This is a genomic window from Stenotrophomonas sp. YJH_SMC_138, assembly GCF_059369855.1.
This window is the reverse complement of sequence record NZ_JCAFTB010000007.1, coordinates 1-56,440: the sequence shown is the minus strand read 5'-3', so window position 1 is coordinate 56,440 and position 56,440 is coordinate 1. Positions and strand designations below refer to the sequence as shown.

The following is a 56,440-nucleotide window of genomic DNA, read 5'->3' as shown; positions in this document are numbered from 1 at the left end:
GTTCTTCTTCTGCGTCTCCGAACCGCTGACCCACTACCTGCAGCCGCCGCAGGGCGATCCGGCCGCAGGCGAGGCCGGGGCGCGCCAGGCCATGCAGCTGCTCTTCCTGCACTGGGGCCTGCATGGCTGGGGCGTGTTCGCACTCGCAGCGATGGCGATGGCCTACTTCGCCTATCGCCACAACCTGCCGCTGGCGCTGCGCTCGGCGCTGTATCCGCTGATCGGCAAGCGCATCAACGGGCCGATCGGCTACACCGTGGACGCGCTGGGCATTGTCGCCACCGTATTCGGCATCGGCGCCGACATGGGCTTCGGCGTGCTGCACCTCAACGCGGGCCTGTCGCACCTGTTCAACATCCCGCACTCCAACCTGGTGCAGATCATCCTGGTGGTCAGCATGATGGGCGCGGCGGTGGCCGTCGCGGTTTCAGGCGTGGAGAAGGGCGTGCGCTGGATGGCCAACATCAACATGCTGCTGGCGATCGCGCTGGTGCTGTTCATGCTGTGCGCCGGCCCCACCCAGTACCTGCTGAGTACGCTGATGCAGAACCTGGGCGACTACCTGGGCAGCGTGGTTGGCAAGAGTTTCGATGTGTACGCCTATGGCGGCCGGCCGGAATGGCTGGGCGGTTGGACGGTGTTCTATTGGGCCTGGTGGATCGGCTGGGCGCCGTTCGTCGGCCTGTTCATCGCGCGCATCTCGCGTGGCCGCACCATCCGCGAATTCGTGTTCGGCGTGCTGCTGATCCCGCTGGGCTTCACCCTGGCCTGGCTGTCGATCTTCGGCAACAGCGCGCTGGACCAGGTGCTGCACCACGGCCAGCAGCAGCTGGCGCAGCTGGCGGTGGATGACCCACCGACCGTGCTGTATGCACTGTTGGATGGCTACCCGTGGAGCCGCACGGTGATCGCGGTGACCGTGCTGGTCAGCTTCATCTTCTTCGTGACGTCGGCTGATTCGGGGGCGGTGGTGTTGTCCACGCTGTCCTCGCACGGCGGCGCGCCGGAGGATGATGGTCCGCGCTGGCTGCGCGTGTTCTGGGGCACGGTGATCGCGGTGCTGACCGCCGGGCTGCTGCTGGCCGGCAGCATCGATGCACTGAAATCGGCGGTGGTATTGGCCTCGCTGCCGTTCTCGGCGGTGCTGCTGCTGATGATGTGGGGCCTGACCCGCGCCTTCAGTGACGAATCGCACCGCAAGCGCGCGCTGCAGTACCGGCCCTCGCCGCTGATCGGTGACGATCGCCACCATCAGGGCTGGCGCCAGCGCCTGAGCCAGGCCATGCACTTCCCGGTGCGCGACCAGGTCTACCGCTTCATGGATGACACGGTGAAGCCGGCGATGGAAGCGGTGGCCGAACAGCTGCGCGGGCAGGGCTGGGACGTGGCCACGCGCTTCGAGGCCGGCGACATGGAGCTGACGGTGAACCATGGCGAGCAGCAGGATTTCCTGTACCGGGTGATCCTGAGTGGCTACCTGACCCCGTCGTTCGCCGCGCAGCAGCTGCGCAACCAGCGCTACTACCGCGCGGAAGTGCATCTGTTCGAAGGCAGCCAGGACTACGACCTGGTCGGCTACAGCCGCAAGCAGATCATCAACGACATCATCAGCCAGTACGAACGGCACCTGCAGTTCCTGCACCTGAGCCGGTGATGCGGTGGGTGCGGACCGTTGGTCCGCACACCCCAGCAGAGCCGAGCCCATGCTCGGCTTCCTGTTGCCGAAGAGCAGCCGAGCACGGGCTCGGCTCTACAGGTGGCGCATCAGAACCGGTAGCGCGCGCCCAGCGAAACGAACTGCCCGCGCAGGTTGTACTGGCTGATGTCGAAACCGTTGGAGCCGCCGGCCGGGTCGAACGGCGGGTCCTTGTCGGTCAGGTTCAGCACCGACAGCGACAGCGTGGTGTTGGGAATGCCTTCGTAGGCCACGTACAGGTCCAGCTGGTGATACGGCTTGACGCGGTCGCGCAGGCCCGGATTGCTGGTGGCCGTCGCCACGCGCTGGTCGTAGCCGCTCACGTACTGCAGGCTCAGCGTGCTGCTCCAGTCGCCCACCGCCCAGTTCAGCGAGGTGGTGCCGCGCGTACGCGGCAACGCGCCGTGGCGATTGTTGCCAGCCCCCTCATACGGCGCCTGACCGGCTACCAGCGGTTGCTTGAAGCTCAGCAGGTGGGTCCAGCTGCCGGCCACGGTGAAGTTGCCCCAGCCCTCGGTGCGGAAGGTGTGGTTGGCGTCCAGGTCCAGCCCGGAGGTGGTCAGTTCGCCCTGGTTGGCGTACTGGTTGGTGATGAACTGGATGCGCCCCTGCGCATCACGCTGTACACGGCCGGGGAACAGCGTCGGGTTGTCGACGATGAACTGCGCGCTGTCCGGCTTGACCAGGTTGTCCTGCTCGATGCGGTACCAGTCCAGGCCGATGCTGGTATCGCCATCCGGCGACCACACCGCGCCCACGTTGAAGTTGCGCGAGCGTTCGGCCTTCAGGTCCGGGTTGCCGGTGCGGATGTTGGTCACGCCACGGCTGCCACCGGGCTGCAGCGGATCCAGCGGATCGATCACCGAGCCGTAGCTGACGGTCTGGCCTGGCGCGATTTCCGGCAGCGAGGGGGCGCGGAAGCCGCGCGAGAACGAACCGCGCAGCAGCAGGCTGTCCAACGGCTGCCAGCGCAGCGCCAGCTTCGGCGAGAACGCCTTGCCGAAATCATCGTAGTGGTCGCCGCGACCAGCCACCTGCAGCTCAAGCGTGCGGTGCAGCGGCACGCTCAATTCGGCGTAGGCGGCGCTGACCTGGCGCTCGCCGTTGACCACGTTGATGGCCGGGCGCAGTTCGGTGCCCGACAGCACCTGTGCGCTGGTGCGCGCATCCAGTGACTCCTTGCGGAACTCGGCACCCCAGGCGAAGCCGACCGCACCGGCCGGGAGGTCCCACAGCGAGGTCGAGGCCTTGACGTTCAACGCGTGCAGCTTGTACCAGCCTGGCCGCTTGGTCTGCAGGCGCAGTGCATCCAACGCGCCCGGCGTGCTGGACGGATTAAGGAAGTTGTAGCTGCCATCGCGCAGGATCTGTTCGAACGCGTAGCGGTTGACGAAATTGTCGACGTACTCGCGCTGCGCGCTCTGCGAGGTCAGCGCCGCCGCTTCCCAGTCCCAGCGCTCGCCACTGCCACGCACGCCGGCCAGGGCACGGTAGAACACCTGGGTGTTGTCCTTCAGGCGCGGGCCGAGATCGAAGAAGGTGTACTCGAACGGCAGCGGCGCGCTGCCCGGGTTGTTCGGGTGGCCCACCGGCAGCACCGCCGGCACGTCGATCAGGGTGCCGGTGGCCGGGTTGTAGGCACGCAGGCCCGGGCCGACGGTGAGCGGCGCGCTGAAGATCTGGTCGGCCTTGTTGTGGCTGTACAGTACGTCGGCGAAGGCTTCGACGCTGTCGTTGAAGCGGTAGGTCGCGCTCAACGACGCCTGCAGGCGCTCGGCGCCGGGCTGCAGGGTCTTGAACGGCTGGGCGTTGAAGGCGCAGGCCTGGCCGGGCAGGGTGCTGCCGAAATCGCTGTACGGGCGCAGCTGGCTGCCATCCGGGCAGTTGGCGAACGGTTGCGGTGCGCGCGGGTTGGACAGCCAGTTGCCACCGGCGGTGGACCAGCCGGCCAGGCGGCCACCGGGCTTGTCGCGGAAATCGCCGCTGCGGGTGTAGGCACGCTGGTCGGCGTCGAGGCGATCACGCTTGAGCAGGTCCAACCCGAACAGCACGTTCCAGCCCTGCTGTTCGAGATCACCGAAGCCGGCCAGCAGGTTGGCCTTGTGCTCATCGAGGCCGCCCTGGGTGGCGGTACCGAAGCCGCCGCCGACTTCCACGCCCTGGAAGTTCTTTCGCAGGATGATGTTGATGACGCCGGCGATGGCATCGGAACCGTACACCGCCGAGGCGCCATCCTTCAGCACTTCGATGCGTTCCACTGCGCTGATCGGCAGCGCGTTGAGGTCAACGAAGGTGTCCTGCGTGTTGAGCGCAAAGCCGAAGTTGGACACGCGATAGCCGTTGACCAGCACCAGCGTGTTCTTCGGCGACAGGCCGCGCAGGCCGATCGATGCAGAACCGGCGGCGAAGCTGCCGGTGTACTGCTCGTCGAAACTGTTGCCGGCATTGGCCGACAGGTTGCGCAGCACGTCGGTGAGGGTGGAGCGACCGGTCTGCTCGATCTGTTCGCGGCTGACGATCTGCACCGGGTTCGGCCCGGCGGTGTCGCTGCGCTTGATGTTGGAGCCGGTCACCAGCACGGTGCCCAGGGTGGTGCTGTCCTTGCCGGCATCGGCGGTTTCAGCGGCGCCGGCAGCGCCGGCGGTGAGGCCCAGCGCGATCGCGCCGGCAAGCAGGTTCAGGGTGGTGCGGTACATGGAAGCGACAACGCCGAACGGGGGAGGAGCCGTCAGTACCGCATGCAGGCAAGTACGCCTTCCAATGACGAAAGCGCATTCAGTTATACATCACAGGTTCTTAACGAACTGACTCGGTGGGTGCGGACCGTTGGTCCGCACTCCTCCTGGGGGTCAGATCCCTTTCCAGCGGAAAGGGATCTGACCCCGGTTGTCCTACCCTCAAGGCCGCAGCAGCACCTTGCCATTGCGGCCCGAACCGGCGCCCGCCTTCGCTGCCTGGGTAATGTCGTCCAGTGCGAAGATCTGCTCCACCGGCAGGGTCAGTTCGCCGCTGGCCGCACGCTTCAGCAGCTCGCCGACCAGCCGGCGCTTGTCCTCCACCGCCATCGCCTGGCTGACTTTGCTGCCCCAGAAGCCCTTCACCGTGGCCTCCTTGTAGATCAGGCCACCGGCGGGAATGCGCATCGGCTCGCCGCTCATCACCCCGAACGACACCAGCGTGCCGTGGTGGCCGAGCAGGTCGACCAGGTCACCGCTGGCGTCGCCGCCGATGGAATCCACCGCGGCCGCGGCCTGTGCTTCGCCAGTCGCTTCACGCACGCGATCCTTCCAACCCTCCACCGAGGTGTCGAACACATGATCGATACCCAGCGCCTGCAGTTGCGCGACGGCATCGGCATTGCGCACCAGGTTGGCCACATGCACGCCACGCGCCCGCGCCAGCATCGCCAGCGACTTGCCCACCGCGCCATTGGCGGTGTTCTGCACGATCCACTGGCCTGCTTCGACGTGCAGGAATTCCAGCAGCATCAGCGCGCTCAGCGGCATGGCGATCAGCTGCGCGGCCATTTCGTCGGGGATCGCCTCGGGCATCGGAATCACCATGCGTGCCGGTGCAATGAACGCTTCGGCCCAGGTGCCATGCACCGAGGCGGCGGCCACCCGCTGGCCGATCTGCAGGCCGTCGACGCCTTCGCCGAGTGCATCGACCACGCCCAATGCTTCACTGCCACCGATCGCCGGCAGTGTCGGCTTGTAGCCGTAGAGGCCGCGCACGGTCAGCAGGTCGTGATTGTGGATCGAGGCCAGCACGGTGCGGATGCGCACCTCGCCGGGGCCGGGCTCGGGGAGGGTGGCATCGGCAATGGCGAGGACGTCGGCCGGGTTGCCGAAGGAAGGGTACTGGGCAGCGCGCATGGGCGGTGTTCCGCGGAAAGTTGATGTTGTACCGAACTGGGGACGCAGGCGCTGTCGACAAGGCGCCGCAGGTGCAACACGGCATCCTGCGACTGATCGTCGCGGCATGTCGTGATTGCCGCATCTTGTGTTGACGGTTCCGATTATCCCCACTATGTTGTGGTCGTCACTCCCGGTCAGCCGCCGCCGCCGGACACGCAGCAAACGTCCCGCGGCCCGCCCCTGAAGGCTTGCCGTGTCGACGCGGCCGCCATCGTGCGGACCCAGATCGCCCCCACGGCCCGGATACCGGCCGCAGGCGCAGGCTGTTGCCGACGATCTGGTGTTCCCGCGCTTTGGCATCCCACCCCGACCGCCCCGTGCGCCGGTATCGCGTGCAGGGCCGCCATGGCATCGACCGCCAACGCGCGTGCGAGCCTGGAGCTTCACCACCATGACCGACAGTACCTTCCGCGTGGCCGATCTGGCCGGCGCTGGCGACGCCTTGCGCGCCGGTGGCGAGCGCGTGCCGACCTGGATCACCAAGGAGGCCGGCAACCGCCGCCTGCCATTCGACGCCGGGCGACTGCAGCGCAGCATCGATGCGGTGCACGCCGAGTTCCCGCAGCTGGATGTGAGCGACTACCGCCGCGTGGTGCAGGCAATGGTCGAGCGCAAGCCCAGCATCAGCGCCGATGACCTGGTCGATCTGCTGATCCGCGAGGCCGAATCGCGCGTGGACCTGGTCGCGCCGGAGTGGGAGCAGTTTGCCGCGCGCATCTACCTGCGCCGCCTGTACAAGCGTGCCAGCCGCAACCGCTTCTACGATGTCGGCCTGAAGTACGGCTCCTACGTGGGCCTGCAGGAAAGCCTGGCTGACCGCGGCATCTACAGCAACGACATCCTGCGCTGCTACTCGAAGGAAGAACTGCAGCAGGCCGGCGGGATGATCGACCCGGAACGCGACCGCCTGTTCGCCTACAACGGCCTGTACCTGCTGGCCACGCGCTATCTGGCCAGCGACCGCAGCCGCGAGGTCTATGAGCTGCCGCAGGAGCGTTGGCTGACCATCGCGCTGTACCTCATGCAGGAAGAAAAGCCGCGCGAGCGGCGCATGCAGCTGGTCGGCGAGGCGTACTGGGCGCTGTCCAACCTGTACATGACGGTGGCCACGCCGACCCTGGCCAACGCCGGCAAGGTCGGGGGGCAACTGTCCAGTTGCTTCATCGACACGGTGGACGACAGCCTGCAGGGCATCTATGACTCCAATACCGACATCGCCCGCGTGTCCAAGCACGGCGGCGGCGTGGGTGCCTATCTGGGCTATGTGCGCAGCAGCGGCGCGCCGATACGGGGCGTGCCCAATTCCTCCGGCGGCGTGGTGCCATGGATCAAGCAGCTCAACAACACCGCAGTGTCGGTCGACCAGCTTGGCCAGCGCAAGGGCGCGGTGGCGGTGTACCTGGACATCTGGCACCGCGACATCGAAGCCTTCATGGACCTGCGCCTCAACAACGGCGACCAGCGCCTGCGCGCGCATGATGTGTTCACCTCGGTGTGCGTGCCGGACCTGTTCATGGAAGCAGTCGAACGCCGTGCCGACTGGTACCTGTTCGACCCGCACGAGGTGAAGCAGGCCAAGGGCTGGTACCTGCAGGACTTCTACGACGAGAAGCGCGGCGCGGGCAGCTTCCGCGACCGCTACGCCGAACTGGTGGCCGACGAGCGCATCAGCCGGCGCACGGTGAAGGCGATCGATCTGTTCAAGCGCATCATGCTCAGCCAGCTGGAGACCGGCAACCCGTTCCTGTTCTACCGCGACGAGGTCAACCGCCGTAACCCGAACAAGCACGCCGGCATGATCTATTCCAGCAACCTGTGCACCGAGATCCTGCAGAACATGAGCCCGACGCGGATGATCCAGGAGATCGTCAGCGGCGACCAGATCGTCACCACACGCCGCGCCGGCGACTTCGTGGTCTGCAACCTGTCTTCGATCAACCTCGGCCGCGCGATCCATGCGCCGGATGACCTGCTGGCCACCGATGTGCTGGAGCGCCTGATCCCGATCCAGGTGCGCATGCTGGACAACGTGATCGACCTCAACGCACTGCCGGTGCCGCAGGCCACGATCACCAACCGCAAGTACCGCGCCATCGGACTGGGTACGTTCGGTTGGCACCACCTGCTGGCGCAGCAGGCGATCCAGTGGGATTCACCGGATGCCGAACAACTGGCCGACCGCCTGTATGAGCGCATCAATTTCCTGACCATCCAGGCCAGCGCGCAACTGGCGAAGGAAAAGGGCAGCTATCCGATGTTCACCGGCAGCGATTGGCACAACGGGCGTTACTTCCGTGATCGCGACTACACTGGCGCCGCATGGGACAGCCTGGCGCGCGAGGTCGCCACGCACGGCCTGCGCAACGGCTGGCTGCTGGCGGTGGCGCCGAACATGAGCACCGCGCAGATTGCCGGTTCCACCGCATCGATCGACCCGATCTACAGCGCGTTCTACTACGAGGAAAAAAAGGACTTCCGGCGGCCGGTGGCAGCGCCGGGGTTGTCGCTGGAAACCTGGCCGTACTACGAGAAGGGGGCGTACAAGGTCGACCAGTTCGCCAGCGTGCGCCAGAACGCGCGTCGCCAGCGCCATGTTGATCAGTCGATCAGCTTCAACCTGTACGTGCCCAGCACGATCCGCGCCAGCACCCTGCTGGAGCTGCACCTGAGCGCCTGGCGTGAAGGCCTGAAGACCACGTACTACGTGCGCTCCAACGACATCGACATCAGCGAATGCGAGTGGTGCGCCAGCTGACCGCTGTAGCGCCGAGCCCACGCTCGGCTCCGACGCGAAGAGCAGCCGAGCATGGGCTCGGCTCTACATCTGCAACGCACGTAATACGAAGGTAGACGACCATGGCAACCCCCCTCGACCGCATCAAGATCCTCGAACCGCGCCATCCCAACCGCAGCACCGGCATCATCAACGGCCGCACCAGCGGGATCCTGAACTGGAATGACATCCCGTACCCGTCGTTCTATCGGGCCTACAAGGAGCTGTCGACCAACTTCTGGATCCCCGACGAGGTCGACATGAAGGCCGATGCGCGCCAGTACGGCGAGCTGTCCGGGCGCGAAAAGAACGCCTACGACTCGATCATCGGCCTGCTGGCCACGCTCGACTCACCGCAGACGCGCTTCATCTACAACGTGGCCGAGTACATCACCGACCCGGCCGCGCATGCCAATGCCGCGATCATCGGCCAGCAGGAAGTGATCCACAACGAGAGTTACAGCTATGTGCTGGCCTCGATCACCGACCTGCCGAACCAGAACCGCGTATTTGAACTGGCGCGCACCCATCCGACCATCATCAAGCGCAACGCGCCGATCATGGGCGCGTATGACGACTTCATGCGCGAGAAGACCGCCGAGACCCTGTTGAAGTCGTTGATCCAGTCCTCGATCCTGGAGGGCATCAACTTCTATTCCGGATTTGCGTACTTCTACAACATGGTGCGGCAGAACCGCATGACCGGCACCGGCAAGATCATCAGTTTCATCAACCGCGACGAACTGGCCCATACCAAGTTCATCAGCGAGCTGATCCGCGCCATCATCGGCGAGAACCCGGAGCTGCAGACCAACGAGCTGACCGCCTATGTGCACCAGGCGTTCGAGCACGCCATCGAGCTGGAAACCCAGTGGTCGGCGGAAGTACTGGACGGCATCGACGGCATCGATGTGGAGGAAATGACACGCTACGTGAAGTACCGCGCCAACAAGATGGCCGGCATGCTCGGCATCGAGCGCCTGTACAGCGACACCACCGATAACGTGATGCCGTGGATCAAGGCCTACGCCGACAACTTCACCGAGACCAAGACCGACTTCTTCGAGATGCGCAATGCAAGTTACAAGAAGACCAACGTCGATAACGGCTTCGACGACCTCTGAGTCCGGCACGGCGCTGAGCATCCTGCTGGTGGTGGCCTCACTGAGCGGCAACACCCGCGAGCTTGGCCGGCAGATTGCCGAGCGTTGCCGCGCTGCAGGCCATGCCGTGCACTGGCAGGAGGCCGACGACCTGCAGCAGGCGCCGTCCCTGGCGGCCGACGAGGCCGACCTGGTGCTGCTGGGCTGCTGGACCGACAACGCCGGCCGCACGCCTTCGGAGATGAAGGCATGGGTGGCTGGCATCGCCGAGCGCGGCGAGCGGCCGCGGCAGCTGGCGGTGTTCGGTACCGGCGAGACACAGTGGGGGCAGGAGTACTACTGCGGTGCTGTGCACCGGCTGATCCGCTACTTCCACAGCGACTATCCGCCGCTGGAGATCGAACAGATGCCGCATGGCGAGCGCCATGCCGCGGCCATCGAGGCTTGGACCGATGCGGTCCTGGCCCATTACTGGAGCAACAGCGATGCAGATCATCGACGCCACCACGCCTGAGCAGTTCCAGCAGCTGCTGGCCGAACACCCGCGCGTACTGGTGGACTTCCACAAGGACCAGTGCCCGGGGTGCCGGATGCTGGAGATGTCGCTGCACCGGGTGGCCAACAGCGTCGCGGGGCAGGGCACCACGCTGCTGCGCGTGCAGCTGGAGGTGCTGGGCGAGGCGTTCTTCAGGGAACTGGGGCTGCGGCAGACGCCGACGCTCTCGCTGTTCCGTGACGGGGACGAACGTACCCGCCTGGCAGGGTTCCAGTCGCCGCAGCAGATCGAGGCCGCGATTGCGTTGCATTTGTAGAGCCGAGCCATGCTCGGCTGCTGTTCGTGCGGTGTGCGATGAGTCGAGCATGGCTCGACTCTACACAGGCGTCCCTGGTACTTCGCGCTATGGGCCGTTGAGGGTATCCACCAGCAGCTTCACGTTCAACACCACGATGACCAGCGCGATCACCCAGGCGATCGCGCCCAGCCAGCGCGGTGCGACCAGCGCGCCCATCGTCACCTTGTCGGTCACGATCCGTACCAGCGGGATGATCGCGAACGGCAACTGCATCGACAGCACCACCTGGCTCAGCACCAGCAGCTTCACCGCGCCCTGGTCGCCGAACAGCAGGATCACCACCACCACCGGGATGATGGCCAGCGCACGCGTGATCAGCCGACGCAGCCACGGCGGCATTCGCAGGTGCAGGAAGCCTTCCATCACGATCTGGCCGGCCAGCGTGGCGGTCACCGTCGAATTCAGGCCCGAGGCCAGCAGGGCCACCGCGAACAACGTCGCCGCCGCGCCCACACCCAGCATCGGTGCCAGCAGCTGGTGCGCCTGCTCGATGTCTTCCACATCAAATCGGCCATTGGCATGGAACACCGCCGCCGCCAGGATCAGGATGCTGGCGTTGATGAACAGCGCCAGGGTCAGCGCGAGGGTGCTGTCGGTCACCGCCCAGCGCAGCGCGCTGCGGCGGCCTTCATCGGTACGCGGGTAGGCGCGGGTCTGCACGATGGACGAATGCAGGTACAGGTTGTGCGGCATCACGGTGGCACCAATGATGCCGATCGCGATGTACAGCGCGTTCGGATCGGTCACCACCTGCGCGCGCGGAATGAAGCCGCCCAGCACCGCCATCACCGGCGGCGCCGCCATCGCGATCTGGACCACGAAGCACCCGAAGATCACCATCAGCAGCGCGATCACGAACGCTTCCAGCGCACGGAAGCCGCGGTTCATCAGCAGCAGCACCAGCAGCGTGTCCAGCGCGGTGATCACCGCACCCCACAGCAGTGGCAGATCGAACAGCAGTTTCAGTGCGATGGCGGTGCCGATCACCTCGGCCAGGTCGCAGGCGATGATCGCCGCCTCGCACAGCGCCCACAACGCCAGGTTCACCGGCTTGGGGTAACGCGCGCGGCAGGCCTGCGCCAGGTCCATGCCGGTGGCGATGCCGAGCCGTGCCGACAGCGCCTGCAGGATCACCGCCATCAGGTTGGAGATGAGGATGACCGACAGCAGCAGGTAGCCGAAGCGCGAACCGCCGGCGAGGTCAGTGGCCCAGTTGCCAGGGTCCATGTAGCCGACCGAGATCATGTAGCCCGGGCCGAGGAAGGCCAGCAGGCGGAACCACCAATGGCCCTTGTCGGGCACCGCGACCGAGGCGTTGAGCGCACCCAGGCTGGCCGGAGTGGAGGCCGATGGGTCGCGGGGCGCCAGGGTGTTCATGGGTCCGAATATAGCTCCTGCTATAGTCATTAGCAATGTGAAACAATCGTCTTTATCGTGTGACTGGTCCAGAATTCAGGTTCAAGACCGGATTGCACCGGAAGGGCAGGCGCAGGCGTGGGCAAGACCGACGATTCGACATCGCTGAAAAGCACCCCCTTGATCGAGGCCGAGCGCCAGGTCGAGAGCTTCCGGCAAGTGCGCGAGGCGCACCGGATGGAGCTGGTGGAGGACTATGTCGAGCTGATTTCGGACCTGCTGGCCGACGGCGGCGAGGCCCGCCAGGTCGACATCGCCACCCGTCTGGGCGTGGCCCAGCCCACCGTGGCGAAGATGCTGCGGCGCCTGGCCCGTGATGGCTGGGTGGTACAGCGGCCGTACCGTGGCGTGTTCCTGACCCCGGAAGGCGAGGCGCTGGCCCACGCCAGCCGCCAGCGCCACCAGACCGTGGAGCGTTTCCTGCTGGCGCTGGGCGTGGACGCAGATACCGCGCGGCGCGATGCCGAGGGCATCGAGCACCATGTGAGCGAGCAGACGCTGGCCTTGTTCGAAGCGTTCGTGCGCAAGGCCGAGGGCGAGGCGCCGTAACGGTAGCGCCGGGCCATGGCCTCCGGCCGTTCGCGCGATCCCGGTTTTTGTGGAGCCGGGCCATGCTCGGCTGCCATTCGCACGGTGATCGAATGCGTCGAGCGTGGCTCGACTCTACAGATCGGGCGGGCAGCGCGCCTGCTGCTGCGCACACGCCCGTTTCATCCATTCCTTCAACACCGGCTGCAGGCCTTCATAGCGCCGGCCTTGCCAGCCGTTGGCCAGCACCGTGCCGTCGGCATCGATCAGTACCAGGTTCGGCGGTGCCAGCCCGGCCAATGCCTGCAGCGCCGGCATGCGCGCGGCGCGGCGCGGGTCCAGCACCGGCCACGGCATGTCCTGCGCGTGCATGTAGCGGCGCAGCGCGCTCTCGCTCTCATCCAGGCTGACGTACACCACTTCGGTATCGGCGCCGGCCTCGCGCAATGCGTCGCGCACGCTGCGCAGCGTGGGGACGAACGCATGGCACGGTGCGCACCAGTCGGCACCGAAGTACAGCGCGACCAGCTTCGGCGGCGGCGACCACTGCATCGGCCGCAGCGAGCGCTGCTCCGGCCGCATCAACGAGGCCGAGACCTGCGCGTGCAGGTCCGCAGCCATCGTCGGTGCGGCCGGCAGCGCGGCACAGGCCAGCAACAGCGCTCGCAGTGCTTCAGAACGCATAGCGCAGGTTGACGTACCACGAGCGCGCGAAGCGCGGCCCGTAGACATAGTCGCCGTCACGCAGCGCGCCCACTTCCAGATCCTTCTGGCGCTGATCGAACACGTTCTTGACGCCTGCGGCCACCGACACTTCCTGCTGCGCCTGTGCGCCCAGATGGCGGTGCCAGCGCGCCCCGAGATCGGTGACCAGGAACGAACGCGTGCGGTGCAGTTCGCCCAACCGGTTGTTCAGCACCGACATCGGCCCGGTATGGCGCAGCGCGACGAAGGTTTCCCACGGTTCGGCCGGCATCCAGCTGAGCTGGGCCAGGCCGGTCCAGCGCGGAGTCTTCAGGTAGTCGCGGCTTTCGATCACGGTGTCGCCACCGTCGCCGCTGTCGTCGAAGACGCGCTGCGGCTCGCGGTAGCGCGAGCGGTACCACGAGGCACCGGCGGTCAGGCGCCACTGCAGCGACGGCTGCCAGCCGAGGTTGGTTTCCGCACCCAGCACGTCCGAGCCGGAGGCGTTGTAACGCAGCTGGCTCAGCTGGCCGTCATCGCCGCGCTGGATCTCGCCCAGCGCGAAGGTATCGCGGATGCGTGCATAGGAGGCGGTAGCATCCCAGCTCCACACCGGATTGGCCGGGTCCGAGCGCCAGTCGAAGCCGAACAGGGTGGTCAACGCGCGCTCTTCCTTCAGGCCATCGGTATTGCGCACGCGTACCTGTTCGCCACCGAGCGTATCGACGTGCACATCCTCAACGAAGATCTCCGGAGCACGGAAGCCGGTGGCGATGCCCGCCCGCCATTTCAGGTTCGGTGTAGCCTGCCAGGCCAGCGCGATGCGCGGCGAGAACACCGCGTTGTCCAGTTCCGAGCTCTTGTCCACGCGTGCACCCAGCACCAGGTCGACGTTGTCGCGCAGGCTCCATTCGTCCTGGATGAACGCGCCCAGGTTGTGGAAGGTCGCATCCTCCAGCACCGCAAGACGCTGCCCGTCACCGGTGCGGTTGTCGTCGCGCAGCGCCTCGTGCTTGTACTGCACACCGAAGGCCAGCGCATGCGCGCCCAGCCGCCAGTTCAACTGGCTGTCGATGTAGTGCAGCGGGTTGTGGGTGCGGCCGTACTGGCGCCACGAACGCGAGGCCGCGCTGCCGGCCACGTTGCGGTCCAGCTGCGACGGGTCATAGCCGGGTGCGGACGGATCGGTGACTACGTCGCCGAGACCGCCGTAGAAGCTGTCGCGGTCGATGTCGGCGAAGGCGTAGGCCAGGCGGAAATCGACGTCGGCAGTGATCTCCTGGTCCCACGACACACTGCCGCGCCGGTATTTCGTATCCAGCGATTCGGCGATGTTGGCCAGGTATTCGGGCTGGTCCAGGCGGTTGCCGCCGCGGCGGGTTTCATCGGTCACCTGCAGGTCCAGGCGCAGCCGCGTGCCCGGCGTGGGCGCGTACCAGGCCTGCAGCCCGCCGACCTTGAGGTTCTTGCGGGTGATCTCGGTGTAGCCGTCACCGTTGTAGTCGATGCCGTTGTTCCAGTTGCGCTGGGCAATCACGGACAGGCCGGCGTCTACTTCCTTGGCCACCAGGTCCAGCCGCACGTCGGCGTTCTTCTGCGGCGTACCTTCCAGGACATCCACGCCGGCCTGCACATGGCCACCACTGCGCGCCGGCAGCGGCGGAATCAGGTTGATCACACCGGCAACCGCACCCGGGCCGTACAGCGCCGAGCCACCGCCCTTGACCACTTCGATGCGGTCGACGAATCCGGCCGGGATCTGTTCCAGGCCGTACACGCTGCCCAGCGTGGACAGCAGCGGGATGCCATCGAACAGCAGCTGGTTGTAGGCACCGGGCAGGCCCAGCAGCTGCACTTCGCTGGTGTTGCAGTTCTGGCAGTTGCTCTCCACGCGCAGGCCGTTGATCAGCTCGGCGGCGCGCGAGAAGTCGGTGGCCGCGCGCAGCGCGATGTCTTCCTTGCGCAGCACTTCGGTGCGGATCGGCACGTCCGACAGCAGGCGTTCGCTGCGCGTGGCGGTGCTCACCTTGACCTGCACACGGTCCAGTTCGGTCGGTTTCGGAGTGGCGGCCAGTGCGGGCAGCGGCAGGGTCAGGGCAATGGCGGCGGCCAGGGGCAGCCGATGGAAGAGGGGCGTGGCAACGGGCATGAGGGCGTCGTCCTTGGGGAAAGAAAGGCGGCGAGGGCGACCTGGCTGACGCATATGAAAGCAGTGGCTTATCAATATAGCAAGTGCTATATAATGACGCCGCAGTCATTCCGAGCGGAACGCCGACCGAGCCAGATCATGGCCGTGTTATAACATTACATTTGGCGGCCGCAACCCTGCCTGTGGTCATGCACCGAGGTTGGTGTTGCTGTGTGGTTGGGGTCAGAGCCCTTTCCCTTGGAAAGGGATCCGACCCCGGGGGCGATCGTCAGCCGCGGCGGAACGCGGCGGGCGTGCGGGCGCCGACGATGATCATGCGGATCATCGTGGAGATCTCTTCGATCAGCTCCGGGTCCTTCTCCGGCGGCAGGTCCATGGCGGTGGCACCCATCGCGAACACCAGCCGGGTGATGGCCTTGGCCACCAGTTCCGGGGCATGCAGCACGGCGCCGTCCAGCGCGGCCAGACGCACCAGGTCGTGCTGCAGCTCTTCCTCGAAATAGTGCAGCTCACGTTCGACCGCGTGCTTGAAGTCGTCCGAACCCACCGCGCCTTCGCGCAGCAGTACGTGCAGCAGCTTGTCGTCGGCGCGCAGCTGTTCCATGAAGGTCTCCACCGAAACCCGCACCACGCTGGTGGCGGTGGAGGTGGCGCGCTGGCGGGCCTCGCCGATGATGGTCCGCAGCGAGCGGCCGGCGGCGTCGATCAGCGCCACGGCCAGTTCGTCCATGTCGCGGAACTGCCGGTAGAAGCTGTTCGGCGCGATGCCGGCCTCACGTGCCACTTCGCGCAGGCTGAGCGTGGACAGGCTGCGGTGCGGCCCGATCAGTTTCAGGGCGGCGGCCAGCAGGTCCTCGCGGCTCACCGTACGGCGGGCCGGGCTGTTGGCATCTTCAGGCGTCGACAAGGCGGTGGCGGCGGCCATGGGGGTTCCGGTGGGGCGAGGCTGAATCATACCCAATCCGGTTCAATATACACATGTATACACAGGTGTATGTGCGCCCGTATAGTTCGCCCATGAGCGCTGTCGTCCGTCCGTCCCTGTTCTCTCCGTACCGCTGGGTCTCGCCGTCGCTGTTCGATTTCTGGGCAGGCCAGCTCAATCCCCTGTGGACCCTGCGCGAGCCGGTGGCCCGCCTGGTCCGGCGAGAGCCGGCCGGCGAGGGCGCGGCGACCCTGGTCCTGCGCACCAACCGGCACTGGGCCGGCATGCGCGCCGGCCAGCACGTCACCCTGGGCGTGGAGATTGAAGGGCGCCTGTGGCAGCGCAGCTACAGCCCCACCGCACTGGGTCGGCGCGAGCTGGCGATCACCGTCAAGGCGATCGACGGCGGCCTCGTCAGCCAGCACCTGGTCAACCGCGCGCAGCCGGGCGAACTGTTCCGCCTCGATGCCGCCTTCGGCGAGTTCCACATGCCGGCTGCGGCGCCGGTGTTGCTGCTGGCTGCCGGCAGTGGCATCACGCCGATGCGCAGCCTGTTGCGCGACGCCTGCCAGCGCCCGCTGGCAGCGCCGGTGGACCTGTTCTACTGGGAACGCAGCGCCGCCCACCTGCAGTTCCGTGATGAGCTGCAGGCGTTGGCCGCCAGCCAGCCGAACCTGCGTGTGCACCTGCTGACCACCCGCGAAGGGGATGTGCCCGCCGCACGTATAGATGCCCACGACCTGCAGGTGGCGGGCGATGACACCCCGTTGGCGCAGCGCCATGTGCTGGCCTGCGGCCCGGACGGCTTCGTTGCCGCCGCCCGCGAACGCCTGGCGCACCAGGTCGCCGGTTTCCAGGCGGAAGCGTTCACTCCTCCCGCACCGCTGCGTGACGCCAGCAGTGAAGGGGAGGTCGTGCTGACGCTGGCGCGCAGTGGCCGCCAGCTGAGCGTGCCGCGTGGCAGCTCGTTGCTGGAAAGCCTGGAAGCCCATGGCATCAAGCCCAGGCATGGCTGCCGCATGGGCATCTGCAACACCTGCAGCTGTGACCGCGTCAGTGGCGCCACCCGCCACCTGCGCACCGGCGACCTGCAGTCCGAATCGGCGCAGCCGGTACGGATCTGCGTGAGCGCACCGACCACCGACCTGACCCTGGATCTCTGAGGACGCCTGCCATGACCCGCGCTACCGACCGTGCCCTGAGTACTGCCGAGATGCATGCCTTCGGTGAGGAACTCGACGCGATCCGCGACCGTGTGATCGGCAGCCTCGGCGCCTCCGATACCCGCTACATCCGCCGCGTGGCCGCCGCCGTGCGCTGGTTTGGCGTGGGGGGCCGTGGCCTGCTGTTCCTGGCGGCGTTCTCGCCGCTGTTCTGGATGCCGCTGCTGTGGCCGGCCGCGATCACCGGCACGCTGCTGCTGGCGCTGTCGAAGATCCTGGAGAACATGGAGCTGGGCCACAACGTCATGCACGGCCAGTTCGACTGGACCGGCGACCCCAAGCTCAACGGCAATACCTATGAGTGGGACATCGTTGCCACTGCCGACAACTGGCGCAAGACCCACAATTTCCGCCACCACACCTATACCAACGTGCGTGGCATGGACGATGACATCGGTTATGGCCTGCTGCGCATCTTCCCGGAGCAGCGCTGGAAGCCGTTCTACCTGCTGCAGCCGATCATCGCGCCGATCTTCGCGCTGCTGTTCCAGTGGGGCGTGGCCGCGCAGGACCTGCGCCTGGGCCGCTGGCTGAAGGGCCGTATCAGCGGCCGTGCGATGTGGCTGCAGACCCGCCCGGTGGCGCGGAAAATGGCCCGCCAGGTGCTGAAGGACTACGTGTTCTTCCCGCTGCTGGCCGGCCCGTTCTTCCTCACCGTGATGCTGGGCAACATGGTGGCCAACGGACTGCGCAACATCTGGACCTACGTGATCATCTTCTGCGGCCACTTCACCGCCGAATCGGAAACCTTCCCGAAGGAATGCCTGCGCAATGAATCGCGCGGCCACTGGTACCTGCGCCAGCTGCGCGGTTCATCCAACATCAGCGGCGGCTTCCTGATCAACGTGCTGTCGGGCAACCTCAGCCACCAGATCGAGCATCACTTCTATCCGGACCTGCCGGCCAACCGCTATGCGGCCATTGCCAAGGAAGTGAAGGACATCTGCCGTCGCTACGGCCAGCACTACAACAACGGCTCGCTGCCGCGCCAGTTCGGCCAGGTGGTCTGGCGCATCCTGCGCCACGCGTTCCCGAGCAAGCCGCGCCGCCTGCCGATGTCGGACATCATGTCCGCACCGGCATCGGCCAACGCGGGCTGATCAACTCAGCCCGCTTTCGCCGGCTCCGCCTGCTCGCGGTCCAGGCGGCGCAGGAACACCTGCATTTCCTTGCGTGCCTGCTGGTCGCCCTTGCTGCCGGCCACGCTCAATCCGCGCTGCCAGGCTTCGCGCGCCGCCTGCGGCTGGCCACTGGCCAGCCAGGCCTTGCCCAGCAGCTTCCACGCCGCCGAGTACTGCGGATCAAGCACCACGCAACGGCCCAGATGGGTGGCCGCGCGCACCGGGTTGCCGGCATCCAGCCAGCCCTTGCCCAGGCCGAAGCGCAGCAGCGCGCCATCCTTGCCGGCGGCGAGCATGCATTCCAGAGCTTCGATGTTCATCCGCGCACCTCCACCAGCAGTTCGGCCGGGCCGGGCTGGAAGCGGCCGCGATGGAACAGCAGCGGCGCGCCGCCGTTCTCGTGCACGTCGATGATGCGGCCGGCCAGCAGCAGGTGATCGCCCACCGGCCACTGTGCGTGGCGGGTACAGGTGAGATGGGCGACCGCACCGGCGATGCGGGGTGCGGCGTCCTCGTCGTCATCCAGCAATGCCAGGCCGTCGAAGCGATTGCGGACCTGCGGATCGGCGAAGCGCCGGGCCAGCGCTTCCTGGTCGGCCGCCAGCACGCTGATTGCAAAGCGGGTGGCGCGCTGGAAGGTGGACAGGCTCTGCGCGTGCAACGCCAGGTTCCACAGCACCAGCGGTGGCTGCAGCGAGACCGGTACGAACGAGTTGATGGTCAGGCCGACCGGCTTGCCCTGTGCATCGCGCGCGCAGACGATGGCCACGCCGGTCGGGAAATGGCCGAGCAGCCGCCGCAGGGCACGCGGCGGCATCTCGACCGACGGCACCGGCGCCGGTGCGGGGAAGACCCCCGCCCACGGCCCGGCGTACCGCACTGTCTCGCCGCTCATGAGGCCCGGGCCTGGCGGTAGCGCCGGCCGACCTCGGCCCAGTTGATGATGTTGAAGAACGCACCGATGTAGTCCGGGCGACGGTTCTGGTAGTGCAGGTAGTAGGCGTGTTCCCAGACGTCCAGCGCGAGGATCGGGGTATTGCCTGACAGGCCCACGGTTGCACCCATCAGCGGGCTGTCCTGGTTGGCGCTGCTTTCGACCTGCAGGCGGCCGTCGCGATCACTGGTCAGCCAGGCCCAGCCGCTGCCGAAACGGGTCTGCGCGGCCTTGCTGAAGGCGTCCTTGAAGGCATCGAAGCTGCCCAGGTCACGGTCGATGGCGGTGGCCAGTTCCTCATCGGGTGCACCACCGTCGGCGCTGAGCACGGTCCAGAACAGGCTGTGATTGGCGTGGCCACCGCCGTTGTTGCGGACCGCGCCACGCTGCGCCTCGGGCACGGCACCGAGGTTGGCGATCAGCGCCTCGACCGGCAGCTCGGCGATGCCGGCCTGCTCGATGGCGGCATTGAGGTTGTTGACGTAGGCCTGGTGGTGCTTGCTGTGATGGATCTCCATCGTGCGCGCATCGAAGTGCGGCTCAAGGGCGTCGTAGGCGTAGGGGAGCGGGGGAAGCGAGTACGACATCGAAGCAATCTCCGTGGGGAAGGCCAGTGGCTGGCCGTGGGGAGATTGTTATCGCACCTCAACATTGGTTGAGGTCAAGGGGCGGGATTGAAATGCGTGCGCGTTCGTCGCCTTGATTCTTCCTGGCAGGCAGGGGCTGATGGGTCAGCGCAGGACACGCCGTGAACCCATCCATGGGGGCTCGATGGCGCCATCCGTGGCGCCAACGGTCCTGCGCTGACCCATCAGCCCCTGCAGGACAGCTCCCTGCGCTGGCGCGGAGACGGAGTCAGAGGCAGGAGCAGGAGCGGCATGGTAGTGCCGGCCGCTGGCCGGGCAATCAGCGAAGGTCGGGTTGCCGGCCAGCGGCCGGCACTACCAGAACCCGCTTTTCGAACCTCACCGGCGCGCTGTTGCGCTGCCCGCGCTCGCAGGAAGCCGTCGGGTGGCGGGGGAAGGGGCTGGCCGGGACCGTTGGCGCCATGGATGGCGCCATCGAGCCCCCAAGGATGGGTTTACGGCGTGTCCCGGCCAGCCCCTTCCCCCGTCACAGCCGATATCAACAAAAGCGCCGGCAGGCGAACCAGCCGCCAGCGCCTTCATCAACTCAACTCAACCAATCCTTGCACGCACCATCAACCTGTTCCCCGCACGCCTGCTGCATCCGCTGCTGCAGCCGCGCCAGTGTTTCGGCGCCCTGGTGCTTGCCGCTCCACGTCTTCAACTGCCCGGCCAGGCGCTCGAAACGCTGGCGGGTACGCTGGTGGTAGCCCGACGGCTGCGCTTCCAGTTCGGCGATCAGCGAGGCGGTGGCCTGCTCGATGCGTGGTGCATCGTCCGGCGCCAGCTTCAACAGGCCCTCCACGTACAGCACGCCCCACTGTACGCGGGTGGCCGGGCCCTGCGCGCCATCGTAGGCGCGCTTCAGCCACTCCAGTGCGCCGGCGGTGTCGCCGCGCTGCTCGGCCAGTTCGGCCAGCTCGGGCATGTAGTAGTACGGCTGCTCGCTGCGCTTCAGCTCGGCCAGCAACAGCGCCTCGGCGCCCGCGTCGTCGCCGACCTGGCGCAGTGCGTAGACCGCGCTGCTGATCGTGGCCTGGCGTGCATGCGCATCGGTGGCGGCGGCATCGGCAGCGGCCACGCGCTGCTTGACCCGCTCAACCAGGGCCGCGGGCAGTGCGCCGTTGGGCTGCTGCTGACGGGCCAGCGACACTTCGGTCAGCGCACGCGACAGCGCGTCGTCGGCACGGTTGCCGCGCTCGGCATCTGCGCGCTCCAGTGCGACCAGCAGCTGCTGTCCCAGCGTGTTGCTGGTGGCCGGCCCCGCACTGGCCTGCTTGACCAGCGTCGCGCCCGCGTAGCCCAGCAGTTCGCGGTTACGACGGACTTCGGCAGGTTGCGCCAGCACTGCCTGCAGCAGCTCACGCACCTCGGTGGGCGAGCTGGCGGGCGTGTCGGCGGTGGCCAGGGCCAGCAGGGCGAAGCGGCGTTGCAGCGCCGCGTCGGGTGCGGCCTTGGACAGCTGGCGCAGCACATCCTGGCTCCTGCGCTCGCCGGCCAGGCGGTTGGCGTCGACTTCCCAGCCGTAGTCGCCCAGCACCTGCCAGTCTTCGGCGGCCAGCCTGTCCGGCGTGGCCAGTGCCGTCGCCAGGGTGGCGGCGATGGCGCTGCGGCGCCCGGCCGCGACGGTCAGCGCACGGGTCAGTTCGGCCGCGTCGTTGCCGCCGGCCACGCGGGTGAGCTCATTGCGTTGTGGGTCCAGCACGATCAGGGTCGGATAGCCGCGCACCCCGAAGCGTTCGCCCCAGGCCTGTGCCCCTTCCTCGTCGCCATCCAGGTAGACCGGCACGAACTTGCCGGTCAACGCGATGAACGCCGGGTCCTTGAACAGGCCGGCTTTGAGCTGGTTGCACGGCGGGCACCAGACCGCGCCCCAGTACAGCAGCACCGGCTTTCCGCTGTCGGCGGCCTCGGCGAAGGCATCGTCCACATCGCCCTGGCGCCAGGCGATGGCGGACGCCGGCGCGGGCGCCTCGGCGGAGCTGGCGGTGGACACCGGGGCCGGGGTGCAGGCGCTCAGCGCCGAAGCCAGCAGCAACACGGAAAGCGCGACGCGCATCGGCGGCATCTCGAAGGGGGGACAGTCCATTGTAGGAATGGCCGGGGAGTGTGCTGATTCAGTTTGCTTATATCGGCCGTGCAGCGGGGCATGACACCCGCTGCCGTCAGGCGGCTGCCCGCACCATCTGCTGGTACACCAGCCCGTTGAACTCGCCGACATCACCGTCCAGCACGAAGCCATAGCGCAGGTAGGTAGGCACTGCGTTGAGCGAGGCGCGCACGGTCAGCACCGGTGTGCGCAGGTGCGGCAGCACGGCTTCGAACAGGGCATGGCCGATGCCCTGGCCCTGGCAGGCGGGATCGACGAACAGCATCGCCAGGTGGCGGCCTTCCTTCAGCTCTACCACGCCGAGGATGCGGCCATCCTGCTCGGCCACCAGGATGTGGTTGTCACCCTGCAGGCGTGCAGCGAACGCATCGGCGGCGGCGACACTGCCGAACGTAGCAATGCCGGCCGCGCTGAGCGAGGGCGCGACGGCCGCAGTGAATGCGGCCAGGCATACCGCGCTCATCGCGGGCAGGTCATCGATGTGGGCGGGGCGGATCCTCGGCATGCAGCGATCTTCCTGTGGTGTGTGGCGTGTCATCGTCGCCGGTTGCCTGCACGCTAAGCTGGTCCCATGAGTGAATTCAATCCCGCCTACGCTTCGTTGTTTCCGCAACAGGGACTGAGCCTGGGCCTGATGACGCCCGTTGCGGCGCATGGGCTGGCCGATCCGGGCGCGGCGCGGCGCATTGCGCGGCTGGCCGACGATCTTGGTTTCGCCGCGTTGTGGGCGCGCGATGTACCGCTGATGGTGCCGCAGGGTCCGGACGCGACGGCGAGCGCGCTGGACGACCCCTTCCTGTGGCTGGGCATGCTGGCCGCCGCGACCACGCGCATCGTGGTCGGTACCGCCGCCATCGTGTTGCCGTTGCGCCAGCCGTTGCAGGTGGCGAAGTCGGCCCTGAGCCTGGACCGGATCAGTGCAGGGCGGTTCGTGCTGGGCCTGGGTTCGGGTGACCGCCCGGAAGAATTCGCCGCCTTCGGCGAGGATCTGGAGGGCAGGGCGACGACCTTCCGTGAGCGCTGGACGTTGCTGCGCGCGGCGTTGTCACCGGAGGCCGATGCGCGGACCGCCGTACTGCAGGCCACGGGTGGCTTCGACGTGCTGTCGGCGCCGGCAACCCGCATCCCGATGCTGGTGGTGGGTACCGCGCGGCAGAGCCTGCAGTGGATCGCGCGCGAGGCCGAAGGCTGGGCCACCTATCATCGTGAGGAGGCCGCGCAGGAGGGGCGCATCGGCCTGTGGCGGCAGGCGCTGGTGCAGCGTGGTGGCCCAGGCAAGCCGTTCGTGCAGTCGATGCTGCTGGATCTGCAGGCAGATCCGCAGGCGCCAGCCGAGCCGCTGCCGCTGGGCCTGAAGGTCGGCCGCGATGGCCTGCGTGACTATCTGCTGCGCGTGCATGGGCAGGGCGTGGCGCACGTGATGTTCAATCTGGTCGACAACGGGCGGCCGATGGACGCGGTGTTGCGTGAGATCGGGGAGCAGGTTCTGCCGAATATGCCCCGGTAGGTGTCCACCTGGGTGGACGCGCTTCATCGTTGCCAACGCTGCGCTCGCCGGTGTGCTGGAAGTCCGCATCTGCGTATCATTCGCATTTGATACCCCGCTGCCGGAGCCCCGTGTGACCCAACGTTCCCCCATGCACCCGAGCGGACGCCTGTTCGCCGCGGTCGCTTTCATCGAGGCCGTGACCTGGGCCGGCCTGCTCATCGGCATGTGGATGAAGTACGGCCCCATGGCCAACGTGGCGCTGGTGAAGCTGTTCGGACCCCTGCACGGCGTGGCGTTCCTGCTCTATGTGGCGGTGACGCTGTTCGCGGCGCTGCGCCTGCGCTGGCCGTGGTGGGCCAGTGCGCTGGCGCTACTGGCAGCCATCCCGCCGCTGGTGACGCTGCCATTGGAATGGTGGTTCAAGCGCCGTGGCCTGTTGGGCCTGCGCGCGGTGCGCTGAAGTCGCTGTTGCGTGCCCGTTCAAGAGAATGGGTATCAAATGCAAATACGAGCCGTTATCATTTGAGGATGGCGTCCGGTCCTGAGCAGGGCCGGCGCCGGGCGGGGCGCAGGTGCGCCCGGCGATCCCTTCCTGTTACGGCTGGTGTTCCATGCACGCACGTCCCGTCGTTCCCGGCTTGCCGGCGCTGGTAGTGGCCGCCCTGATCGGCACCATGGCGATGATGTCCTTCGTCGCCGTGATCGGTCCGGTGGTCCGCATGCTCGGGCTGTCCGAGTGGCATGCCGGACTGTCGGTCACCGCCGCGGGCGCGTTGTGGATGCTGGCCGCGCGCCCATGGGGCCAGCTCAGCGACCGCATCGGCCGCAAGCGCGTGCTGATGCTGGCGATGAGCGCCTACACCGTGGTCTACACCGCGCTGGCAGTGTTCATCGACGTTGCCCTGCAGGCGGTGCCGCCGGTACTGGTATCGGTGCTGGTGCTGGTCGGTGCGCGAGGCCTGATCGGCCTGTTCTACGCGGCGGTGCCGCCCACCGCAGCCGCGATCATCGCCGACAAGGCACCGACCGGCCAACGTGCGAAATTCCTCGCCCGCCTGGGCAGCGCCAATGCGCTGGGCATGGTGCTCGGGCCGGCCGCTGCCGGCTGGCTTGCCTATACCAACCTTTCGCTGGCGCTGTACGTGGCCGCGTTGCTGCCGCTGCTGGCACTGGCATTGCTGGCCTGGCGGCTGCCGGCTACACCGCCGGTGGTTGGCGCGTCCGCACAGCGCCGCGCGCCGATGAGCCGCCTCGACCCGCGCCTGCGCCTGCCGCAGCTGGCGGCGCTCATCGCCATGGTCTCGGTGACCATCGCGCAGGTGACGGTGGGCTTTTTCGCGATTGATCGCCTGGGCCTGGATGCTGCCGCTGGTGCACGCATGGCCGGCATCGCGCTGACCGCGGTCGGCATCGGCCTGATCCTGGCGCAGGCGCTGGTGATGAAGCTGGAGGTGCATCCGCGCCGCTGGATCATCCTCGGCGCGCTGATTTCCGGCATTGGCTTTGCTTCGGTGGCGGGCGTGCAGCAGGGCTGGCAGTTGCCGGCGGCATACGCGCTGGCCGCGTTCGGCATGGGCTTCGTATTCCCCTCGTTCCAGGCGCTGGCCGCCGACGCGGTGGAAGCGCACGAGCAGGGTGCCGCGGCGGGCACGGTCGCTGCCGCGCAGGGGCTGGGCATGGTGGCCGGGCCGATGCTCGGCACGCTGTTGTATCGCGGCGGGCCCAGCCTGCCATATCTGCTGGTCGGCGCGCTGCTGCTGTTGCTGTGCGCGCTGGCTGCAGCGCATCGGATGAAGGAGACCCCATGAACGATTCCCTGATGCAGGGCGCGTGGCCGGAGGCTGCGCCCGCGCCGCTCGAGAGCACTGACGACGCGTCGTTGTTCCTGCTGCAGCATGCCGGCCAGCATGTGCACGCACGCGGTTGCCGCCTCGCGCTGCCGGGTGGCGCGCTGGCAACCCTGGCGGAGCGCGTTGCGGCCTTCTTCGCCCAGCAGCGTGGCGGTCCGGGCCTGCTGGTCGGTGCGGTGCCATTCGAACCGCGTGCCGACGACGCGTTGTACCAGCCCGAGCGCCTGCTGCCGGCCCTGCCGTTGCAACCACGGGCGGCGCCGGCGCTGCAGGGCCCGCTGCAGGCGGAGCCCGCAGCGCAGGACTATGCAGCCGCGGTTGCCGAGGCAGTGAAGGCGCTGCGCGCGCCCGACCAGGACCTGCACAAGGTGGTGCTGGCGCGCAGCCTGCTGGCGCACAGCCGCCATGCGCTGTCTCCAGAGGTGCTGCTGGCGCGGTTGGGCGCGGATCCCTCGGTGGCGACCTATGCGGTGCCGCTTCCGGTTGAACCGGGGCACGCACCGGCCTGGCTGGTCGGCGCAACACCGGAGCTGCTGCTGCGCAAGCGTGGCGCCGAGCTGTTGTCGCACCCGCTGGCCGGGTCCGCGCGCCGCAGTGCCGATGCCGCCGAGGACGAGCGCGCCGCGCAGGCGCTGCTGGCTTCGAACAAGGACCATGACGAGCACCGCCACGTGGTCGAGGCCATCATCGAGGGCCTGGCGCCGTACTGCAGCCACATCGATGCGCAGCCGCGCCCGGTGCTGCATGCCACCGCCAGCATGTGGCATCTCGGCACCCGCATCCACGCCACCCTGAAGGATCCGCAGACATCGGCGGCCGAGCTGCTGGCGCAGTTGCATCCAACGCCGGCGGTCTGCGGTACACCCCGGCTGGCGGCACTGCAGCGTATCCGCGAGCTTGAGCCGGTGCCGCGTGGCTTCTACGCCGGTGCGGTCGGCTGGCTGGATGCGCAAGGGGATGGTGACTGGTATGTGGCGATCCGCTGCGCACGCCTGCAGGGCACGCAGCTGCGCCTGTACGCCGGCGCCGGCATCGTTGCCCAGTCGCAGCCCGAGGCCGAGGTCGCCGAAACCGCGGCGAAGTTTGCCGCCCTGTTGAACGCGTTGGGCGTCCACGACGCCGCGCCCGTCATCGAGCCTGCTGCATGAACACGCCCACTGTTTCTTCCCGCCTGCCACTGCAGCAGGCATGGCCCGATGCGCTGGTGGCGCGCTATCGCGAGGCGGGCTACTGGCGCGGCGAGACCTTCCCGGCGTTCCTGCGTGAGCGTGCGGAACGCTACGCTGATGACATCGCCGTGGTCGCTGGCGATGTGCGCCTGAGCTACGCGCAGCTGTGGCACGAGGCCGGTCGCATCGGTGCCGGACTGCTGGCACTCGGCCTGCAACCCGGTGAGCGGGTGCTGGTACAGCTGGGCAACACCGCCGGGTTCATCGCCACCGTATGCGGGCTGTTCCGCGCCGGCCTGGTGCCGGTGTACGCGCTGCCGGCGCACCGCATCACCGAGCTGGTGCACTTCGCCAACAAGGCCGAAGCCAGTGCCTACATCACTGCCGACCTGCACGATGGCTTTGATCATCGCGGGCTGGCGCGGGCGCTGCAGGCCGAGGTGCCGGCGCTGCGCCACGTGGTCATCGATGGCGATGCAGCAGAGTTCACCGCGCTCGAGGCGCTGCAGGGAGACCGCAACCAGCTGCCGGCCGACCCGGACCCGCAGTCGGTGGCGTTCCTGCAGATCTCCGGCGGCAGCACCGGGCTGTCCAAGCTGATTCCACGCACCCACGACGACTACATCTACTCGTTCCGTGCCAGCAATGACCTCTGCGGCATCGACCGCGACAGCGTGTATCTGGTCGCGCTGCCGGCCGCGCACAACTTTCCCATGAGCTCGCCCGGTTTCTTCGGCGCGCTGTATGCCGGTGCCCGCGTGGTGCTCAGCCCCGGTCCGGGGCCGGACGCGGCCTTCCCGCTGATCGCGCGCGAGCAAGTGACCTGCTGTGGGCTGGTGCCGCCGCTGGCGCTGTTGTGGGCACAGGCCGCCGCCACCAGCAAGCACGACCTGTCCAGCCTGCAGGTACTGCAGGTAGGCGGGGCCAAACTGGTGCCGGAAGCCGCACGGCGGGTGATTGACGGTCTTGGCTGCACGCTGCAGCAGGTGTTCGGCATGGCCGAAGGCCTGGTGAACTACACACGGCTGGATGATCCGGAAGAACTGATCGTAGCCTGCCAGGGCCGGCCGATCAGCCCGGACGACGAGGTGCGCGTGGTCGATGACCATGACCAGCCGGTGCCGGAAGGCGAGGTAGGGCATCTGCTGACCCGCGGCCCTTACACCATCCGTGGCTACCACAACGATGCGGTGGCCAATGCGCGTTCGTTCACCGACGACGGCTTCTACCGCACCGGCGACCGCGTGCAGCAGCTGCCCGGAGGCTACCTGGTGGTGCAGGGCCGTGCCGGTGACCACATCAACCGGGCGGGCGAGAAAATCTCCGCCGAGGAGATCGAAGATCACCTTCTGGCCCACCCCGGCGTATTCGACGCCGCCGTGGTCTCCATTCCTGACGAGTATCTCGGTGAGCGCAGCTGCGCGTTCGTGATCCAGCAGGGTGAGCCGATCAAGGCCCCGGCACTGAAGGCCTGGATGCGCGGGCGCGGCCTGGCCGCGTTCAAGGTGCCCGACCAGGTCGTGTTCGTCGACAGTTTCGATACCACCGCGGTCGGCAAGATCAGCCGCCGCGAACTGCGCGCGCAGCTGCGTGCGCGTCATCTGCAACAGACAGGAGGAACGCGCTGATGGCGCTGCCCCGTATCACCGATTACCCCTTGCCGACTGCCGCCGAGCTGCCGCAGGCGCGCGGCCCGTGGCGCCCGCAGCGCGATCGTGCCGCCCTGCTGGTGCACGACATGCAGCGCTATTTCCTGGCCGCATTCGACGCCGGCAACGCACCGCTGCGGCCGGCAGTGGACAACATCGCACGGCTGCTGGCGCATTGCCGCGCGCACGGCATTCCGGTGTTCTACACCGCCCAGCATGGCGACCAGGACCGCCGTGACCGTGGCCTGCAGGCCGACCTGTGGGGACCAGGCATGCGTCGCAGCGCCGACCATGAACCAATCATCGAGGCACTGGCACCGCAGCCTGGCGAGCACGTGCTGGTGAAGCACCGCTACAGCGCGTTCCAGCGCAGCAACCTGGAGACGCTGATGCGGGTGCGTGGACGCGACCAGCTGCTGGTCACTGGCGTGTATGCGCATATAGGCTGCACGGCCACCGTGGTCGAAGCCTTCCAGCGCGACATCGAGGCGTTCATCGCGGCCGATGCGGTAGCGGATTTCTCGCGTGCTGACCACGATCAGGCCCTGCACTGGATTGCCCGCACCTGTGGCGTACCGATGACCACCGACCAGTTGCTGGAGGTGCTGTGATGGCCGCCACGGGTGAGGTGCTGGATCTGGAGCGGATGCGTGCCGACGTGGCGCGCGTGCTGGAATGTGCCCCGGCCGAGATCGGTGACGACGACAACCTGATCGACCTGGACCTGGACTCGATGCGCATGCTCGGCCTGGTCCTGGCCTGGGGCAACACCGGCCTGCCGCTGGAGTTCTCGCAGTTGGCCGAGCACACCACGCTGCGCCAGTGGTGGGCTGTGGTGCAGCAACTGCAGGCCGCGCAGAACGCATGAACGCCGCTGCGCTGGCCACACCGGTGGCATTGACCGAGGCCCAGGCCGGACTGTGGTTCGCACAGCGGCTGGCACCGGACAATCCGTCATTCAATACCGCGCACGCGGTGTGGATCGACGGCCCGTTGGACGTGGCCGCGTTCATTGCAGCGGCAGACCAGGCTGCAGGCGAGGCCCAGGCCTTCGCATTGCGCTTTGCCGAAGGGGCCGATGGCCAGCCGCTGCAGTGGCATGACCCGGCACACGTGCCGCTGCTTTCGGTGCGCGATGTTTCCACCGCGGCGGATCCCGCCGCTGCGGCACGCAACCTGATGCACACCGACCGTCTGAGCCCGGTCGATCCCACCCGTGACCGGATCAGTCAGCAGGTGTTGTTTGACCTGGGCGGGCAGCGCTGGGTCTGGTACCTGCGCGTGCATCATCTGGCCGCCGATGGCTACGGCATGGCGCTGTTCACCGATCGCGTGTGCGCGTTGCATGCCGGTCGCATGGCTGAACCGCTGCCAGGGCTGGCGGGCGTGCTGGCGGATGACGCCGCCTATCGTGCCGACCCGCGTCGTGCGCAGGCCGGGCGCTGGTGGCGCGAGCAGTTGCAGGGGGCGCCGGCGGGCGTGGGCCTGGCGGGTACCGTGGCGGCCAGCGACGATGCGCTGCGCTGGGTGCAGCCGCTCGATGCGGCCTTCCGCGAGCAGCTGCTGCAGGCCTCGGCACGTTGGCTGCAGCCCTGGCCGGATGTGCTGGCCGCGCTGGCGGCCGAGTACCTGCGGCGGATGAGCGCTGCCGATGAAGTGGTGCTGGGCGTGCCCTACATGGGCCGGCTCGGCAACGCGTCGGCGCGGGTGCCGGCGATGGTGATGAACGTGTTGCCGCTGCGCGTAGCGGCCGGCGAGGGCAGCGTCGAGGCCTTCACCCGCGGCCTCGGCCGGCAGCTCAGCCAGGGTCGCAAGCACGGCCGTTACCGCAGTGAGCAGCTGCGCCGCGACTTGGGGCTGGTCGGCGCGCAGCAGCGCCTGCACGGTCCGCTGGTGAATGTGCAGCCGTTCTACAAGCCGCTGGCGCTGGCCGGCGTGCAGGCGACGCTGGAGGTGCTGTGCACCGGGCCGGTGGATGATCTGACACTGGGCTTCCGTGGCGATGGCCAGCACCTTCTCGATCTGGAGATCGAGGCCAATCCCGCGCTGTACAGTCGCGAGGATGTCGATGCGCATGCAGCGCGGTTGCTGCATTTCGTGTCGGCAGCATTGCAGGCTGACGATATTGCAGCCGTGCCTTTGGCGACGCTTGAGGAGGCGCAGCAGGTGCTGCACGGTTTCAATGCCACCGCGCACGCGCTTCCCGAGACTACCCTGGTTGAACTGCTGCAGCAGGGCATGGATCGGGATCCGCACGCGCCGGCGCTGGTGTTCGGCGGCACTACGCTCGACTATGCAACGCTGGAAGCGCGCAGTTTCGCGCTTGCCGCACAACTGCGCGGGATGGGCGTCGGCCCGGGCAGCGTAGTCGCGGTGGCATTGCCGCGCTCGCTGGAACTGGTGCTCGCGCTGGTCGCGGTGCTGCGCGCAGGCGCGGCCTATCTTCCGCTGGACCTTGCCCATCCTGACGAGCGGTTGGCACGTATTCTTGCGTCGGCGCAGCCGGTGTGCGTACTGGCTGCGCCAGACGTATCGGTGCGCATGGCCGGTGTGCCGGTGCTCGCACCGGAGCAGTGGACCGCGCTGAGTTTTGCGGCGCCATGGGCGGATCCTGCGCCCAGCGATGCCGCCTATGTGATCTATACCTCCGGTTCGACCGGCGAGCCCAAGGGCGTGGTCGTCGAACACCGCGCGATCGTCAATCGCCTGCTGTGGATGCGCGAGCACTACGGCATCGGCGCCGATGACCGCGTGCTGCAGAAGACCCCGGCCACCTTCGATGTCTCGGTCTGGGAATTCTTCCTGCCGCTGCTGTGCGGGGCAACGCTGGTGGTTGCCAGGCCCGATGCGCATCGCGATCCCACTGAACTGGCGCGCTTGATCCGGGGCCATGGCATCACCACCGCGCATTTCGTGCCGTCGATGCTCGACGCCTTCCTCGCTGCGCCGGCCTCCGAAGGTTTGCAGCTGCGCCGCGTATTCACCAGTGGCGAGGCGCTGGACGCTGCGTTGCGCGACCGCTTCCATGCGCGCGTGCACGCAGAACTGCACAACCTGTATGGCCCGACCGAGGCCGCAGTGGACGTCAGCTATTGGCCGGCGTCAGCGCAGGATCGCTCGCGGCCGGTGCCGATCGGCTTCCCGGTCTGGAACACCCGCCTGTACGTGCTGGACGCCCGGATGCAGGCGGTGCCGGTCGGTGTGGCCGGTGACCTGTACCTGGGCGGCGTGCAGCTGGCACGCGGCTACCTCGGTCGCGACGATCTGACCGCCGAACGCTTCCTTGCCGATCCTTTCCTGGCGGGCGAGCGCATCTACCGCACCGGCGACGTGGCGCGCTGGCGCCGCGATGGTGCGGTGGAGTACCTGGGCCGCAGCGACCATCAGGTGAAACTGCGCGGCCTGCGCATCGAACTGGGCGAGATCGAGGCGGCTTTGCGCGAACTGCCGGGCATGGAGCGGGTGGAAGTGCTGCTACGCCAGGATGCTCCCGGCGAAGCGCGTCTGGTGGCCTATGTGCCGACCGCGCTTGCCGATGCCGTAATGCTGCGCAGCCACCTCGCCACGCGTGTGCCTGACTACATGGTGCCCTCGGCCATCGTTGGTGTGGACCACTGGCCGGTGACCGCCAACGGCAAGCTCGACCGCAACGCGTTGCCGAAGCCACCGCAACGTGAAGTTGCCGGCTTGGTGCCGCGCACGCCGTTGGAACAGGAGCTGGCGTTGCTGTTCGCACAGGCGCTTGGGCGTGAGGCGCCGGTGGCGGTGGATGCGGACTTCTTCAGTCTCGGCGGTGACTCGCTGTCGGCGGTGCACCTGCTGCTGGCGATCGAGCAGCGCTGGCGCTGCGATCTGGGTTTGGGCGCCTTGTTTGCCCAGCCCACCGTGGCCGCGCTGGCGGTTCGTATTGCCGCGCCACCCGCGCTGGCCGATCACGGGCTGGGGCCGGTGATCGCGCTGGCCGCAACCGACGCTGCCGGGCCCACGCCGCTGTTCGTGCTGCACCCGGCCGGTGGCATCGCCTGGAACTACCGCACCCTGGCCCGGGCACTGCAACCAGCCCGCCCGGTGTATGGCCTGCAGTCGCCGGCACTGGACGCGCGGCTGCCACTGCCGAGCAGCATCGAGGCGATGGCCAACGACTACGTACAGCGCGTGGTTGCACTGCAGCCGAAGGGGCCGGTGCATCTGCTGGGCTGGTCGGTGGGCGGCATCCTCGCCCAGGCGATGGCGGTGCGGCTGCATGAGATCGGCCGCGACGTCGGCGAACTGGTGTTGCTGGACGCCTATCCCAGCGAGTGCTGGCGGGCCGAGCCTGAACCGGACGCCATCGCCGCACTGCGGGCACTACTGGCGATTGCCGGCCACGACCCGGATGCGCATCCGGAACTGGACAGCCGGGAACGCATACTCGCGTTCCTGCGTCGCGGCGGGAGTGCACTGGGCAGCCTGCCGGATGTGGTGCTTGACGGCGTGGTGCGCGCGGTGACCGGTACCAATCGGCTGATCCGTGAACATATCCACCGGCCGTTCGAGGGCACGCTGGTGCACGTCCGCGCTGGCCGGGATCACCAGGCGCGGCCACAGCTGCAGTCGGCGTTGTGGCGGAGCCACGCGCGCAAGGTGCAGGCACTGGAACTGCCGTTCCTGCACGCCGAACTGACCGGCCGCGATGCGGTGGCGCAGCTGGCACCGTGGTTGTCGGCGCGGTTGCGCCACTGGGACGAGCAACAGGAGACCGCAACATGCAATTGACCGGTTTTGAAGGTCGTGTGGCGCTGGTGACCGGTGCCGCCGGGGGCATCGGTGAGGCACTGGTACGGCTGTTGGCCGCGGCCGGTTGCACCGTGGTGGCGACCGATCGCGAGGCACCCATGTTCGCGGATGCACGTGTGCAGGCGCTTGCTCTTGACGTGACCGACAGTGCGGCCGTCGACGCCTTGGTGGATCGGGTCGAGTCCAGCATCGGGCCGATCATGCTGGCCGCCAGCGTGGCCGGTGTGCTGCATGTGGGCGGCGTGACCGAGACCGGCGATGACGACTGGCGCCGGGTGTTCGCGGTGAACACCGACGGCGTGTTCCATGTCGGGCGTGCCCTGGCGCGGGTGATGTCGCCGCGCGGGCAGGGCGCGATGGTTACCGTCAGCTCGAATGCGGCCGGTGTGCCGCGACACGGGATGGCCGCCTATGCGGCATCCAAGGCCGCCGCCACCATGTTCACCCGCTGCCTCGGGCTGGAGCTGGCGCCGCTGGGAATCCGCTGCAACATCGTCGCCCCGGGATCGACGTTGACCCCGATGCAGACCGGCATGTGGCAGGACGAGCACGGTGCCGAGCGGGTGATCGCCGGCAGCCTGGAGACCTACAAGGCCGGCATTCCACTGCGCAAGCTGGCCACCCCCGAGGACATCGCGCACTCGGTGATGTTCCTGCTCTCCGATCAGGCCGGGCACGTGGCCATGAGCGACCTGTACGTCGACGGCGGCGCCACCCTGCGCGGTTGAACCCCGACGGCCGCCTGCCGGCAATGGTAGTGCCGGCCGCTGGCCGGCAACCTCATTCACCTTCAGACATCTCCCAACCCCCGTCGAGGCATGGCCCGACAGCCAACGCCCAATGATCGACCCGCCATGGGGCATGAGCAGCCATCGCCTCCGCCTGGGCCGTCACTCGATCATCGGCCAGGTCTACGTTCTGACAACTACCACGCATCAGCGCCGCCGGCTCTTTGAAAGCGAAGCTGCAGCAGCATGTGTGATCGACCAGTTCGATTACATCGAGCAGCGCGGGCTCGTACGGTCACACGCATGGGTCGTCATGCCGGATCACGTCCACTGGATGTTCGAGCTGCGCGCAGCCCACCTTCCAGACATCGCACGCCGGATGAAATCGTCGAGCGCGCTTGCCCTGAATCGCTTGGCGGGCCGTCGAAGTACGGTGTGGCAGCCCGGCTACTTCGATCATGCCGTGAGGGCCGAGGAGTCGATGGCGCGGCAAGCGCTGTACATCCTGGGGAATCCGGTACGCGCCGGTCTTGCTGGGCAGATTGGCGAGTATCCGCATGCGTGGTCGGTCTGGGTGTGATGCCGGCCAGCGGCCGGCACTACCAGTCAATGTTCAGCGCGGCCATTCGCTGTTCGGCGCCGCTTGAGTGCGCTTCGGCCGTGGTCGGTCCGGTTTGATGCCGGCCAGCGGCCGGCAGTACCACGGCAGAACCGAAGCGCAGCGCAGATCGTGTTCCGGCGCACAGCGCACCCGCGATGGTAGTGCCGGCCGCTGGCCGGCAACCCCATGACCCGCGCGGAGATGCGTAGCTGCCGGCCAGCAGCCGGCGCTACTCCTTCGGCGTCTGGCGCTGCTTGCGCGTGCGCTTCGGCTTTGCGTTATCCGCACCGCTGGCGGCGCCATCCTGCAGTGCCTGCAGCCAGGACAAGATGTCCACGTAGTCGATGAAGTGGCGCAGGTAGCCGGGGCTGGTGGCCTGCATCGTGTCCAGCATGCGCTGCACCAGCACCGCCGAGTTCAGCGGGCCGCCGTCAGCCGGGGCCTCTGTGCGCAGGGAGCGGCGCACCTGCAGTTCGCTGCGCAGCTCCGTCCACTCGCGCTGCACCTGCTGCAGCATCGGCACCTGCGGGTAATGCGGCAGCGAGCGCGACCCTGCATCAAGGTCGCGCACCAGTGCGCGCAGGCCTTCGAGCGCTGGCGACTTACTTGGCATCCGGGGCCTTGGGCTTGGGAATCGGCGCGATCTCGACGCGACGGTTGCGTGCGCGGCCTTCCTCATCGGCATTGGAACTGACCGGCTGCTCGCTGCCGAACGCAGCGGCGAACACGGCGTCAGCCGGTACGCCATCGGCGATCAGGGTGCGGGTCACGGTCAGCGAGCGCTGCGCCGACAGCTCCCAGTTGTCGGCGAAACGCCGGTTGCCTTCGCGTACCGGCGCGTCATCGGTGAAGCCGCTGACCATCAGGATCTCTTCGCGGCTGCCCAGGTAGGCGGCCAGCGGTGCGGCCAGGCTGCGCAGCAGCTCCTGGCCTTCCGGCTGCAGCTGGTCGGAGTTCAGCGCGAACAGCACGCTGCCGCTGATGCCGATGCGGCCATCCACCAGCGTCACGCGGCCGGCCGCCAGCGGTCCAGCCAACGCTTGCTCCAGCGTCTGCAGGCGCTTGGCTTCGGCCTGGCGCTGTTTCACTTCCTGGTCCAGTCGCTGCGACAGTTCCAGCTGCACGGCGACCACACCGACCAGTATCAGCACGAACGCGCCCAGCAGCACCGACATCAGGTCGCCGAAGGCTGCCCAGATCGGGGCATGCGAACCGCCGTCGACCTCCAGCTCGTCGCTCATGCGCTGCCGGCCTTGCCGCGGCGCGCGGCCAGTTGCTGCAGTTCTTCCATCACCTGCTTCTGCGACAGCAGGCTGAGGTCGACCACCTCGCGCGCCTGGGCTACGTAGTAGGCCAGCTGCTCGTCGCTGCGGGCCAGCGAGGCATCCAGTGCGCCGCCGATCTGTTCCAGGCGGCCGGACAGCTCGGTGGCGGCACTGCCGAACTGCGCGACCGCTTCGCCGAACGTGCCGGCCAGCTGGCCCACTTCGGCAGCGCTGCCGTTGAGCGCTGCGGCAATGCCATCCAGCTTGCCGGTCTCTGCGGCGATATGGTCGGTGAAGCGATTGCCAACCCGCTCCAGCAGCTCGGCCGAGCCACCGACCAGTGCGTCCACAGCGGTGCGCTGCTCGTGCGAAGCGTGATTGATCGCATCCAGCAGGGTCTGCACGGTGGCCATCAGGCGGCCGCGCTCTTCCAGCATCGCGTTGTCACGCACCAGGCTCTCGGACAGCGTGCTGCGCAGCTCGTTGATGACGTCGGCAGCAGCCTTGGGCGCGGCCGCGGCGGTCTGCAGCAGGGTAGACACTTCAGCCAGCGTGGCGCTGGCCTGCGCGCGACCGTTCTCGCCGATCTGCTGTGCGGTGGCCGCCAGGGTGTCGCAGACCTGCTGCTGCTGCGCGGCCAGGTGTTCGCCGTTGGCCTGCAGGCGCTCGGTCAGGTCGCTGGAAACGTGCTGCAAGGCTTCGCTCCAGCGCTGCAGGCGCTGTTCGTCGCCGGCCTGCAGCTGCGCCTGCAGCGCGGCGTGGCCCTGCTGCAGCTCGGCGCTGATCGCGTCCCAGCGCGCCTGGCGCTGCTGCTCGCGGCTGTCCAGGCCAGCCTGCAGTTCGGCGTGCGCGGCCGCGGCAGCGGCCTGCGCGGCCTGCCACTGCTGCGAACGCTGCAGTTCGTGGTCCTGCAGCAGCGCCTGGCTGGTGCTGTGGTGCTGCTCCAGCGCCTGTAGCAGCGCCTGCGCGCGCGCGTCCAGATGCTCGCTGGAGGCCAGCAACGCCTGCTGCTGGCGTTCGACCAGCGCGCTGTTCAGTGCCTGCTGCTGTTCGGCGGCGGCGCGCCATGCCTCGGCATTGCCGCGGGCATCGGCCTGCAGGCGCTCGCCGAGACGCGCGACCAGTGCTTCGGCGTGCGTGCCCTGGCCATCGCTGAAGGCCTGCAGGTGCTGGCGCAGATCACTGACCAGCGCCTGTTGTGCCTGGGTCTGCTCGCTCACCACCTTGGCCCAGCTGGCCTCGGTGGCGACGCGGCTGCGCTCGAAACCCTCGCTCAGGCCGGCCAGCTGCTGCTGCACGGCCTGCTCGACGCGGGCATGCAGTGCTTCGCCGTGATGGGCCAGGCCAGCCAGGGTGGTTTCGGCCATCGGCTGCAGCGCACCACCGATGGCGGCGGCGCTGGCTTCGGCCCCTTCGCGCAGCGATTGCTGCAGCGAGACGGCCAGGCGTTCCTGCAGGGCCTGGCTCTGGGTCAGGAACTCGGCCTGGCCGGCCAGCAGGCGCTCATTGGCGGCCGCACTGTGCTGTTCAAAAGTGCTGGTCATCGCCTGCAGGCGGTCGACCAGCGCCGGCAGCGCCGCAGACTGTGCCTGCAGCAGGCGCAGCGATTCGGCGCGCTGCCAGGCCTGCGAGTACGGATGCAGGTCGCCGGCAATGGCGCGGTCCAGCTGCTGCACGGCCTGCAGGCGGTCACGACGCAGCAGTGCCGCCAGCAGGCCGAGCATGGCCGAGCTGGCCACACCGGCGATCGAGGTACCGAATGCCACCGCCAGGCCCTGCACCGGCGAGGCCAGCGAGCCGCGGATCGCGGCCATGTCGGTCGCACTCTGCAGCGCCAGGCCGGTGCCACGCAGCGTGTCCATCATGCCCAGCAGGGTGCCGAGCATGCCCAGCAGCACCAGCAGGCCAACCAGGTATGGGGTCAGCACCGGTGCGGGCAGGGCGGTGCGCTCGCCTTCCACGCGCAGGCGCACGGCGTTGCGCAGGCCCAGCGGCACGCGTTCCAGCCAGGCGGCGAGGCTTTCCTTCGCGCTGGACAGGTCGTTCAGCGCGCTGCGCAGGCCGTTGCTGGCCTGGCGGTAGCGATACAGCTCCACGCCACCGGCGATGTAGCAGGCCGCGATGATCGCCGCCACCGCTGCACCCAGCGGATGCACCGAAACGTAGCCAATGCCGATCCAGCACACGGCCAGCAGGCCGACAAGGAAAACAACGACATGGAAAGCAGTTCTGGACATGGTGTTCCGGTCAGTGGGAGCGCAGGGCGTCTTGCAGCCCTTCGATCGGGTGGAAGCGCAGCTGCAGCTCGGCGAGCAGCAGGGTGCGCATGTCATGGCGGAAGGCCGCGCGCCAGCCGGGCTGGCCGTGCACGCGTTCAAACCGGGCGCCGAGCACCGCCGGCGCCGTGGCCAGCAGGCTGTGCTCGCGCGGGGTGAGGGTCTGTTCCATCACCGCATCGACCTCGGCCAGCCGCGCCAGCTCGGGTGAAACCTGCACCAGCTGGTCGCGCAGGCGGCCGCGCAGGCGCCCGGTGGCGGTCTGGATGGCCTGCTGCAGCACCCGATAGCGCTGGCGCAGCGAGGCGAAGTTGGGTACAGCGGCGGCTTCGGCCAGGTCCAGCAGGCGCTCGGCTTCGGCATCCTCACTGATCGAGGCCAGCAGGCTGGCGTGCGCCTGCGCGCAGTCGGCCAGCACATCCTCGAGCGCTTCGGCGGCTTCACCGGGCTCGGGCAGGCGTCCGCCGAGCGCCCCGGACAGGGCCACGGCGCGGCTCCAGTCCACCCACTGGCCGAGGCGATCGGTCAGGGCGGGACTGGTGGCCGGCATCGCGCCGTCGCTGAGACGGGCGAGCAGGCGGAGGAACTCCGGTCCACCCAGGACCGGCTGCGCTGCGTTCGCCATCAAGGGGTGAGGGGCCAAAAACCGTTGATTTTACAACCAGATGACCCGGCCTGGATGAAGGCGGGGCCGGGGGGAGGGGCCCGCAGGCGCGACAAGGCTTAGAATGTCCGGCTGCACCCATCCGTTCGACCCCTGGAGTTCCCCAATGACTGTTGCGCAGTTCTACCCGATCGGCACCCCCGGACAGCCCTGGGGCGACGCGGAACGCGCACAGTGGCGGGCCCGCCAGCAGCGCCAGCGCAGCTACCACGACGATGTGGTGGCCGCGCTTGAACGCCTGGACGACAGCTTCGATGTGATCCAGTACGGTCAGCTGGACTACGCGCCGGACCATTACCCGCTGTTCGCCGTGGTCAACCACGACTGGAACCCGGCGCTGCCGACCGCGCTGGTCACCGGCGGCGTGCACGGCTATGAGACCAGTGGCGTGCATGGCGCCCTGCAGTTCCTGGAACAGCAGGCCGAGCGCTACCTGGGCCGGCTGAACCTGATCGTGGCGCCGTGCGTCAGCCCATGGGGCTACGAGCGCATCCAGCGCTGGAACCCGGATGCCATCGACCCGAACCGCAGCTTCCGTGACGGCGGCCAGATCGAGGAAGCCGCCGCGCTGATGCGCTGGGTGGCCGAGCGCAAGCCGAACCTGCTGGTGCACCTGGACCTGCACGAGACCACCGACAGCGACCTGCACGAGTTCGATCCGGCCCGCTGCGCCCGCGACGGCAAGCCGTTCGAGCGCGACACGATTCCGGACGGCTTCTACGTGATCGGCAACAGCGAGGATCCGCAGGCCGAGTTCCAGAAGGCCCTGATCGCCGCCGTCGCCCCGGTCACCCATATCGCCCCGGCCGACGCCGAGGGCAACCTGGTCGGCCTGCCGTTGCAGTCGCCGGGCGTGGTCTGGGGCGAATCGCGTTCGATTGGTGCCTGCGCCGGCTTCACCGATGCACGCTTTGCCACCACCACCGAGGTCTACCCGGACAGCCCGCGCACCAACCCGCAGGAATGCAACGACGCCCAGGTGGCGGCGGTATGCGCCGGCCTGGATTTCGCCCTGGCCGCACAGTAACGCGCCACGTTCCGGGCGGTGACCGGCATCAGCCGGTGCCGCTTGGCCGGCGCGGTGGCGAGCGGCGCGCCGGTCGTCGCCCGGCAGCCGGCGAAGACATCCAGATCGCGCTGGTACACGCTGCTGCTGACACCGAACAGGCCCAGCAGGGAATGGAAGACATTGTCGTGGCTGTAGGCGCGGCGCAGCGCATTCCCACGCAGGCAGGCCATGTCCAGGCCCGCGTTGCGGCTGAACTCCGTTGAGAGCCACATCACCATCGGCACCTGGGTCTGTTCGCGCGGGGCGATGAAGTAGGGCGTGCCGTGAAGGTACATGCCGCGTTCGCCGAGCGACTCACCATGGTCGGAGACATAGATCAGCGCAACGTCGCGGTGGTCCGAATAGCCCTGCAGCAGGTCGATGGTCTCCGCCAGCACCTGGTCGGTATGCACCAGGGTGTTGTCATAGGTGTTGACCAGTGCCTCGTTGCTGCAGTGCTGGATCTGGTTGCTGTCGCAGGTCGGGCTGAAGGCCCGCGACGCTGCGGGATACCGTTCAAAGTAGGTCGGCCCATGGCTGCCGAGTTGATGCAGCACGACCAGGGCATCGCCATGGATGGCGTCGAGGCGTGCGCCGAGCCGATGCAGCAGCACGTCGTCGTAGCAGGTGCCGTCGGCGTTGACGCACTGGCCGGCCACCTTGAGTGCGGGCATGTCCTCGGTCGGCACGCGCTCGCACACGCCCTTGCAGCCGCCATTGTTGTTGTTGCGCCAGAGCACGCCGACGCCGGTACGCTGCAGGATGTCCAGCACGTTCTCCTCGGTCGCCGCGCGGACGTCGTCGTATTGCTGGCGGGTCATCTGCGAGAACATGCACGGTACCGAAATCGCCGTTGCGGTTCCGCATGAGGAAACATCACTGAAGCTGATGACGCCATCCTTGCGCGAGAGCCGGGGATTGGTCGCGCGTGGGTAGCCGTTGAGCTGGACGTTCTGTGAACGCGCGGTCTCGCCGACGACCATGACCACCAGCTTCGGGCGCGGGCCCGGAACGCGCCGCGCGTCCGTGCCGATCGGGCGCAACGGTTGCTGGCGGGTGCTGTAGAGGCTTTTCAGGTAGCCGTGGGTATGGCGCACCACGTTCAACGGCAGTACCTGGTCGCGGATGTAGCGGTTGTTGCGCAGCAGCGAGGAGTAGTCCTTGTAGAACGCAAAGCCGATCACCAGCAGCATCACCAGCGACGCAAGGACGTTGGCCGGCCACACCAGCAGGGAACGTATCGAACCGGCCCCGCTGGTGGTGCGCACCAGGGCGAGCCCGGCAGCGGGCAGCACGCCCAGCGCCAGCAGCGTGAGCAGCAGCGGCAGCGACAGATAGGCGTTCAGTTCGGCCTGATTGGTCTCGAACACGTTCTGCACCATGCTGCGATCGATCAGCACGTTGTAGTGCAGCATGAAGTAGCTGCACGCGGCGCTGACGACAACGAGCAGCAACAGCAGCGGCCTGCGCAGGAATGGCAGTGCCAGCAGTGGCGTCAGCAGCAGGTTGAACAGGCAGAACAGCAGCGGCGGCAGACTGGCCAGGAACAGCATGCTGCGCAGGCTGTTGAGATCGATCAGCCCCCACAGCGTCTTCCAGAGGGCAATGTTTCCAATCGTGGCGAAGAACAGTGCGGCGGCCCAGACCAGAACGATTGGATGGGATCGCGGGAAACGGAGGCATTGACGCACGAGCAGGTTCCGCGGAACAGGAGTGCGCGCAGTATCGAAACGGCCTTATCAGGAAGTTGTCAGGATTGCCGGGCTAGCCCAGCAGGATCACGCCCCACACCGCACCCACCATCAACAACGCGGTGGTCTGCGCGGCGCTGCCCATGTCCTTGGCGTTCTTGGACAGCGGATGCTTCTCCAGCGAGATGCGATCAACCACGGCTTCAATCGCCGAGTTGAGCAGTTCCACCAGCAGGCTGATGAAGCAGACCGCCAGCACCAGTGCCCGCTCGACCGTGCTGATGTCCAGCACGAACGCAGCCGCCATCAGCAGCGCGTGCAGCAGCAACAACTGGCGGAACGCCGCCTCGCCGCGAAAGGTGGCGATGAAGCCATCGCGCGAATGGATAAGGGTGTGGAAGATGCGGCTCAATCCGGTCTTGCCGTGCGGGTACTTGCCGCTGTCCTTGGGGTGCTGCATGCCGTCTCCAGAGCGGGGGAGCAGCCCGGAGCATGTGCAGCCCGATGTCAGGAATCCGTCAGATGCGGGGGGCGGGGCCAGCGCAGGGTGAACCGGCACCCCTGCCCGGAGGATTGCACGGTCATCGTCCAGCCCAGGTGCTCGACGATGCGCTGCACGATCGACAACCCCAGCCCCTCGCCGCTGTGCGCGCCACCGGGCACGAAGCGCTGGAACTGCCGTGGGTCGATGCTGGACGGCAGGCCGGGTCCGGTGTCAGCGACGATGAGTGCGGTGTCGTGGAGGGTGATTCGCACCTCGCCGCTTTCGGTGTACTGGCAGGCATTGCGCAGCAGATTCCAGATGATGCTGTGCGCCAGATCCGCGTTGGTGACCAGCACGGCGTCATGCCGGGCATCAAACGCAACGGTCACCGGCTTGCCGGAAAGCCAGGGCTGGCAGCGCTCCATGGAGGATTCGAGCAGCGGACGCAGGGCCACCGCGTTGCGCGGCACGGCGCCGGGGGCACGCGAGAGCAGCAGCAGGCAGGTCAGCTGGCGCTGCATCTCCTGGGTGGTACGCAGGATGCGTGCCGCGCTGGGAACCAGGTGGCTGTCGGCCGGAAGCTGGCAGGCCAGCGTTTCGGCAGCACCGCCGATGATGGCCAAGGGCGTGCGCAGCTCGTGGCTGGCATCGCCGCTGAAGCACTGCTCGCGATGCAGGAACCGTTCGAGCTCGTCACTATGGCGGGCAAAGGCGCGCGCGAGCACGCCGATCTCGTCGCGTGCGTCCTGGTAGGGAAAGGGCTTGTGGCCGTCCTGCACCGCATCGGCCAATCGTGTGATGGGCGCGATGACGTGGGTAGCGACCTTGCGGCCGATGAGGAAGGCGCCGAGCACGCAGACCGAAATGACCAGTGCCGCAAAGGCATTGATCAGGTGTTCCAGATAGCCATAGGGTGCGGCGTCCTGCAGCAGGTAGTAGCGTTGGCCACCACTGTCGAACACACGCAGGTGCCACTCGTTGGGCGCCTCTTCGCCGTGGTAGCCCGGGCCGTATTGGCGCAGTACGAATGGCACGTCCTGGGCATCGAACAGCTGGGTCCCTGGTGGCAGGGCGGGGCGTTGGCCACGATCCAGCGCGGCCTGCAGCCTTTGCACTTCGCCGTGCTGGGTCCGTGCGACGACAGCAGCCCGGACCTGGTCGTAGTCGACCTGTTCGGCCAGTACGATGAAGCCCATGGCACCGGCCATCAACAGCACGAACGAGATCGTGATGCGGGTGCGCAGGCTCAGGCGGCGGTAGAGGGAGGCAGGGCTCACGCCTGCATGCGCCAGCCGACGCTGTGCACCGTGGTGATCAGCGCGGTGTCGAAGCTGCGGTCCACCTGCAGGCGCAGCTCATGGATGTGGGTTCGCAGCGCGCCGCTGTCCGGTGGCTCGTCGCCCCAGACCAGGTATTCCATCTCCTGCTTGCGCACCACGGCGGGAGCTGCACGCACCAGGCACATCAGCAGCTTGTGCGACGTGGGCGTCAGCGCAATGCAGCGGCCTTGCCGCCAGGCCTGTGGCGAGCGCGTGTCCACCTGCAGGTCCTTCCACGCCAGCACGCTCTGGACCTGGCGCCCCTGTGCCCTTCGTACGAGGGCCTTGATCCGTGCATCCAGTTCCACCAGCGAGAACGGTTTGACCAGGTAGTCATCCGCGCCCAGGGCCAGGCCCTGCACACGGTCTTCGACCGGATCGCGTGCGGTCAGCATCAGGATCGGCACCGGGTTCTGGAACTCCTGGCGCAGCTTCTGGCACAGCGTCATGCCGTCCAGGCGCGGCAGCATCAGGTCCAGCAGGATGGCGTCGTAGTCGTGCTGCGTGGCCCGGCGCAGGCCACTGGCGCCGTCGCGCGCGTCGTCCAGCACGTAGCCGAGCGGTTCAAAGAAGGCATACAGGTTGGCAACCAGCTCGGGGTTGTCTTCGATGATCAGCAGGCGGGTCATGGCATGCGTCCTTGCGCGTGGCCGAACTCTGCCCGATCGATGGCCGAATGCCAATGCCCTTGCTGAATGGATCGCGGCCTGGGTTCGGCCCGGTCAAGCGACGTTCAATCGCCCGGGCTGCGTGAATCGCGGATCGAGTAGATCACCGAGAAGATCTTCCAGCCCTGCTCGGTGCGGACCAGCTGCCACATTTCCTTGCCCCAGTTGGTCTTCACCCCATCGTCGTGGAAGCTGTAGTCAAACGAGACCGAGGCCACATCGCCGTCCGTTTCGATCTTCGTGTTGGAGAACTTCTCCTCCTTCGGCTTCGGCGAGGCGACCGCCCCGTCGATCAGCGCGATGAAGTTGTTGGCGGGAATCTGCCGTGCCTTGATCGCATCGGGCTTGGCCTTGCGGATGTCCTGCAGGCGCACATCCTCGGAAACGAACTGCCAGCCGATGTCTTCCGGTTTATCAGAGAAGAACAGGCCCATGTAGGTCGGCTTGTCCTTGTTGATCAGCGAGGTGCGGAACGCTTCGACCACCTGTTCGATCGCCTTGACGTCGGCGGGGGCATTCTGCGTGGCGTAGGCCGGCAGCCACGCCGGGAGCAACAGGGCGAGGGCGACGAAGCGTGCACGTGCGTTGGGCATCATGGGGTCCTGGGGAGGAATAGGGTGGCGCGGGCGCATCACCGCGCGTAGGTTCGCCAGAAGAGCACGTGGTCTTCGGTCCTGTTGATGGCGACGAAGACTGATTTTCCGGATTCGGGCGCGCAGCGAAAGACGCGATACGACGACTTGAGCGTCCCGTCGCCCGGCCACCAGTATCGATCGAACGCAACAGGATCGCTGTGACTGAATGTCGTTGCCTGGCAATCCGCAGGCAGCCGCAGTGGTATCTCAGGAGGCTTGGTGAAGGCCAGCGCGCTGGTGTTCGAGTCGAGGTCGTGCACCTCGCGCAGGTCGGTCGCCTCGTGGGGCACCCAGCCGGGAATCCATCCCTTGTTCACCATGTCGGAGTCAAGCGCCTCGCGCAGAGTGTCGAACGAACTGTCCATCACCAGGCCGCAGGCGCACAGTACACTGCAGAGCGTCACGAAGATGGCGCGCCGGATCACTCCTCCAGGGCTGATCATCGTTGTCGTCCCCGCCGGTAAGCAGCCTGACCAGATCTTCCGGCGCCAGGCGCTTGAGCCGCTCTCGCAGTTCCAGTCGCACGGCCGGTCGCTGGATTTGGCATGGCGCCGCCCTTGGGCCCGGGCCGCTTCACGAACAGACCGTGCTCCTGCGTGATCCTGTCCTTCCGGCGCTTGCCTGCCATCGACGGGTGTCCCTGCGTTCATCCTGAATCATCGGTCGGCGCACGCTAGCACGGTTGCCGGGCGCTGCAACAGGTCCGCTTGTCGTTGAAGTTTGACGTCGAAGAGCGTCTGCGCGGATGATGCGCGGGCGCGCGGCGCAGGAGGGGATCTGTCAATGAGGACACTGATGTGGGGGCTGGTCGGGCTGTTCGTGGCGTACGTGGCCGGTTGCTCGGCGATCTCGGCGTGGCATTCCCACGCGCTTGCCTCGGTCCCGGTCGGGGCGAGCAGGGCCGAGGTACTGCGGGCGCTGGGGCACCCTGACGTGGTGGAGCACGCCGGTGCTCCCTTTACCCGCTATGCCAGCCGTGGATGCAGTGGTCGCTGTGCGCAGCGATGGTGGTATGAGAACCGGCTGCGCCTGGATACCCAAGCCTGGTCGGTAGCGCTGGATGCTTCCGATCGCGTGCTCGCAACGTCGCGCTGGACATCACCGTAGAAGACCGCGACGAGCGCATGCGTATCCATCGACCTTTCATCTTCATCGCAAGCCTGGCCCTGATGGCGTGGTGCGGGCTGATGGGCGTACTGGTGCTCATCCATGGCTTCAACGAGCACGGCCTGCGCTGCGGCAGGCTGTGCTCACTGGAGACCTCCATCCGCCTGCTCTTTGGTGATCGGGGATTCGAAATACTGGTGGCGATGGGGCTATTTGCCACAGCGCTGATGTGCGGGTATATCGCGCTGCGGGAGGGCATGCATGGCGGGCCGCGGAGGCGGGCGGGGCGCCGTGGGCGCAGACACCGCCAACCGGGGCGACCCCGGTCGTAAGGTGTCTGCACCGATGTAAATCGCTGCGTGGGGACGCTGCAGGTCGCTTCAGCGATGCAGGGCGTCGATGATCAGCCCGGTGGCGATCTCCACCAGCAGGTACTCGTTATCGGACTGGCGCACCCAACGCCGGTCGCGGCCCGGTTCGCGCAGGTCATAGCGCGCGTAATCGTCTACCCAGTAGCGGCGGTCCACTTCGGCCCACGGCAGGCGCTCGCCACGTCGCCAGGCCTTCTTCTGCCAGCCCGGCGGCGGCGCTTCGCGGTTGTGCGGGCCGCCTGCGTGCGGCGGCGGGCCGTTGCCACGGGCGTGGTGCGGCGGATCGGCGAACGCGGGGGCCGCAGCGAAAGCGGTGGCGGTGGTCAAGGCGATGGCCAGCAAACGTGTTGTCTTCATGGATATGCCTCCGTCATGGCCGCAGCATGCGGCGCTGTGGCAGGAATATAGGGCAGTCAGAGTGAATGAATACGGGTGTAGGCGGTACGTTCCTGAACAGACGGCGCGGCGTGCAGTCGCTGCCCTGAACGGGTCACCGGGCACCGCCCGCGGCCGAATCCGTTGCGGCCCAGCCTCCGCCCAACGACAGGAAAAGATCCAGCTGGCGGTCGACCCGGTCCGCGCGCGATGCAGCCAATGCGGACTCCGCATCTGCCAGCGCGGCCTGGGCCGAAAGCACATCGAGGAAATCGATCCTGCCGTAACGGTACAGCTGCTGCGCCTGCCCGGCGGCCCGCGCTGCATCCCCACGCGCCTGCGCCAGGCTGCGCTCGCGTTCAAGCTCCTGCGTGCAGGCAGAAAGCGCGGTCTCGGTCTGCCGCAGAGCCTGCAGCACGACGCCGTCAAAGGACGCGAGAGCGGCATCTGCATTGGCGCCGGCCGCCGCGATGCGGGCCTTGGCTACGCGGCGGTTGGGCCAGTGCCATGACAGTACGGGACCGATGCTCGCACCGAAGCCGTCGGCCGACAGCAGATGCGCCGGTGTGCCGGCCACGCCCGAAGAGGCGCCCAAGGTGATCTGCGGATAGAGACCCGCCGTCTCTACGCCGATCATCGCCGTGGCTGCGGCAAGGCTGCGCTCGGCGGCACGTATGTCAGGGCGTCGTTGGAGCAGCTGCCAACCATCACCGACCGGCAGCGCCTGCTCCAGCTCCGGGGGGCGTGGGCAGGCTTCGGCCTCCCTGGGATAGTCTGCCGGAACCCTGCCCATCAGTGCGGCCAGCTCGAACAGTGCGGCCTGCCGTTCCGCCAGCAGGTGCGGTATCGCCGCCGCGCTGCGGTTGACCGCGGCACCGGCACGGCTGACATCGAAGTCCGTTCCGCGCCCGCCTGCAGCCAGGCGACGGGTTGCCTCCAGCGTGTCGCGCTGTATCGCCAGCACCTGCCGGGTTGCAGCGAGCGTGTGATTGCGGGTGCACACCTGGAGATAGGCACGGGTGACGGCCGCAGCGACGACCACGCGGACCTGGTCGCGCGCCGCAGCAACCGCCTCCGCGTCGGCGTTGGCGGCTTCGATGCCGCGGCGGATGCCACCTGCAAGATCCAGTGGATAGGAGAGGTGAAGGCCCAGCGCGTACGACTGCGGGGCGGCCGACGCCTGGATGTAGCCACCGGCATGGGTGAGCGTGCCCGATGCATCCACGTCGGCCTGTACGGCACCGCGCGCGCGATACTCCAGCACGGTAGCGCTGGCGCGCCGAAGGTTGGCATCGGCGGCGCGCAGGTCGGTATTGGCCGCCAGTGCTTCGCGTACGTAGGCGTCAAGCTGGGGGTCGCCATACAGGTGCCACCATCGATCCGGTGGCGCGTCGTGGCTGAACGATGCGTCCTGGCCTGAGACGAACGCCCGCGCAGCCTGTTGTGAAGCTGCGACGGCGTTCGCAGGCAGGTGATAGTCGGGGCCGGATACGCAGGCCGTCAGGGGCAGCAACAGGGCAAGCAGCCCACCACGTACTGTCCGCACGCTCACTTGCAGGCTCCCGGTGCCGAGGGCGTGATGGTCACACTCGCAGTGCGACCCACGATCAGGCGCGTATCCGGCGGCGCATCATCGATACGGATGCGTACCGGGATGCGCTGTGCCAGCCTCACCCAGGTATAGGTCGGCGCTACGGCAGGCAGCAGGTTGTGCGTGCTGGAGCGCTGATCGTCGGCAATGCCGGCGGCGATGGTCTCCACGTGTCCGCGGACATCGCGGGTGTCGCCCATCAGCCGCGCCACGGCGGCATCGCCCTCGGTGATGCAGCCCAGTTTGGTTTCCTCGAAGTAGCCCTCGATGCGCAGGCTGCCGGTGTCGATCAGCGCCAGCGCCTGCGCGCCCGGTTGCAGGTAATCGCCCGCATGCAGGTCCAGGTTGGTGACGATGCCGTCGGTGCTCGCGCGCACCTCGGTGCGTTGCACGTTGAGCTGGGCAACGCGCTGTTCGGCCCGTGCCTGCGCCAGGGCGGCCAGCTCGGTGTCGACCTTGGCCGCATTGCGTTCGCGTGTCTCCGAGGCGACCAGGTTGCCCAGTGCGTTGTCCCGCGTCGATTCGCGGCGGGCCAGCGCCAGCGTCGCGCGTGCGCTGCTGACCGCTGCGTCGGCCTTCTCAAGCGCGGCAGCCAGGCGTGGCTGATCCAGCACCAGCAGCAGTTGTCCGGCGCTGACCCGCTGGTTGTCGTGCACCAGCACCTGGGTGACCAGCCCCCCCATGTCCGACGCAACGCGCACCACATCGGCGCGGACCCGTCCATCCCGCGTCCACGGGCGTGTTTCGTAACGCTTCCAGATGGACAGCGCGGCGACGACAGCAATCGCGAATACAACCAGCGTAGCGCTCCAGCGCCCGATGACAACAAGCAGGTGTTTCATTTCATTTCTCGAGCAGGGGCGAGAGCCGGATCATCAGCTCCGCCAGGATCACGAACAGGGACAGGCCCACCAGTGGTCGCGCGGCGAACAAGCGGTACAGACCGAGACTGGCGAGCAGGCGCGAGGTCAGCATCGACAGCGCCAGCGCGGCGGCGGCCACGGCGAGCAGGCCGGGGATCAGCACGCCATCAATGGAGAGATCAGAAAACATGAGGTCAGTGCCGAAGGGTGAGAGCAGGCGCCAGCAGGTCGCGGCGCAATCCGCAGAGCAGGTGCGACAGATGCTCACGATCATCCCCGCTGCTGGCCACTGCTGCCTCGCGCATGCGGTCGAGCAGTTCCAGAAGATGGGCGTCGACGCTGCGTGGCGCGTGGGCACAAACCCTGAAATGTGCGGCGACGCGTTCGATCAGCGCCGCATGAAGCACCCGGACCTGCGGGTTTTCCTGGCACTTGTCCAGTGCGCGGAGTTGGTTGGATGCACGTACCGCACGCACGTCCGCAAACAATGCCCGCAGGTCGTCTGCGGCACTGGAACCGCCCCGCAACCGGGGAGCGAGCAGCCCGATTCGATCCAGCATGCCGCTGAGCCAGGCCCGGGCCACGCCACCTTGTCCGGCGGCGTGTCGTGCGATATCCCGACGGATCGAACGCTCCAGCCGTGCGCGGTTGCGGCCCGCATCGGTGGTCTGGAACAGCTGCATGCTGCACAGTGCCACTGTCGTACCCACGAACAACGCTACGCTGTTGTTGAGTGCGCCGACGATGTTGACCGTATTGGTCGCGCCCAGTCCCGCGATGAGCGGAAACGTCAGCACCACGCCCAGGGCAGCCATGATGAAGGGAGGCCGGGCCAGGAACGATCCGCACAGCAGCAGCGCAGGCGCCAGCGCGGCAATCAGGCCGACGACATCGGACAGCGCGGGGAAGATCAGCAGACCGTAGAGCAGGCCGACGCCAACGCCGATCAACGATCCCACCAGATAGCGCATGACATGCGGCGCAGGCGCTTCGATCGTGCCGAACAGCACGCACGCCGTGCCGATGATGGACACCGCCGTGGCGCCGTCCGACCAGCCGGTAACGATCCACAACACGCAGCTCAGCAGGATGCCGACGAACGCGCCCAGCGCGCTGCGCAGGGCAAGCCGATGATCCCGGTGAAGTACCGCACCCTGCGCATGTCGCGCAAGGCGGGCAGGTACATGCCGGCGCCAGTCGGGCCGGGCAGTGCATAGTTGTGCCTGCAGCACGCGGCAGTCGGCGTGGGCGAGGTCGAGCTCGGCCTGTTGCGCGGCGAGGCCGGTCTGCATCAGCTCGCGCCAGCCAGGCGAATCCATCGCGCTGGCCTGTGGTGATCGCAGCCGGGCGATGGAATCTTCCACCGCGCTGGACAGCATCAGTACGTCCAGCATCCGGTCATGCAGGGCACGCAGGATCTGCACCTGGGCCACGCCGTGGGCGCTGTCGAAGGGCAGGTGGATCGACAGCACATGCAGCTCGAGCAGGTCGGCCGCCACTTTCGAGCGGTCCGTCGCCAGCACCGTGTCCGATGCGCCGGCGCGCATGTCCCGTGTCCATCGTTCCGCGTCATCCAGCACGGCAGCGACCCGTGCGTGCACGCGCATCGAGACCCGGCGCGGCAGCACCAGCGCGTGTACCAGCGTTGCGGCCAGGATGCCGATGGCGATTTCCTGCACCCGCGTGATGGCAGTGGTGAACACGTCTCCCGGCACCATCACCGCAGGAAAGCCGATCAGGCTGGTGGTATAGCCGGCCAGCAGGAACGCATAGGCACGTGGCGTGCGGTCGAGCATCGCCAGGTACAGGCACAGCGCCATCCAGGTCGCGAGCGCGGCGCTCAGCACCAGGGGTGCATTGGCGAAACGTGGCACCAGCACGACGGTGGCGACGGCTCCGCCCACGGTACCGAGCAGGCGGAACAGGCCGCGGCTGAGTGTCGCCCCGGACAGCGGTTGCGACACCAGATAGACCGTCCCGATCACCCAGAACGGGCGATTCAGGCCGATCCTCAGGGAGACATACAGCCCCAGCGACGCGGCGAGCAGGCATTTGAGCGAGAACAGCACCGCCTCCTGGTCGGTCCTGAGGGCAGGGCTTTTCAACCAGGCGAATGCCTGGAACACGTGGAGACGGGCAGGGGTGGGGGCGTGCATGCGGCTCATGCTAGTGATCGGCCGCACTGGCGAATTTCGCTACAATGACAATCAATCGCTAAAACCGGTCAATGTGAGAATGGCTCGCATTTCGCTCCCCGGCTTTGACCTGGACCCGGACGAGACCGATCGCCCGGCGGTCGCCAGCCGCCTGCAGGTGGCCGAGCACGACGCGGAAATTCCCGTGCATGAGCACCGCAAGGGCCAGTTGATTCTTGCGCTGCATGGGGCGGTGACCTGCGAAGTGGCCAACGCGCTGTGGATCGTGCCGCCCCAGTGTGGCGTCTGGATTCCGGGCGGCATGCCGCACAGCAACCGCGCCACCGCCAACGCGCGCCTGTGCTACCTGTTCGTCGAGCCCGGCATCGTCGACCTGCCGGCGCAGTGCGTGACGCTGGCCATCTCGCCGATGCTGCGCGAGATGATCCTGCACCTGGCCGACGCGCCGCTGGACTATCCGCATGGCAGCCACACCGACCGACTGGCGCGGGTGTTGCTGGACGAGCTGGTACAGATGCCGGCTGAGCATCTGTCGCTGCCGGTCAGCCATCACCCGAAGGTGCGGGCGTTGGCGGCGGCGCTGTCGGCGGATCCGGCAGATCGCAGCACCATCGGCCAGTGGGCCGTGCGCCTGGCCCTGGGCGAGCGGACGTTGACCCGGCTCATCGAACGCGAAACGGGACTGTCCTTCGGGCGCTGGCGGCAGCAACTGCACCTGCTCATCGCCATTCGGGAACTCGCCGCCGGTGCACCCGTACAACGCGTTTCCGAGACGTTGGGCTATGAGTCGGTGACGGCCTTCATCACGATGTTCAAGAAAGCGCTTGGCCTTTCCCCGGCGCGGTACTTTGCGGTGCGCCTGCGTGGGCAGTAGCCGGGGACAGCCCGGGAAGCTCCTGCCTGGAACAGCTACTTCGAGGTGCCGGAGACCGATTGAATCGCGGCCACCACCGCAGCAGGAACTTCGCGCTGGAGGGTGTGGCCGGTTGCCAGGTAGCGGTGCGAGCCGCGCGTGAAGCCCGAGAAGAGCAGGGCGTGCTGTGCTTTCCAGAGCGCCTTGCCCGCTGCGGTTTCCTCGAAGAACAGCGGTTCGGCAGCCAGCTGGGTTGCGGTCAGCAGCGCCACTGGCACGTCCGGCATCGTGCGCGGGGTTTCCGCACCGGGTGCATCCAGCTGTTCGGTCAGCACGGCGTAGTCGGCGGCCATGGCTGGCGGCAGCATCGCCCGCAGCTGGGCATCATCTGCCTGCACGCGGGCACTGTCGGCCTGCTTGAACGCATGGCGCTGCCCCATCGTGGCCGGGTCCACCAGCACCAGGCCCTGCAGGCGCTCCGGATGGCGGCGTGCAAACTCCGTGGCCAGCAGGCCGCCATAGGAATGACCCACCAGCACAACGCGGCGACCGGGGGCGAGCGTATCGATCACGGCCGTGAGGTCGGCCAGATGCGCATCGATGCGCTTGGGGTGACCGTCGCTGCCGGACTTGCCGAGTCCCGCACGGGCGTAGGTGATGCTGTGGTAGTCGCGCCCCAGACCGGCAACCACCTCCTTCCAGGCCCCCGCGCCCTGCCCGAATCCGGATTCAAAGACCACGGTGATCGGGCCGGCCCCGGTCTCTTCGGCCTGCAGCGCGTAGGCGCCGCGATCCACCTGGATTTCCCCTGCGTGGGCGGTGCCTGCAGTGGCCATCATCGCGGCCAGCACCCACAACGTCACTCGGCTGCTCTTCATTGCCATTCCCCTGGGCCGTGACGCGTGCCAGCCCTTCCGATGGGTCAGGTCTGCAGCGGAGCGCCGCAGCCTGCCGACCTCGCGACAGGTCGTGCTGGTAATGTAGTGAGGTATAACACCGACTCCCTGTGCAGCAAGTCATGGGGCGGAGCGTAGACCGCTGAATGGCGTTGGATGCTTGAATCTGTGATCGGTTACGCGACTCCACACTTGAATGTGCAAGCGTCCTCGACGATAAAGGCGGCATGTGGCACTGCCGCATTCCGGACCAGGGACGATCCGATGCACGACGCGTGGGCTCAGCTCCGCGTTCTCGTTCCCGCCGGCGCTGTGTTCGTCCAGGAAGGAGAACAGGGATGTTGGAACGACTGAAGACCCTCTCGCGTGCCGCGCTGGCGATTGTTGCCCTCGGCTGCTTCGCCCCTGCTGTGGCGCAGGCGCAGGAAAGCAAGATCACCTGGCGCATTTCACAGCCCGGCGGCGATGCGACCCAGTACAAGACCCAGCAGGCGGCGGTGGCCGGCATCAAGAACCTGCCGGCGCCCAGCCCCTTCCCGCCGGAGTTCCAGTTCGGCTGGCAGTACGTCGACAAGATCAAGTCGAAAGTCGTGGACTTGAACGGAAACACGTCGATCACCTACTGGATGGGAAGGACGCAGCCCTCCGACCCTGACTGGACTTACTACGGCGCGGGTGATGGTGGCTTCCTGTCCGAAGAGGAAGTGCTGGAAGCGCTCATTGCAGACTTGCAGGACATCAATCCCCAGTGTCCTGGGGAAACTGCTGTGCCGGAAGGAGAATGGGGCCCAACTGCTCCAGGGATGGACGGAATTTCGGAGGTCAGGGAGTACCGGGTCACCGGCATGCTGGGCAGCAATTCGGCGGAGTCTCCGTGCGTGCCCTTCGACGCAGGAACGACAGGGCTTGCTCGCATGCGACGCTTGAACTGCCCGATCCCCTTCACGCAGTGGTCCAACACACACAACGCCTGCGTCAGCGAAGAATTCGTTGCAACCATTACCTCGAAGTCGCAGAAGTGCGACAAGGACAGCGCGGGTCCGAGTTGTCCCTCGACAGAAAAAGGTGAGGAGGCAAACAACGCGCCTTGCGACGGCACCGTAGGCAATCCGTGCGACGTCAAAACGGGCGAGAAGTACGAAATCGCGCCGGACTTCGATCTGGGCTGGATCGCGCTGACGCGCTTCTATCACTCCGGCATCTCGACCTCATCCGGTGGCTTCGGTTATGGCTGGACCCATTCGCTGGGCGCCCACTTGGCACTGGATGGCGTTGACAGTGTGGGCATCATTGAAAGTACTGGTTTCCAGCGTGCATTCAAGAAGGTCGGCCAAGCCTATGAGGCGGACGACGACAGTGGCGATCGTCTGGTCCAGAACGGCAACTGGACACTGTACTCGAAGGGCTCCATCTCGACCTTCGACGCGGACGGGCGTCTGGCCGCCAAGCGCTTCGCAGATGGCACGTCGCTGACCTATATCTACGACGACAGCGACCGCCTTGCGGCCGTTACCCACAGCAGTGGCCGCACACTGGAGTTCGTCTACCAGTCCAACGACTATGAGGCGCTGATCAGTTCGGTGCTGGTCGAAGGCATTTCGCTCGCCACCTACACCTACACACCGCAGAACCAGGTCGCCACGGTGACCTATGCGGGTGGCGGCGTGCGCACGTATCACTACGAGAACCAGGCTTTTCCCCAGCACCTGACGGGTATCACCGCCGAGGACGGTCGCCGCTACAGCACCTTCACCTACGATTCCATCGGCCGTGTGATTTCCAGTCAGCATGCCGGCGGTGCCGATGGCGTGACACTGGCCTACAGCCCCGATGGTGGTGCGGTGGTGACCGACGCGCTGGGGCGGCAGACCGACTACACCCTTACACCCGGCGGCGATAGCGCTCCGTCGCGCAAGGTGACCGGCCTGACGGATTCGCAGGGAACCGTCAGCCGAACCTACTACGACCAGAGTGTCGACTTCCGCCGGCGTCTGGATACCTACACCGATCGCCGCGGCATCCAGACCAAGCACACCTATGCGCAGGGCACCGATCCGGTGAGTGGTCGTGCCGTCAGCATCCATACCGTGACCGAAGCGTTCGGCCTGCCCGAGCAGCGGGTGGTGACCACGGCGCGCGACGTCGAAATCAATGCGGTACTGACCACCCGCATCGGCAATCGTGAAACCCGAACGTCCTTCAATACCCGGCGTCAGCCGACAACCAACACGGTGACCGACACCGCGTCCGGTCAGACGCGCATCACCAGCTACACCTACTGCGAAGCTGCTGATGTGGCAGCGGCAGGCAGCTGCCCGGTGGAGGGGCTGCTGAAGAGTGTGGATGGCCCGCGCACGGATGTGGCCGATGCCGTTACCTATGCCTATTACTCGGCGGATGATGCAGGGTGCGCGACCGGAGGTGCCTGCAGCTATCGCAAGGGCGACCTGCGCAGCGTGACCAATGCGCTGGGCCAGACGGCCGAGACTCTGGCTTACGACGCGTTCGGGCGGCCGTTGTCGGTCAAGGATGCCAACGGCATTGTGACCGACTACACCTACCATGCCCGCGGCTGGCCGACCTCGGTCACCGTGCGCGGTGCCGCCACAGCCGAGGACCGGGTGACCCAGATCAGCTACTGGCCGACCGGCCAGGTGCAACAGATCACCGAGCCCGACGGCAGCAGCGTTTCCTATGTCTACGATGCGGCGCTGCGCTTGACTGATATCGAGGACAACGTAGGCAACACCATTCACTACACGCTGGACAACGCCGGCAACCGCCTCAAGGAAGACACGCTGGATACTGGCGGCACCCTGCGTCGCACCCTGGCACGGACGTTCAACACGCTCGGTCAGCTGACCGCACTGAAGGACGCGAGCAATCACGCCACAGGCTTCGCCTACGATGCCAACGGAAACCCGCAGACGATCACCGACGCACTGCAGCGCGTGACCAGCCAGCAGTATGACCCGCTGAACCGCCTGGCGCAGACGCTGCAGGACGTCGGCGGCGTCGCGGCGGAGATCCGCAGCCAGTACAACGCGCTGGATCAGGTCACCCAGGTCACCGACCCGAAGGGCCTGCACACCACGTACGCCTACAACGGGTTCGGCGATCTGACCGGCCAGGTCAGCCCGGACAGCGGCGCCAGCAGCTTCACCGTGGACGCCGCCGGCAACCGCAAGACGGCTACCGATGCACGCGGCGTCACCGCCACCTATCACTACGATGCGCTCAACCGCCTGATCGGCATTGCCTATCCAGACCCCAATCTGGACGTGGGCTACAGCTATGACGTGGCACCGACCGCCTGTGCCACCGACGAGCGCTTTGCCAAGGGACGCCTGGGGCAGGTGCTGCATGCCAATGGCAGCACCCAGTACTGCCATGACCGCTTCGGCCAAGTCACCCGCAAGGTGCAGACCGTCAATGGTGTGGCCAGCACACTGCGCTATGCCTACAGCAAGTCGGGTCGCCTGACTGCGTTGACCTACCCCGACGGCAGCGTGGCCGACTACGTGCGCGATACCCAGGGCCGCATCAGCCAGATCGGCCTGACTCGGCCCGGCCAGGCACGCCAGATCGTGGTGAACAACGTGACCTACGCGGCCTTCGGACCGGCGACCGGTTGGACTTATGGCAACGGCCGCCAGTTGCAGCGCCCGCTGGACCTCGACTATCGCCCGCAGGCGGTGCACGACCCGGCTGCAGGCGGCCTGTCGCTGGGCTACGGGTATGACCCGGTCGGCTCGGTCACCGAGCTGAAGAACGGCACGGGCTCGACGGTGCTGGCCAAGTACGCCTACGACACGCTGGGCCGCCTGACCCAGACTCAGGACGGCGCGACCGGCACG

Annotated in this window: 50 protein-coding genes (1 of these 50 cut by a window edge); 23 read left to right on the top strand and 27 right to left on the bottom strand. The window is 67.4% G+C overall.

The window, feature by feature from the left end; genetic code table 11:
- Positions 1–1,654: the 3' portion of a choline BCCT transporter BetT gene (betT, locus tag AC5P7I_RS15175; RefSeq protein ID WP_014647441.1), read on the top strand. Its footprint begins 326 nt before the window's first position; the window shows 1,654 of its 1,980 coding nt (coding positions 327–1,980); its start codon lies off the left edge, out of view; it ends in the stop codon at positions 1,652–1,654.
- Between the two features lie 110 nt (positions 1,655–1,764).
- Here betT and AC5P7I_RS15170 read toward each other — a convergent pair whose 3' ends face one another.
- The gene (locus tag AC5P7I_RS15170) at positions 1,765–4,392 is read right to left on the bottom strand and encodes a TonB-dependent receptor (protein WP_262088207.1); all 2,628 of its coding nucleotides are present in this window, start codon (positions 4,390–4,392) and stop codon (positions 1,765–1,767) included.
- 201 nt (positions 4,393–4,593) lie between these two features.
- The gene (locus tag AC5P7I_RS15165; protein ID WP_046431070.1) at positions 4,594–5,571 is read right to left on the bottom strand and encodes a zinc-binding dehydrogenase; all 978 of its coding nucleotides are present in this window, start codon (positions 5,569–5,571) and stop codon (positions 4,594–4,596) included.
- Between the two features lie 433 nt (positions 5,572–6,004).
- On the opposite strand from AC5P7I_RS15165, the gene AC5P7I_RS15160 reads away from it, so the two are divergent.
- The 4 genes from AC5P7I_RS15160 to AC5P7I_RS15145 all read left to right on the top strand — a co-directional run bounded on the left by AC5P7I_RS15160 (position 6,005) and on the right by AC5P7I_RS15145 (position 10,301).
- Positions 6,005–8,368, top strand: a complete 2,364-nt coding sequence (locus AC5P7I_RS15160; RefSeq protein ID WP_046431067.1) for a ribonucleoside-diphosphate reductase subunit alpha — start codon at positions 6,005–6,007, stop codon at positions 8,366–8,368.
- 101 nt (positions 8,369–8,469) lie between these two features.
- Complete coding sequence (locus AC5P7I_RS15155) at positions 8,470–9,510, top strand: ribonucleotide-diphosphate reductase subunit beta (protein WP_262088206.1); 1,041 nt, start codon at positions 8,470–8,472, stop codon at positions 9,508–9,510.
- A gap of 13 nt (positions 9,511–9,523) precedes the next feature.
- Positions 9,524–10,003 (top strand): flavodoxin, encoded by a 480-nt coding sequence (locus AC5P7I_RS15150; RefSeq protein ID WP_041864216.1) that lies wholly within the window; start codon positions 9,524–9,526, stop codon positions 10,001–10,003.
- Positions 9,975–10,301: a thioredoxin family protein gene (locus tag AC5P7I_RS15145; protein WP_005409967.1), complete on the top strand. Its 327-nt coding sequence runs from the start codon at positions 9,975–9,977 to the stop codon at positions 10,299–10,301. The genes AC5P7I_RS15150 and AC5P7I_RS15145 overlap by 29 nt, the downstream gene beginning before the upstream one ends.
- Before the next feature lie 87 nt (positions 10,302–10,388).
- Here the strand turns inward: AC5P7I_RS15145 and AC5P7I_RS15140 are convergent, their stop codons facing one another.
- The gene (locus tag AC5P7I_RS15140) at positions 10,389–11,720 is read right to left on the bottom strand and encodes an Nramp family divalent metal transporter (protein ID WP_262088205.1); all 1,332 of its coding nucleotides are present in this window, start codon (positions 11,718–11,720) and stop codon (positions 10,389–10,391) included.
- 117 nt (positions 11,721–11,837) lie between these two features.
- Between AC5P7I_RS15140 and mntR the strand changes: the two genes are divergently transcribed.
- Positions 11,838–12,308: a manganese-binding transcriptional regulator MntR gene (gene mntR, locus AC5P7I_RS15135; RefSeq protein WP_014647435.1), complete on the top strand. Its 471-nt coding sequence runs from the start codon at positions 11,838–11,840 to the stop codon at positions 12,306–12,308.
- A gap of 114 nt (positions 12,309–12,422) precedes the next feature.
- Here mntR and AC5P7I_RS15130 read toward each other — a convergent pair whose 3' ends face one another.
- The 3 genes from AC5P7I_RS15130 to fabR all read right to left on the bottom strand — a co-directional run bounded on the left by AC5P7I_RS15130 (position 12,423) and on the right by fabR (position 16,045).
- Positions 12,423–12,971, bottom strand: a complete 549-nt coding sequence (locus tag AC5P7I_RS15130; protein ID WP_241884017.1) for a thioredoxin-like domain-containing protein — start codon at positions 12,969–12,971, stop codon at positions 12,423–12,425.
- The gene (locus tag AC5P7I_RS15125; RefSeq protein WP_495222166.1) at positions 12,961–15,120 is read right to left on the bottom strand and encodes a TonB-dependent receptor plug domain-containing protein; all 2,160 of its coding nucleotides are present in this window, start codon (positions 15,118–15,120) and stop codon (positions 12,961–12,963) included. The genes AC5P7I_RS15130 and AC5P7I_RS15125 overlap by 11 nt, the downstream gene beginning before the upstream one ends.
- A 268-nt stretch (positions 15,121–15,388) precedes the next feature.
- Positions 15,389–16,045, bottom strand: a complete 657-nt coding sequence (gene fabR, locus AC5P7I_RS15120; RefSeq protein WP_014647432.1) for an HTH-type transcriptional repressor FabR — start codon at positions 16,043–16,045, stop codon at positions 15,389–15,391.
- A 92-nt stretch (positions 16,046–16,137) separates the two neighbouring features.
- Here fabR and AC5P7I_RS15115 point away from each other — a divergent pair, with 92 nt between their 5' ends.
- Both AC5P7I_RS15115 and AC5P7I_RS15110 read left to right on the top strand, forming a co-directional pair.
- Entirely contained in the window at positions 16,138–17,208 is a 1,071-nt protein-coding gene (locus AC5P7I_RS15115) for a ferredoxin reductase (protein ID WP_053494485.1), read from the top strand.
- A gap of 11 nt (positions 17,209–17,219) precedes the next feature.
- Complete coding sequence (locus tag AC5P7I_RS15110; RefSeq protein WP_014647430.1) at positions 17,220–18,368, top strand: fatty acid desaturase family protein; 1,149 nt, start codon at positions 17,220–17,222, stop codon at positions 18,366–18,368.
- 5 nt (positions 18,369–18,373) lie between these two features.
- Here AC5P7I_RS15110 and AC5P7I_RS15105 read toward each other — a convergent pair whose 3' ends face one another.
- From AC5P7I_RS15105 to AC5P7I_RS15085, 5 genes are all read right to left on the bottom strand, one after another.
- Positions 18,374–18,709 (bottom strand): tetratricopeptide repeat protein, encoded by a 336-nt coding sequence (locus AC5P7I_RS15105; protein ID WP_014647429.1) that lies wholly within the window; start codon positions 18,707–18,709, stop codon positions 18,374–18,376.
- Positions 18,706–19,284, bottom strand: a complete 579-nt coding sequence (locus AC5P7I_RS15100; RefSeq protein ID WP_262088203.1) for a flavin reductase family protein — start codon at positions 19,282–19,284, stop codon at positions 18,706–18,708. The genes AC5P7I_RS15105 and AC5P7I_RS15100 overlap by 4 nt, the downstream gene beginning before the upstream one ends.
- On the bottom strand, positions 19,281–19,910 hold the full coding sequence (locus AC5P7I_RS15095; protein WP_014647427.1) for a superoxide dismutase: 630 nt from the start codon (positions 19,908–19,910) through the stop codon (positions 19,281–19,283). Before AC5P7I_RS15095 ends, AC5P7I_RS15100 begins: the two co-directional genes overlap by 4 nt.
- 586 nt (positions 19,911–20,496) lie before the next feature.
- Complete coding sequence (locus AC5P7I_RS15090) at positions 20,497–22,017, bottom strand: thioredoxin family protein (RefSeq protein WP_164077174.1); 1,521 nt, start codon at positions 22,015–22,017, stop codon at positions 20,497–20,499.
- A gap of 97 nt (positions 22,018–22,114) precedes the next feature.
- Entirely contained in the window at positions 22,115–22,564 is a 450-nt protein-coding gene (locus tag AC5P7I_RS15085; RefSeq protein ID WP_032962518.1) for a GNAT family N-acetyltransferase, read from the bottom strand.
- 66 nt (positions 22,565–22,630) lie between these two features.
- Between AC5P7I_RS15085 and AC5P7I_RS15080 the strand changes: the two genes are divergently transcribed.
- From AC5P7I_RS15080 to AC5P7I_RS15035, 10 genes are all read left to right on the top strand, one after another.
- The gene (locus AC5P7I_RS15080; RefSeq protein WP_262088202.1) at positions 22,631–23,566 is read left to right on the top strand and encodes a TIGR03571 family LLM class oxidoreductase; all 936 of its coding nucleotides are present in this window, start codon (positions 22,631–22,633) and stop codon (positions 23,564–23,566) included.
- Positions 23,567–23,696: 130 nt separating this feature from the next.
- Positions 23,697–24,008, top strand: a complete 312-nt coding sequence (locus AC5P7I_RS15075) for a DUF3817 domain-containing protein (RefSeq protein ID WP_041863547.1) — start codon at positions 23,697–23,699, stop codon at positions 24,006–24,008.
- A 151-nt stretch (positions 24,009–24,159) separates the two neighbouring features.
- A complete protein-coding gene (locus tag AC5P7I_RS15070) occupies positions 24,160–25,356 on the top strand; it encodes an MFS transporter (protein WP_262088201.1) in 1,197 nt (398 codons plus the stop codon).
- Entirely contained in the window at positions 25,353–26,546 is a 1,194-nt protein-coding gene (locus AC5P7I_RS15065; protein ID WP_014647421.1) for an isochorismate synthase, read from the top strand. The genes AC5P7I_RS15070 and AC5P7I_RS15065 overlap by 4 nt, the downstream gene beginning before the upstream one ends.
- Positions 26,543–28,195, top strand: a complete 1,653-nt coding sequence (locus AC5P7I_RS15060) for a (2,3-dihydroxybenzoyl)adenylate synthase (RefSeq protein WP_014647420.1) — start codon at positions 26,543–26,545, stop codon at positions 28,193–28,195. Before AC5P7I_RS15065 ends, AC5P7I_RS15060 begins: the two co-directional genes overlap by 4 nt.
- Entirely contained in the window at positions 28,195–28,827 is a 633-nt protein-coding gene (locus tag AC5P7I_RS15055) for an isochorismatase family protein (protein WP_014647419.1), read from the top strand. Before AC5P7I_RS15060 ends, AC5P7I_RS15055 begins: the two co-directional genes overlap by 1 nt.
- Positions 28,827–29,084, top strand: a complete 258-nt coding sequence (locus AC5P7I_RS15050; RefSeq protein WP_075077147.1) for a phosphopantetheine-binding protein — start codon at positions 28,827–28,829, stop codon at positions 29,082–29,084. The genes AC5P7I_RS15055 and AC5P7I_RS15050 overlap by 1 nt, the downstream gene beginning before the upstream one ends.
- Positions 29,081–32,971 carry an enterobactin synthase subunit F gene (locus tag AC5P7I_RS15045; protein WP_262088200.1) on the top strand — a complete coding sequence of 1,297 codons (3,891 nt, stop codon included), beginning with the start codon at positions 29,081–29,083 and terminating at the stop codon, positions 32,969–32,971. The genes AC5P7I_RS15050 and AC5P7I_RS15045 overlap by 4 nt, the downstream gene beginning before the upstream one ends.
- On the top strand, positions 32,962–33,720 hold the full coding sequence (locus AC5P7I_RS15040) for a 2,3-dihydro-2,3-dihydroxybenzoate dehydrogenase (RefSeq protein WP_262088199.1): 759 nt from the start codon (positions 32,962–32,964) through the stop codon (positions 33,718–33,720). The genes AC5P7I_RS15045 and AC5P7I_RS15040 overlap by 10 nt, the downstream gene beginning before the upstream one ends.
- A 133-nt stretch (positions 33,721–33,853) precedes the next feature.
- Positions 33,854–34,300: an REP-associated tyrosine transposase gene (locus AC5P7I_RS15035; RefSeq protein WP_164165835.1), complete on the top strand. Its 447-nt coding sequence runs from the start codon at positions 33,854–33,856 to the stop codon at positions 34,298–34,300.
- A 250-nt stretch (positions 34,301–34,550) separates the two neighbouring features.
- Here the strand turns inward: AC5P7I_RS15035 and AC5P7I_RS15030 are convergent, their stop codons facing one another.
- Genes AC5P7I_RS15030 through AC5P7I_RS15015 form a run of 4 tightly spaced genes read right to left on the bottom strand, consistent with a single transcriptional unit; the run spans position 34,551 to position 38,487 of the window.
- Positions 34,551–35,000, bottom strand: a complete 450-nt coding sequence (locus AC5P7I_RS15030; RefSeq protein ID WP_262088198.1) for a DUF2894 domain-containing protein — start codon at positions 34,998–35,000, stop codon at positions 34,551–34,553.
- Positions 34,924–35,562, bottom strand: a complete 639-nt coding sequence (locus AC5P7I_RS15025; RefSeq protein ID WP_014647413.1) for an OmpA family protein — start codon at positions 35,560–35,562, stop codon at positions 34,924–34,926. Before AC5P7I_RS15025 ends, AC5P7I_RS15030 begins: the two co-directional genes overlap by 77 nt.
- A complete protein-coding gene (locus AC5P7I_RS15020; protein ID WP_262088197.1) occupies positions 35,559–37,823 on the bottom strand; it encodes a DUF802 domain-containing protein in 2,265 nt (754 codons plus the stop codon). Before AC5P7I_RS15020 ends, AC5P7I_RS15025 begins: the two co-directional genes overlap by 4 nt.
- A 10-nt stretch (positions 37,824–37,833) precedes the next feature.
- On the bottom strand, positions 37,834–38,487 hold the full coding sequence (locus tag AC5P7I_RS15015; RefSeq protein ID WP_014647411.1) for a DUF3348 family protein: 654 nt from the start codon (positions 38,485–38,487) through the stop codon (positions 37,834–37,836).
- Between the two features lie 145 nt (positions 38,488–38,632).
- On the opposite strand from AC5P7I_RS15015, the gene AC5P7I_RS15010 reads away from it, so the two are divergent.
- Positions 38,633–39,553, top strand: coding sequence for a M14 family metallopeptidase (locus tag AC5P7I_RS15010; protein WP_142234867.1), 921 nt, complete (start codon positions 38,633–38,635; stop codon positions 39,551–39,553).
- Here the strand turns inward: AC5P7I_RS15010 and AC5P7I_RS15005 are convergent.
- The 6 genes from AC5P7I_RS15005 to AC5P7I_RS14980 form a co-directional block, all read right to left on the bottom strand.
- A complete protein-coding gene (locus AC5P7I_RS15005) occupies positions 39,457–41,265 on the bottom strand; it encodes a phosphoethanolamine transferase (RefSeq protein WP_262088196.1) in 1,809 nt (602 codons plus the stop codon). The genes AC5P7I_RS15010 and AC5P7I_RS15005 overlap by 97 nt on opposite strands.
- A gap of 73 nt (positions 41,266–41,338) precedes the next feature.
- A complete protein-coding gene (locus AC5P7I_RS15000) occupies positions 41,339–41,725 on the bottom strand; it encodes a diacylglycerol kinase (RefSeq protein ID WP_014647409.1) in 387 nt (128 codons plus the stop codon).
- Positions 41,726–41,772: 47 nt separating this feature from the next.
- On the bottom strand, positions 41,773–43,026 hold the full coding sequence (locus AC5P7I_RS14995; protein ID WP_262088195.1) for a HAMP domain-containing sensor histidine kinase: 1,254 nt from the start codon (positions 43,024–43,026) through the stop codon (positions 41,773–41,775).
- Positions 43,023–43,697: a response regulator transcription factor gene (locus AC5P7I_RS14990; protein WP_014647407.1), complete on the bottom strand. Its 675-nt coding sequence runs from the start codon at positions 43,695–43,697 to the stop codon at positions 43,023–43,025. The genes AC5P7I_RS14995 and AC5P7I_RS14990 overlap by 4 nt, the downstream gene beginning before the upstream one ends.
- A 104-nt stretch (positions 43,698–43,801) precedes the next feature.
- Positions 43,802–44,332 (bottom strand): Cif family virulence factor, encoded by a 531-nt coding sequence (locus AC5P7I_RS14985; protein WP_014647406.1) that lies wholly within the window; start codon positions 44,330–44,332, stop codon positions 43,802–43,804.
- A gap of 35 nt (positions 44,333–44,367) precedes the next feature.
- Positions 44,368–44,814: a YbbD-related protein gene (locus AC5P7I_RS14980; RefSeq protein ID WP_262088194.1), complete on the bottom strand. Its 447-nt coding sequence runs from the start codon at positions 44,812–44,814 to the stop codon at positions 44,368–44,370.
- A gap of 340 nt (positions 44,815–45,154) precedes the next feature.
- On the opposite strand from AC5P7I_RS14980, the gene AC5P7I_RS14975 reads away from it, so the two are divergent.
- Together AC5P7I_RS14975 and AC5P7I_RS14970 are read left to right on the top strand one after the other, a co-directional pair.
- Positions 45,155–45,478, top strand: a complete 324-nt coding sequence (locus AC5P7I_RS14975) for a hypothetical protein (RefSeq protein ID WP_262088193.1) — start codon at positions 45,155–45,157, stop codon at positions 45,476–45,478.
- Between the two features lie 17 nt (positions 45,479–45,495).
- Positions 45,496–45,810: a hypothetical protein gene (locus AC5P7I_RS14970; RefSeq protein ID WP_262088192.1), complete on the top strand. Its 315-nt coding sequence runs from the start codon at positions 45,496–45,498 to the stop codon at positions 45,808–45,810.
- Positions 45,811–45,858: 48 nt separating this feature from the next.
- Here AC5P7I_RS14970 and AC5P7I_RS14965 read toward each other — a convergent pair whose 3' ends face one another.
- From AC5P7I_RS14965 to AC5P7I_RS14945, 5 genes are all read right to left on the bottom strand, one after another.
- Positions 45,859–46,206, bottom strand: coding sequence for an RcnB family protein (locus tag AC5P7I_RS14965; RefSeq protein WP_041863539.1), 348 nt, complete (start codon positions 46,204–46,206; stop codon positions 45,859–45,861).
- A 133-nt stretch (positions 46,207–46,339) separates the two neighbouring features.
- Entirely contained in the window at positions 46,340–47,776 is a 1,437-nt protein-coding gene (locus tag AC5P7I_RS14960; protein WP_262088191.1) for an efflux transporter outer membrane subunit, read from the bottom strand.
- Positions 47,773–48,657, bottom strand: a complete 885-nt coding sequence (locus AC5P7I_RS14955) for an HlyD family secretion protein (RefSeq protein ID WP_262088190.1) — start codon at positions 48,655–48,657, stop codon at positions 47,773–47,775. The genes AC5P7I_RS14960 and AC5P7I_RS14955 overlap by 4 nt, the downstream gene beginning before the upstream one ends.
- Before the next feature lies 1 nt (position 48,658).
- Positions 48,659–48,868: a DUF1656 domain-containing protein gene (locus AC5P7I_RS14950; RefSeq protein WP_014647401.1), complete on the bottom strand. Its 210-nt coding sequence runs from the start codon at positions 48,866–48,868 to the stop codon at positions 48,659–48,661.
- A 4-nt stretch (positions 48,869–48,872) separates the two neighbouring features.
- Positions 48,873–50,834, bottom strand: coding sequence for an FUSC family protein (locus AC5P7I_RS14945; RefSeq protein ID WP_262088189.1), 1,962 nt, complete (start codon positions 50,832–50,834; stop codon positions 48,873–48,875).
- A gap of 79 nt (positions 50,835–50,913) precedes the next feature.
- Here AC5P7I_RS14945 and AC5P7I_RS14940 point away from each other — a divergent pair, with 79 nt between their 5' ends.
- On the top strand, positions 50,914–51,708 hold the full coding sequence (locus tag AC5P7I_RS14940; protein ID WP_014647399.1) for an AraC family transcriptional regulator: 795 nt from the start codon (positions 50,914–50,916) through the stop codon (positions 51,706–51,708).
- Positions 51,709–51,743: 35 nt separating this feature from the next.
- Here the strand turns inward: AC5P7I_RS14940 and AC5P7I_RS14935 are convergent, their stop codons facing one another.
- Positions 51,744–52,565: an alpha/beta fold hydrolase gene (locus tag AC5P7I_RS14935; protein WP_262219358.1), complete on the bottom strand. Its 822-nt coding sequence runs from the start codon at positions 52,563–52,565 to the stop codon at positions 51,744–51,746.
- Positions 52,566–52,921: 356 nt separating this feature from the next.
- Here AC5P7I_RS14935 and AC5P7I_RS14930 point away from each other — a divergent pair.
- A partial coding sequence (locus AC5P7I_RS14930) for a DUF6531 domain-containing protein (protein WP_495222168.1) occupies positions 52,922–56,440 on the top strand: 3,519 nt, incomplete at its 3' end.

Excerpts from the sequence above, each read along its gene's own strand:
- AC5P7I_RS15170 (WP_262088207.1), bottom strand. The coding sequence starts at position 4,392 with ATGTACCGCACCACCCTGAACCTGCTTGCCGGCGCGATCGCGCTGGGC.
- AC5P7I_RS15165 (WP_046431070.1), bottom strand. The coding sequence starts at position 5,571 with ATGCGCGCTGCCCAGTACCCTTCCTTCGGCAACCCGGCCGACGTCCTC.
- AC5P7I_RS15160 (WP_046431067.1), top strand. The coding sequence starts at position 6,005 with ATGACCGACAGTACCTTCCGCGTGGCCGATCTGGCCGGCGCTGGCGAC.
- AC5P7I_RS15155 (WP_262088206.1), top strand. The coding sequence starts at position 8,470 with ATGGCAACCCCCCTCGACCGCATCAAGATCCTCGAACCGCGCCATCCC.
- AC5P7I_RS15145 (WP_005409967.1), top strand. The coding sequence starts at position 9,975 with ATGCAGATCATCGACGCCACCACGCCTGAGCAGTTCCAGCAGCTGCTG.
- AC5P7I_RS15140 (WP_262088205.1), bottom strand. The coding sequence starts at position 11,720 with ATGAACACCCTGGCGCCCCGCGACCCATCGGCCTCCACTCCGGCCAGC.
- AC5P7I_RS15130 (WP_241884017.1), bottom strand. The coding sequence starts at position 12,971 with ATGCGTTCTGAAGCACTGCGAGCGCTGTTGCTGGCCTGTGCCGCGCTG.
- AC5P7I_RS15125 (WP_495222166.1), bottom strand. The coding sequence starts at position 15,120 with ATGCCCGTTGCCACGCCCCTCTTCCATCGGCTGCCCCTGGCCGCCGCC.
- fabR (WP_014647432.1), bottom strand. The coding sequence starts at position 16,045 with ATGGCCGCCGCCACCGCCTTGTCGACGCCTGAAGATGCCAACAGCCCG.
- AC5P7I_RS15115 (WP_053494485.1), top strand. The coding sequence starts at position 16,138 with ATGAGCGCTGTCGTCCGTCCGTCCCTGTTCTCTCCGTACCGCTGGGTC.
- AC5P7I_RS15110 (WP_014647430.1), top strand. The coding sequence starts at position 17,220 with ATGACCCGCGCTACCGACCGTGCCCTGAGTACTGCCGAGATGCATGCC.
- AC5P7I_RS15105 (WP_014647429.1), bottom strand. The coding sequence starts at position 18,709 with ATGAACATCGAAGCTCTGGAATGCATGCTCGCCGCCGGCAAGGATGGC.
- AC5P7I_RS15100 (WP_262088203.1), bottom strand. The coding sequence starts at position 19,284 with ATGAGCGGCGAGACAGTGCGGTACGCCGGGCCGTGGGCGGGGGTCTTC.
- AC5P7I_RS15095 (WP_014647427.1), bottom strand. The coding sequence starts at position 19,910 with ATGTCGTACTCGCTTCCCCCGCTCCCCTACGCCTACGACGCCCTTGAG.
- AC5P7I_RS15090 (WP_164077174.1), bottom strand. The coding sequence starts at position 22,017 with ATGCCGCCGATGCGCGTCGCGCTTTCCGTGTTGCTGCTGGCTTCGGCG.
- AC5P7I_RS15085 (WP_032962518.1), bottom strand. The coding sequence starts at position 22,564 with ATGCCGAGGATCCGCCCCGCCCACATCGATGACCTGCCCGCGATGAGC.
- AC5P7I_RS15080 (WP_262088202.1), top strand. The coding sequence starts at position 22,631 with ATGAGTGAATTCAATCCCGCCTACGCTTCGTTGTTTCCGCAACAGGGA.
- AC5P7I_RS15075 (WP_041863547.1), top strand. The coding sequence starts at position 23,697 with ATGCACCCGAGCGGACGCCTGTTCGCCGCGGTCGCTTTCATCGAGGCC.
- AC5P7I_RS15070 (WP_262088201.1), top strand. The coding sequence starts at position 24,160 with ATGCACGCACGTCCCGTCGTTCCCGGCTTGCCGGCGCTGGTAGTGGCC.
- AC5P7I_RS15065 (WP_014647421.1), top strand. The coding sequence starts at position 25,353 with ATGAACGATTCCCTGATGCAGGGCGCGTGGCCGGAGGCTGCGCCCGCG.
- AC5P7I_RS15060 (WP_014647420.1), top strand. The coding sequence starts at position 26,543 with ATGAACACGCCCACTGTTTCTTCCCGCCTGCCACTGCAGCAGGCATGG.
- AC5P7I_RS15055 (WP_014647419.1), top strand. The coding sequence starts at position 28,195 with ATGGCGCTGCCCCGTATCACCGATTACCCCTTGCCGACTGCCGCCGAG.
- AC5P7I_RS15050 (WP_075077147.1), top strand. The coding sequence starts at position 28,827 with ATGGCCGCCACGGGTGAGGTGCTGGATCTGGAGCGGATGCGTGCCGAC.
- AC5P7I_RS15045 (WP_262088200.1), top strand. The coding sequence starts at position 29,081 with ATGAACGCCGCTGCGCTGGCCACACCGGTGGCATTGACCGAGGCCCAG.
- AC5P7I_RS15040 (WP_262088199.1), top strand. The coding sequence starts at position 32,962 with ATGCAATTGACCGGTTTTGAAGGTCGTGTGGCGCTGGTGACCGGTGCC.
- AC5P7I_RS15035 (WP_164165835.1), top strand. The coding sequence starts at position 33,854 with ATGAGCAGCCATCGCCTCCGCCTGGGCCGTCACTCGATCATCGGCCAG.
- AC5P7I_RS15030 (WP_262088198.1), bottom strand. The coding sequence starts at position 35,000 with ATGAGGAAGGCCGCGCACGCAACCGTCGCGTCGAGATCGCGCCGATTC.
- AC5P7I_RS15025 (WP_014647413.1), bottom strand. The coding sequence starts at position 35,562 with ATGAGCGACGAGCTGGAGGTCGACGGCGGTTCGCATGCCCCGATCTGG.
- AC5P7I_RS15020 (WP_262088197.1), bottom strand. The coding sequence starts at position 37,823 with ATGTCCAGAACTGCTTTCCATGTCGTTGTTTTCCTTGTCGGCCTGCTG.
- AC5P7I_RS15015 (WP_014647411.1), bottom strand. The coding sequence starts at position 38,487 with ATGGCGAACGCAGCGCAGCCGGTCCTGGGTGGACCGGAGTTCCTCCGC.
- AC5P7I_RS15010 (WP_142234867.1), top strand. The coding sequence starts at position 38,633 with ATGACTGTTGCGCAGTTCTACCCGATCGGCACCCCCGGACAGCCCTGG.
- AC5P7I_RS15000 (WP_014647409.1), bottom strand. The coding sequence starts at position 41,725 with ATGCAGCACCCCAAGGACAGCGGCAAGTACCCGCACGGCAAGACCGGA.
- AC5P7I_RS14990 (WP_014647407.1), bottom strand. The coding sequence starts at position 43,697 with ATGACCCGCCTGCTGATCATCGAAGACAACCCCGAGCTGGTTGCCAAC.
- AC5P7I_RS14985 (WP_014647406.1), bottom strand. The coding sequence starts at position 44,332 with ATGATGCCCAACGCACGTGCACGCTTCGTCGCCCTCGCCCTGTTGCTC.
- AC5P7I_RS14980 (WP_262088194.1), bottom strand. The coding sequence starts at position 44,814 with ATGATCAGCCCTGGAGGAGTGATCCGGCGCGCCATCTTCGTGACGCTC.
- AC5P7I_RS14975 (WP_262088193.1), top strand. The coding sequence starts at position 45,155 with ATGAGGACACTGATGTGGGGGCTGGTCGGGCTGTTCGTGGCGTACGTG.
- AC5P7I_RS14970 (WP_262088192.1), top strand. The coding sequence starts at position 45,496 with ATGCGTATCCATCGACCTTTCATCTTCATCGCAAGCCTGGCCCTGATG.
- AC5P7I_RS14965 (WP_041863539.1), bottom strand. The coding sequence starts at position 46,206 with ATGAAGACAACACGTTTGCTGGCCATCGCCTTGACCACCGCCACCGCT.
- AC5P7I_RS14955 (WP_262088190.1), bottom strand. The coding sequence starts at position 48,657 with ATGAAACACCTGCTTGTTGTCATCGGGCGCTGGAGCGCTACGCTGGTT.
- AC5P7I_RS14950 (WP_014647401.1), bottom strand. The coding sequence starts at position 48,868 with ATGTTTTCTGATCTCTCCATTGATGGCGTGCTGATCCCCGGCCTGCTC.
- AC5P7I_RS14945 (WP_262088189.1), bottom strand. The coding sequence starts at position 50,834 with ATGCACGCCCCCACCCCTGCCCGTCTCCACGTGTTCCAGGCATTCGCC.
- AC5P7I_RS14940 (WP_014647399.1), top strand. The coding sequence starts at position 50,914 with ATGGCTCGCATTTCGCTCCCCGGCTTTGACCTGGACCCGGACGAGACC.
- AC5P7I_RS14935 (WP_262219358.1), bottom strand. The coding sequence starts at position 52,565 with ATGAAGAGCAGCCGAGTGACGTTGTGGGTGCTGGCCGCGATGATGGCC.